We start from the raw sequence: 56,006 nt of genomic DNA, 5'->3' as shown, positions 1-56,006 counted from the left end.
GGCGTCGCCACGCTGGGCAGGTTGCGGCTGAGCCGAGCGCGCAGCGTGAAAAACCGGCAAACGCCAGCCGAAGTAGAGCGCCGCCAGTCGCAGCGCCACGCACGAAATCACGGACACCCAGGGCGTCCAGAACGTCGACCAGCCCGCATACGTGAGCCCCACCTGCACGGCGGCCCCTAGCAGCGCCGCCGACGCATAGATCTCGCGCTCGAGAATGGCAGGCACGCGCGAGAGCAGCACGTCGCGCATCACGCCGCCGCCCACCGCGCTCACGATGCCGAGGAGGATGGCCGGCTCCGCGCTCTGGCTGTACGCAAGCGCCTTCTGCGCGCCTGCCACCGCAAAGAGTCCAAGACCGATCGCATCGAACAACAGCACGGGATGACGTAGCCGCCGCACCTGCGGATACGCGGCAATGGTCAGCCCCGTAGCCAGCAGCGTGACGGCGAGGTAGGCCCAGTTCGCGAGCCCCGCTGGCGGCACCGCGCCGATGCACAGATCGCGGATGATGCCGCCGCCGCACGCCACCATGAAGCTCACGACGACGATGCCGAACAGATCCAGCCGCCGCTGCCGCGCGGCAACGGCGCCAGAGATCGCGAAGGCGAATGTGCCGATCAGGTCGAGTACCGTATAGGCCGTGTGAGCGTTGATATGCGCGCCCACGTGCGCCCCGAGTGCCACGCTCACGCCGCCTCGCTTTCGCGGCCGAGCCAGGCGGCGGCCGCGCACAGCATCGCTTCGAGGCCGGTGCGTAAGGTGGGGTCGAGCAGCGCGCCAATGGCGGGCGCCACGGTTTCGACCAGATGCGGCATGGACGACTCCTTCATGCGTATTTCATTGTGCAATGTGCGGCGTGCGCGCCGCGATCTCAAACACCGTCGATCAGGCTCTGCGCAAGCTTGGCGAGCAACTGGTCGAGCGTCTTGCGCTCGTGTTCGGTGAGGACGGCCGCGAGTTCGGCTTCGAGCTTCGAGCCGGCCTTTTCCGAGGCATTCGCCACTTTCGCGCCCTCGGGCGTGACGCGCAGCACGACGCTGCGCCGGTCTAGCGCATGCGTGCCGCGGCCAATCAGACCACGCGATTCGAGTTCGCCGAGCGTTTTGGAAAGCAGCGTTTTTTCGATGAGCGCTCGCTGCGAAACGGCCTTGGGCGTGATGCCCGGCTCGGCGCGGATGATGCGCAGCACGCGCATGGCACGCACGTCGAGATCCCAGCGCTCGCGGTAGACCGCGTTGGCGCGATCCATCAGCAGCGCGCTCGTTTGATCGAGCCTGAAGGTGAGGAAATCGGAATACAAATGCCTGCTCCCATCCGTACGCTAGCTGGACGCCAGTATAGTCAAATAGTTGAAAACTTCAACTATCTGGATCGGGGAAACACGATCGAGCGGATGCGGGGATGCGGATGTGACAACGCGGCGGGCCCTCGTTCGAGAGGAAGCCCGTCGCGCAGGGGGAAACGTCCGGCGGGGACAGATGCCCCGCGGACGTCATCGCCGAATCGACTTAGAACGCGTGACGCATGCCCACCGTCACGGCAACCTGCGTATCGGTCGACGAAGGCGAAAGCGTGTTGATCATGGCGTGCGAAAGCACCGAGCCTTGCGGTGCGCCGTGCACGTTCTGGTATACGCCTTCGAGGTAGAAGTCGGTGCGCTTGCTGACGGCGTAGTCCGTTTGCAGCATCGCCGTGTTCCAGCCCGGGTTCGTGCCGTTGTAGGCGCCGTGCGTGTACGTGTACGCACCCGAAACGCTCCATGCCGGCGTGAGCGCGTATTTCACGTTCGCTTCGAAGTTGTCAAGGCGCAGCGAACCGGCGAGCGAGCCGGCCGAGTCGTCGTTCGAGCCAAGATAGGTGCCCGTGCCGAACGAGTAGACGCCTGAGGCGTTGTCGATCTGCGAATGGCTCCAGACCAGACCCACCGTCGCGGGGCCGTACGTGTAGTTGCCGCCGAGCGACCAGACGCGTTGACGTTCCGCCAGGAAGTTTGCGCTCGTGTCGCTGGAGGTGACCGCGCCGCTGCTGTTGCCCGCATTGTTGAACTGCAGGTAGCCGGCTGCGAGGTTCAGCGGGCCCTGGCTATACGAAACGGCGAAACCGTACGAGCGGTTGTTCGCGAAGTCGCCGGCCTTGTTGCTGAACGAGTACATCGTCTCGAACGTCACGCCGTACCAGGTCGGGCTCGCGTACTTGACGGAGTTGTTGATGACCACCGAGTTCGCAGCGAGGTTGTCGTTCTCGAACGGGTGAGCCGCGAGGCTGCCGCCCCACGTGTTGAATTCTGCCGTGAGCGGGCCGACGAGGTCGTTCATCACGTCGAACTGGCGGCCGAACGTCAGCGTGCCGTACGGATCGCTTTGCAGGCCCACCCACGCTTGCGAGCCGAAGCCGAGGCCCGAGAACGCCTGCGCACCGTTGTTGAGCAGGAAGCCTTGTTCGAGCTTGAAGATTGCGTGCAGACCGCCGCCCAGATCTTCCGAACCCTTGAGGCCGAATACCGTATTCTGCGTGGAGCTGCTGTTGAGCTGCCAGTTGCTATGGCCGAACTGGTTGTTCGTGTAGACGAGACCGGTGTCGATCAGGCCGTAGAGGGTCACGCTGCTTTGCGCGTGCGCCGAAATAGCAAAGGCGCTCAGAAGTGCCGCGGCGAGTAGCGATTTTTTCATGTTTTTAAGCTCCGGATTGGGCGGTGGGTCAATGCATCGAATTCAGGCGGCCGGCACCATCGACGTGCAATCTCATATGCGTGCATTCCATTTCGGTGCGGATTCAAAATCGAAAAGCAATCCACCGATGATTATTGCGAGTTACGCAATTGACCAGTGTTGATAGAGCAATGGCAAAAATGGAAATCGTGCGGTGAGTGCGGGCGAATCGAACACCCGCATGATAGGGTGCCGAAAATAAAAATGGTGTCGAAATTCGAGTGACGTGGCGTCGATGGCACAACCACGCTCGGCAAGGCTCGACGCACGTCGAGGAATGTGCGGGGCGTGAATATCGTCGAGACAATTACATAATGCTTTCGAAGCGATGCATTAAGCCAGGCGAGAAAGGCCGATTATCTTCATCGAGAATCCCTGAGCTAATCGGCCCTGTGGAGCGCGTTGATTATTCTTTTAATGCGCACTCTCTTTTGGCTGATTCGTTCAAGCAGCCGGCGCAATCGAGGCGCCCGCTATGGCGTGACGCTCCAATGCCTGCGCGACGAATCCCGATGCCTTCATCGTTTCGACAAACGCACCAAGCGCTTCGGCGGCCTGCGGACCGCGGCGCTTTGCGACGCCCATGGCCTGGCGAATCACCATGAAGCGTTCGTCGAGCAGACGCAAGCCGCCGGCTTTCGCGGCATCGGCTTCGAGTTGCTGCTTCACCCCTGCGGCCACTTCGAGCCCTTGTTCGAGGAAGGTCTGCACGACGGTGGGCGAAGTCGGTGCGCGCACGATTTGCGCCTGCTTCAGTTCACGCGTGAGAAAAAGATCGTAGGCACTGCCCTTGCCCACGGCCACGCGGTTATGCGGTTGATCGACCTCGGCATTGGTACGCACCGGCGAATCGTTGCGAACCAGATAGAAGCCTTCGATCAATACATAAGGCGCGGTGAACGCGATCGTTTCGCCTCGCTTGGGATCGACGGCAAAGAAGCCAAAGTCCGCGCGTTCGTCGCTCACGGCTTCGACGGACTTGCCCGCTGCGTCGAATACGACAAGTTCGAGCGGCACACCCAAATGCTGCGCGAAAGCGCGCGCGAGATCGACGGAAACGCCGAACGGTTCGCCCGACGCCGCATCGCGATTCGCGAGTATCGGATTGCCGAGATTGATGGAGGCGCGCAACGTGCCCGTGGGCGCGAAGGCTTTGACGACAGCGGGATCGATGGACATGGGGAACGCGGGGCGAAATCGGGGTCTTTCGAGCATATCACCCCGCCCGCCTGTGCGCGCCCACCATCACCACGCGTTCATCGCTCAGCCCGTGTCCCCACCGGCGACCGGCAAGATCGAACCGGTGATATAGCTCGCCTCGTCCGAAGCGAGAAAGAGGATCGGCGCGACCTGTTCGTCGAGACTGCCATAGCGCTTGAAGAAGGTCGAATCGGTGACCTGGCGCACCGCCTCGCCCATCCAGGCCTTTTCCTGCTTGCTGTCGCCCGCGGCATTGCGCGGAATGCGGCGCGGCGGCGCTTCGGTGCCGCCCGGCGCCGTGGCGACCACGCGGATATTGTGCTCCGCGTATTCCATCGCCAGCGACTGCGTCATCGCATTCACGCCGCCCTTCGCGGCCGAATACGGCACGCGGCGAATACCGCGCGTGGCGTTCGACGACACGTTGACGATGGTTCCGCGCCCGCGTTCGAGCAAATGCGGCAGCACGGCATGGCATGCGTAAAGCGTGGGCATGAGCGAGCGGCGGATTTCCGCATCGATCTGCGCCGGCTCGAATTCCGCGAACGGACGCATGCGGATGGCGCCGCCCACGCCGTTGATGAGAATGTCGATGCCGCCAAACTTCTGCGCGGCGAAATCCATCGCCGCTTTCGCGCCTTCATACGTTTCGAGGTCGGCGACGAAGCCCGCCGTTTGCGCGCCCTGCGCCTCGGCCGCGACTTCGGCCACGAAATCCGCCCGATCGACGAACACCACCTGGCCGCCTTCGGCCGCCGCACGCAGCGCCACGCCGCGGCCAATTCCCTGCGCCGCCCCGGTGACGACGACGACCTTGCCTGCGAATCGTTGCATGATCATGCCGCCGTCGGGACTACGTTGGGAGTGAACTTCTCGTAGTGGAAGCTGTTGGGCTTCACGCCTTCGTCGTCGAAATACTTGCGCACGGCGTCCACCATCGGCGGCGGCCCGCACAGATACACGTCGACGTCGCCGTCGTTCAGGGCGTCCGCGGGAATATGCTGCGTGACCCAGCCCTTGCGCGGGTGATTCGATTCCACATCGGCAATCACGGTAGCGAAGCTGAAGTTCGGCAGCTTCGCCGCGTAGGCTTCGATGGCTTCAACGAGCACCAGGTCGAGGTCGCGCGTGACGCCGTAAATCAGGTGCACCTTCTGCTGCGCGTTGGTGCGCGCGAGCACCTCCAGCATCGAGAGGAACGGCGCGAGACCCGTGCCGCCCGCGAGGAACAGCAGCGGCCGCTGCACGTCGCGCAGATAGAAGCTGCCGAGCGGCCCCGTCAATTCGAGCTTCGTGCCCGCTTGTGCGGCTTCGAGCCACGTGCTCATCACGCCGCCCGGAATCTTCTTGATCAGGAAGCTGATTTTCGATTCGCCCGGTGCGGAAGAGAAGGAATACGAACGATGCTGGCCGCTGCCCGGCACGTCGATGTTGACGTACTGGCCCGGCAGGAACACGGGCCCCGCTGCGTCGACATCCAGTTCGAGCACGACCGCGGCGTCGTTGTGCTGTTCGACCTTCGCGACCGTCGCCGCGAACTTGCTCTGCCCTGTCTTGCAGACCGTGGACGATGCGGGAATCGCGATCACACAATCGCTTTCCGGCACCATCTGGCAGGTGAGCACGAGACCGCTGTCCTTTTCGTCTTCGGTCAGCGCGTCCTCGATAAAGTCTTCGCCCAGGTCGTAGCTGCCGCTTTCCGCGCGGCACTTGCAGGTGCCGCACACGCCGTCCGAGCAATCCATCGGCAGGTTGATGCGCGCGCGAAAGGCCGCATCGAGCACTTTTTCGCCCGCCTTGCAGTCGATGAAACGCGTGACGCCGTCTTCGAAATTGAGTGCAATCTTGTAGCTGGACATGGTGTCTCCTTCTATCCCATGTTGAAACTGAGGCTCGATGTCGAACGTGACTTCACACGTGATAGACGTCGAGCACCTGCCGGATGTAGTCGTTCTTCAGCACGATCTTTTTGTAGGCGATCAGGAAGCCGTCGCCGGCCCTACGCAACGTGACGAACATCGTGCCGAAAAAATGGTCCGTGGCCCGGTAGCGATGATTGAGCGTGTGGAAGTTGTAGCGCACTTCCACTTCCTCGCCGCGGTCCGCCAGCACTTCCACGTTCGTGACGTTGTGGCTCGTGCGCGGCTCCGGCATCGAGGCGCCGCTGCGTTCGGTCTTGATGCGGAATACACGGTCTTCGAGCCCCCCGCGATCCGGGTAGTACATCAGCGAGATCTGCGATTCGTGGTCGTCGGTGAGCTGGTCATCGTCGTCCCACGCGGGCATCCAGTAAGTGACGTCTTCTGCGTAGCAGGCGAGCCATTCTTCCCACTGGCGATCGTCGAGCAGGCGCGCTTCGCGGTACAGCGCGGCGCAGATTGTCTGGTAATCGTTGCTCATGCCTGCGCTCCCGCTTGTGCGTGGTTCAGTTCCTGCTCAAGGGCGTCGCGCATGGCGTGCACCCAGTACTCGTGCTGAACCACGAACAACCCTTCGTCTTCGCTGCGTTCGCCGGAAATGACCGGCTTGAGGCCCATCTTCTTCGCGTTGTCGTCCGCGCCTTCGACCCACAGCGGCGCGCCGCGCGAGAGATCGTTCCACATCGCCGTCGTGCCGGCGTAACCCGCCTGGCAGGCGCGGAACTCTTCGAGGTCGTCGGCGGTGCCCATGCCCGTGACGTTGAAGAAGTCCTCGTACTGGCGAATGCGCGTCGCACGATCTTCCGCGTTCTCGCCCTTCGGCCCGAAGCAGAAAATGTTCACTTCGGTCTTGTCCACGCTGATCGGGCGCACCACGCGAATCTGCGTGCTGAACTGGTCCATCAGGAACACGTTCGGGTAGAGGCACAGGTTTCGCGTCTGGTTGACGATGAAATCGGCCTGCACTTCCCCCACGCGCGCCCTGATTTCGTCGCGATGCTTGTAGACCGGCCGCACTTCGGGGTTCATCGTGTTCGTCCACAAGAGGATGTGGCCGTGGTCGAAGCCGTAAACACCCGCCACCGACTTGCTCCAGCTATTGGCGTCCACCGCCTGGGTGCCGTCTTCCTTGCGGCGGCCCATGGTCGCGGCGTAATTCCAGTGCACGGTGCTGACGTGGTAGCCGTCGCAGCCGTTCTCCATCTGCATCTTCCAGTTGCCGTCGTAGACATACGAGGAGTTGCCGCGCAGCACTTCGAGGCCGCTCGGCGACTGGTCGACGATCTGGTCGATGATGATCTTCGCTTCGCCGAGGTAGTCTTCCAGCGGCTGCACGTCGGCGTTGAGGCTGCCGAACAGAAAGCCCCGGTAGTTCTCGAAGCGCGCGACCTTCTTCAGGTCATGCGAGCCCTGCTTGTTGAATTGCACGGGGTATTCCGTGGTCTTTTCATCCTTCACCTTGAGCAGCTTGCCGGTGTTGGAGAACGTCCAGCCGTGGAACGGACAGGTGAAGCTGCCCTTGTTGCCGTGCTTGCGCCGGCACAGCATGGCACCCTTGTGCGCGCAGGCGTTGATCACGGCGTTGAGCGTGCCGGTCTTGTCGCGCGTGATGACGACCGGTTGACGACCGAGCCACGTGGTGTAGTAGTCGTTGTTTTCGGGAATCTGGCTTTCGTGCGCGAGGTACACCCAGTTCTTCTCGAAGATGTATTTCATCTCCAGTTCAAACAGGTCGGCATTGGTGAAGATGTCGCGGCGGCAACGGAACACACCGTTTTGCTTGTCGTCCTGCACGGCGGTGGACAGCAGATGATCCAGGTCACTGGCTTTGTCGATGATGGCTGACATATTAGCTCTCCTATGCATACTCCACACGCAGTACGGAGTTCCTGCATCGGTGTCGAATGATGATCGCGAAGAAAGGAGTGGCGGCGGCAACGTGCCGCCGCCATGCTGGGGCGATTACGCCGTCGCTGCGGCGCGCAGGCGATGGACGAGCTGGTTGTCCTTGCCCTGGACCAGCGGCGTGAGCGTGAAGTTGAACTCGATGTCCTTGTACGTGTCGGCTTTCAGGCCGAGCGCGGTGCCACCGGTCTTTTCGGCCACATGCGGAATCAGCTCTTCACGCGTCGCGTAGGCGAAGTCGTCCCAAATGAGCGGGTCGCCTTCGATATTGAATTGCGTGGTGAGCTTGCGGCTGTTATCCGCCGTCACGAAGAAGTGAACGTGCGCCGGGCGGTTGCCGTGGCGGCCGAGGCCGTCCAGCAGACGCTGGGTCGAACCCTGCGGCGGGCAACCGTAACCCACCGGCATCAGCGTGCGGAATTCGTACTTGCCGTCCGCGCCGGTCTTCACCGCGCCGCGCAGGTTGAAGTCGTCCTGTGCGCCGGTCGGGTCGAAGTGCGAGTAGAAGCCCTTCGAATTGGCGTGCCAGCATTCGACCAGGGCGCCGGCGAGCGGCTTGCCGTCGAGGCCGGTGACCGTGCCGTGAATGACGAGCGGACCCGCATCGGCGTCGGCGTTCAGGTCGATGCGCGAAACGCTCTCGCGCACCGGCGCGCCTGCCACATACAGCGGCCCTTCGATCGTGCGCGGCGTGCCGCCTTCGAGACCCACCGCCTTGTCTGCGGCGTCCATGCGGATGTCGAGGTACTTCTCGAGGCCGAGGCCGGCGGCGAGCAGCGCCGCTTCGCCGTCCTGGCCGAGCTTGTTCAGATAGTTCACACCGGCCCAGACCTCATCGGGCGTGATGTCGAGATCGTCGATGGCCTTGAACAGGTCGCCCAGCAGCCGATAAACGACCTGCTGGAAACGCGCGTTGCCGCTGCTGCCGTTGAGATTCGCAGCGGCCTTCAGCAGGTCCTGCACTTCCTTCGTGTCGAATACTTTTGCGCTCATGGTGTTTGTCTCCTGGTGCTTGCTGGTATTGAGGGGGAATCAGCTCAAGCGTCGTTGGCCCTGACGGAGGACGGGTGGCGACACAACGGCGTGACCGTTATCTTCATGTACGGGAAAAGCGGCAAGGCGGTGAGAATGTCGTGCAGCTCTGCATTACTCTCTACGTCGAAGATGCTGTAGTTCGCGTACTCGCCCACCAGTCGCCAGATATGGCGCCACTTGCCGCTGCGCTGCAGTTCCTGCGAGTACTCTTTTTCGCGCGCCTTGATTTCGTTGGCGACATTGGCCGGCATGTCGGCCGGGATGTTCACATCCATGCGTACGTGGAATAGCATCGTCTTGTCCGTTTATCAGGTGTCCGGATTACTTCGTGGCTTTCATGAGGCCGTCGCGGGTGAAGCGCTTGACCTTCGCTTCGTCCAGTTCGATGCCCAGGCCCGGACCGTTCGGCACGGTCAGCTCGAAGTTGCTGTAGTCCAGCGGGGTCGTCAGAATTTCTTCGGTGATCAGCAAGGGGCCAAACAGTTCGGTGCCCCACTGCAGGTTGGCGAAGCTCGCGAACAGATGCGCCGACGCCACCGTGCTGAATGCGCCTTCGAGCATCGTGCCGCCGTACAGTTCGATACCCGCGGCGTCCGCAATCGTGGCCACGCGCTGCGCCGCGAACAGTCCGCCGCTTTGTTCGATCTTGATCGCGAACACATCGGCGCCCTCGTTCTTCGCGATCTCGAACGCGCTTTCCGGTCCCTGCAGGATTTCGTCGGCCATCAACGCTATCGGGAACCGGCGCATGAGGCGCGCAAGCGCCGCGGGCGAAGCGACCGGCTGCTCGACCAGTTCACAGCCCGCGTTGGCCAATGCGGGAATCGCCCAGGCCGCCTGCGTCTCGCTCCAGGCCATGTTGACGTCCACGCGCACGACGGCACGATCGCCCACCGCCTTCTTGATGTCGGCCACGTGCTTGATGTCGGTCTTGAGGTCTTTCGCGCCGATCTTCAGCTTGAAGATCTTGTGGCGGCGCACTTCGAGCATGGTCTCGGCTTCGGCGATGTCCTTGGCGGTATCGCCCGAAGCGAGCGTCCATGCCACCGGCAGGCGTTCGCGGCGGCGGCCGCCCAGCAGTTCGCTCACCGGCACGGAGAGACGCTTGCCCTGCGCGTCGAGCAGCGCCGTTTCCAGCGCGCACTTGGCGAAGTGATTGACCTTCACGAGCTTGCCCAGATGCGCCATGAGCGCCTGGATTCGCGTGGCGTCCTGGCCGATCATCGCCGGGGCGAAGTAGGCGTCGATCGCCAGCTTCATCGCTTCCGGGCTTTCCGGACCGTAGGCCATGCCGGCAATCGTCGTACCTTCACCGATGCCGGTTACGCCATCGCTGCAATACACCTTCACCAGCATCAGGGTTTGCCCGTACATCGTGGCGACGGACAGCTTGTGAGGGCGAATCGTCGGCAGATCGACGAGGCGGGTTTCGATACGTTCGATCGTGGCGGAAGTCATCTCGAAGGCTGCGTAAGTGAAGAAGGTATGGTGGATTTATACACGCCGCGCCTGAGCCTGATCCAATACTATTTGCGTCCAATTCCATACCTTTGTAATATGGAAACCCCGCAATCGCCCATAAGCAGGCCAATATTGCGGCGCATCATATTTTCAGGGTATTGACAATTTGATGGCTTCATTTGGGAAGGAACCATGGATCTCCGCCAGCTTCGTTACTTCGTTGCCGTCGTGCGCGAGCGCAATTTCACGCGCGCCGCGGAACAGCTTTGCATCGCTCAACCGCCACTGAGCCGGCAAATTCAGTTGCTCGAACAAGAGATCGGCGTGCCCCTTCTGATTCGCAATACGAGACCGGTGCGCACGACCGATGCGGGGCGGCTCGTCTACGAGCAGGCCATGCAGATTCTTGGGCGCGTCGAACAACTGCAGGCGACCGCCAAACACGTGGGACTGCATCACCGCACCGTGCTGTCGATCGGCTTCGTCGCCTCCGTTCTGTATTCGGGACTGCCGCCGTTGATGCGCAAGCTGCGCCAGAATGCGCCGGAACTCGACATCCAGATGGTCGAACTGATGTCGGTGCAACAGATCGAGGCGTTGAAGGAAGGCCGTATCGACATCGGCTTCGGACGCGTGCGCCACAGCGACCCCAACGTGGCCGGCATCGTCCTGCGCGAAGAGCCGCTGGCGGTGGTGGTGCCGATCGGCAGCGAGATGGCGCAGGAATCCACACCCATCCCCATCGAGCAACTGGCCGGGCAGAAACTGATTGTTTATCCCAAGGAGCCGCGCCCCAGCTTTGCCGATCAGGTATTGAACGTGTTGCACGGCGACGGCGTGCAACCGGGTGAAGTGCTGGAAGTGCGGGAAATCCAGACGGCGCTGGGGCTCGTCGCGGCCGAGTTCGGCGTATGCGTGATCCCCGCATCAGCGCGGCAGTTGCGGCAGGACGTGCACTACCGGCTGATAGACAGTGACCACGCGACCTCGCCAATCATCCTGAATCACCGCGTCAACGACAATTCAGTCTACGTCGATCTCGTGAAGCAACTGGTCAAGGAAATGTACGCCGAGCCTCAAACGTGGCTGCCTTCGAAGAAGCAAAAGTCGTGAAGCGATGTGCCGTCTAAGCCTGTTCGTTCAGGAATTCGGGTACGGCGGCGCACACCGTCACTGCGCAGCCAGTCGCTCCGCCGAAAAACGCAAGCCGTCGAAGAGTCGCTCGGCTACCCGCTCGGGAAAGCCTTCCGGTAGCGCCGCCGCGACTTCCTCTATCGCAGCGGGCGTACGCGCCAGCACGCGCTCGACCAGCGGGCCCGCATCCGGCCCGTAGTGGCACAGCCGCGCGGTGGCGTCGAAATGCGTGCGCTTCACGTCGCGCATGCGATAGTGGCGCGCCTTGCCCCACACCGCCATGGCGAGCGACGCCTTGTGCCACGACCATTGATTGCCGCCGTCGCCCTCGACGGGCCAGATCGACATGACGTCATAGAGCGGCGCGAGCTGAAAGCGCCCTGCCGGCAGCAGGCGGATGCTGAAATTCTTCGCGTGGCCATCCGGCGCTGCGAGCATCCAGAAGACGATTTGCGCAGTGAGAAACGTTTCGAGGTCTTCCCGTGCCTGCAGCGACTGGCGCAGGAGACCCGCAATTTCACGCACGCCGGGGCCGCCATGCGCTTCGTACTTGCGATGCGGCGGCACGCCGAGCGCCTGGCAGAAGTCCTCCTGCGGCAGGCGCAGCAAGCCACCGGCGCGCGAGCGCGTACGATCGAAGCGCTCCACGCTGAGCACCTTCTGCGCGCCAAAGTGGAGTATCTGCGCCTGCGAAGCAGGCAACCCATAGGCCCTCAGCAATGCCAGGCAAAGCCATTCGTTTTCGACCGAGGTATTGAAGTCCACCTTGCGATGGCCGATCAGCCCGAGTGGCAGCTTGAGAATATGCGTGGTGGGCGTGGCGCCGCGCGGCAGCAGCCATTTGCCGCGGTGGCGCAGGAGCGCGGTCTTCTCCTGCGCGCCCGCTAGCGAAATGCGCAGATCGTCAGTCTCGTGCGCGCCACCGGGCAGCGCGCCGGCCGTTTCGAGCAGCAGGCGCTCGATGACGGCATCGCTCAGCGCGGTGCCTTCGATGCGGTCGACGCGCCCCGGCGTTTCGTCCTCGCCCAGCAGTTGCACCGCGCCCACGCAATCGCGCCCGATGGCCTTGAGCAGGTCGAAGGCCTCGAGCGTATCGGTGCGAAAGCGCGTGGCGATGCGGCGGCGGATGGGCTCGCTGTCGGGCAGGAGATTGTCGAAATAGTGCTGCACGCGCTCACCGCGCAACGGCACGTCGCCGATGCCGAACGGCAGCGAGAGCGAAAGCGGCCGGCCCACGGCCGAGCGCTTCCAGGCGTCGTCATAACGCAGCTCGGTGTCGCCGGCGGACGTCATGACCCACGTGCCCACACGCTCGCCGTTGGCCCAGATCGATAGCGCGCGCGAATGCGATTTGCGGCCCATGCTCACCACTCCGGCGCGCCGGCCGCCGCCTCGCGCGATTGCACGCAGAATTCCAGCCCGTAGAGCGCGAAAAGCGCGAGCATCTGCTCGAGCGAGAGGCTGGCGGCACCCGTGGTTTCGAGCGCGGAAAGACGCGGCTGGCCGATGCCGAGATGCGCCGCGGCCTGCGCCTGGGTCATGCCGCGCGCCTTGCGGGCCGATTGCAGAATCTCGCCAAGCCCGCCTGGCGTCTGGACGATGATCTTCATGGCATATTCCTGTGAGGCATAAACCGATTATATGCCTGTGGGGAATATTTCGCCAATATCATTCACACGAATAAAACGGACATATCGCTCCCACGAATAATCGTCCGGCAAGGCTCCAGGAACCGGCCCCGGTTGCCGCGCACGGCGATGCTCACGCGCGAGCGGCCTGCTGCGCCCGCTCATGCGCACGCACGTCGAACGCGCCGCCCGTCAGAGCCTGGTCGCGCAGCGTCACCGGTTTCTTGCCCGGTAGCAGCGGGAACACCAGTTCGGCGAAGCGAATCGCCTCTTCGAGGTGAGGATAGCCGGAGAGCACGAAACTGTCCGCGCCGGCATCCACGTATTCCTTGAGGCGCGCCGCCACGGTTTGCGGATCGCCCACGAGCGCCGTGCCCGCGCCGCCGCGCACGAGGCCCACGCCGGCCCACAGGTTCGGGCTGATCTCGAGCTTGTCCCGGCTGCCGCCGTGCAACTCGGCCATGCGGCGCTGGCCCACCGAATCCATGCTCGCGTAGTTTTCCTGGGCGCGGCGGATATCGTCGTCGTCGAGCTTGCTGATGAGGCGCTCAGCAGCGGCCCACGCTTCGTCGTTGGTCTCGCGCACGATCACATGCAGGCGCACGCCGAGCTTGAGCGTGCGTCCATGGCGTGCCGCCCGGGCACGGATATCGGCGAACTTCTGCGCAACGGCCTCGGGCGGCTCGCCCCACGTGAGATAGGCGTCCACGTGCTTTGCCGCCAGTTCGTGCGCCGCCGGCGAGGAGCCGCCGAAATACAGCGGCGGATGCGGCGTCTGGACCGGCGCGTGAAAGTTCTGCGCGCCCTGCACGCGCAAATGCTTGCCCTCGAAGTTCACCGTCTCGCCGCGCAGCAGGTCGCGCCAGATCGTCAGGAATTCGTCGGCGGCTTCATAGCGCTCGTCGTGCGCGAGGAACACGCCGTCGGCCGCGAGTTCGGTGGCGTCGCCGCCCGGCACGACGTTGAGCAGCAAACGGCCGTTCAACGCCTGGTCGAGCGTGGCCGCCTGGCGCGCCGAAGCGGTGGGACCGCCGAGCGACGTGCGCAGCGCGACGAGCAGCTTGATGCGCTGCGTGACGGGCGCGAGGCTCGCCGCCGTCACCCACGGGTCGAGGCAGCTGCTCCCGGTGGGAATGAGGAGACCGTCGTAGCCGAGCTCTTCGGCGGTCACGGCGATCTGGCGCATATAGGCGTTGGTCGGCGCGCGGCCGAAATCGGATTTGCCGAGGTAGCGGGTGTCGCCGGAAGTCGGCAAGAACCAGAAGATATCGAGGCTCATCAGTGATCCTGCTGCGGGTAAATGAAGGCGCGGGTGAAGACTGGAAGCACGATGGCGCGCGGCGCAATCGCGTGACTATCGCCGCCCGTGCGTCGAACTCTGTCGCGCCCTCATTGAAACAGCCTGCAGCGTTTTCCCCTACCAGTTAATCTGCAATTGCATATGATGTATTCGGCTAAACGTCCGCATTTCCAACCCCTTTCGCGAGGAACCCAGCCATGGACACACGGACCGCCAAAATTCCCGGCCCCGATCATCCGATCACGGTCGAACCGGCGCGCACACACGTGGTGGTGACAGCAGGCGGCCGCGTGATCGCCGACACGCGCCGCGCGCTCACGCTGCGCGAGGCGAGCTATCCGGCCGTGTTCTACATACCGCGCGAGGACGCCGACATGTCGCTGCTCTCACGCACGGAACACAAGACCTGGTGCCCGTACAAGGGCGAGGCTTCGTACTATTCGATCACGCCAGGCGGCGAGCGAGCCATAAACGCAATATGGACTTATGAAACGCCGCATGAAGCGGTGTCGGCAATCAAGGACCATCTTGCGTTCTACCCGGATCGTGTCGATTCGATCGAGACGTCCGACTGAGCGCCCTGCGCCGCCTTTCGATGCGTAACGTATCGCCATGCGACGCGACATCTGCATCGTCGATGCCCACTCGGGCCCCAAGGTGTGCCAGGATTCGGTAATTCGTGCGGCGCAGCCCGCCGCACCCCGTTCCCTTACATCCAACCGACATGCAACAAGGCACCCCGGCCACCGCGGCCAGTTTTGCCAACATGGGCGTCGATCTGCTCGACTTCTTCGACGTAACGCCCACTTCGCTGTGGCTCGAAGACTATAGCCAGCTGCGAGCGCTGTTCGACAGCTGGCGCGCACAAGGCGTGACCAGCCTGCGCCAGTTCCTCGAAGACGATCCGCGCCGCGTGGCCGAATGCTCGGCCTGCATTCGCGTGCTCAAGGTCAACCGCCATACGCTCGATCTTTACGGTGCGCGCGACTATGAAGAACTTGCCGCGCATCTTCCGCAGGTGCTGCGCGACGACATGTTCCAGGCGCACGTCGGCGAGCTCGAGCAGATGTGGGACGGGCACAGCACGTTCGAGAGCAAGAGCGTGAACTACACGCTGCGCGGCCGGCGCATGGACATCCTGTTGCGTGGCGTGATTCTGCCGGGCCACGAAGCCGACTGGAGCCGCGTGCTCGTGGCGATCGAAGATGTCTCGGCGCTCGAAGAAGCGCGCCATCGGGCGACGGTGAGCGAGCAATACGCGCTCGGCGTTTTCGAACACTCGCCGGTATCGCTGTGGGTCGAAAACTTCTCTGCCATTCGCGAGCTGCTCAACGAGGTCCGTGAGCAGGGCATCGTCGACTTTCGTACCTTTACCGACGTGCACCCCGAATTTGTCGAGCGCTGCATGAGCGAAATCCAGGTGCTCGACGTGAATCACTACACGCTGGGCATGTTTCGCGCACCGGACAAAGCCACGCTGCTCGCGCGCCTGCCCGAGGTGTTCCGCGACGAAATGCGCCCGCACTTTCGCGAGCAGTTGCTCGATCTCTGGGAAGGCCGCCTCTTTCAGCAGCGAGAGGTGGTGAACTACGCGCTCGACGGCAGCGAGGTCAACGTACACCTGCAGTTTTCCGTGTTCCCAGGCCACGAAGCGCAGTGGGACCTCGTGCTGCTCGCGCTCACCGACATCACGGCGCGCAAGAAAGCCGAGGCCTACCTAGAATTCCTCGGCAAGCACGACGTGCTCACGAAGCTCAAGAACCGCTCGTTCTATGTGGACGAACTCAACCGACTGCATCGCAAGGGGCCGTTCCCGGTGAGCGCGATCGTCGTCGATATGGACAATCTGAAGACGGTGAACGACCAGCTCGGCCACGCCGCCGGCGACGCGTTGCTGCGCCGCGCTGGTGAAGTGCTCGCGAAAGCGATCCAGAAGCCCTGGCAAGCTGCGCGCATTGGCGGCGACGAATTCGCCGTACTGATGCCTGGCGCCGATCTGCGCGATGCGGAAACCGTGGTGGACAGCATCAACAAACTGGTGGAGTTGAACAACCAGTTCTACGGCGGACCGAAGCTGAGCTTTTCAATGGGCTTTGCCGGCTGCGAGGAAGGCGAAAGCGTGGAAGCGATGCTGCGTGAAGCAGACGCGGCGATGTACGAGGCCAAGCGCCGCCGCAACGAAACGAGCCGCACGTCGCTGGAAACCGACGCGGCGCGTGATGCCTGAAGCCCGAGGCGCGCGAAAAGCTTCGGATACCGTAAGAAAAGCGGGGAAGAAAAAGCGGCCGGCATGTGAGCATGCCGGCTTGCCGAAGGCCTTGCGCCCTCGTTTCACACACTCAGGCTAGCGGCGCGACGCCACCGGCCTGAGTGCGGGCTACCGTGCTGGCGTGATGCTGCGCCGCGCGCCAGCAAGCGAGCCAGCCACGCGCGTCCGCCATGACGGCGACCTGGCATCACGACGCGTTGACGGCGTCCTTGAATGCCTTGCCAGCGGTGAACTTCACCGTCTTGGCCGCGGCAATCTGGATCTCCGCGCCCGTGGCAGGGTTGCGGCCCACGCGGGCGGCACGCTGGCCAGTCGAGAACGAGCCGAAGCCGACGAGTTGCACGGAGTCACCCGAGGTGACCGCACGCGTGACGACGTCGAGGATCGCGTCGATGGCTGCACCCGTCGCTGCCTTGGTCTCGCCCGTGCTAGCGGCGACTGCGTCAATGAGTTCCTGTTTGTTCATCTGCTACCTGTGTTGAGTTGAGAAAACCTGCATACCCTACCTCACGCGGGCAAAACAGGCAAATCGCGTTGCATATGGAAACGCGCCGATCGCCCGCCCGGCACGTGTTTTGCCTCCCACGCGCATGACGGCGAAAGCCGAATCAATAGCACAACACGGCGTCAGTGTGTAGACAAAAACACGTTAAAAATTGGCAAAAATGCGCAAAAACGACATTGCGGCGGTTTAAAACGGGTTTATACAGGAATGGTTCGTGCAGATGGCCGCTGACGCATAGCGAAAACCGGGAATATTTCCGGTTATGACCGAGCCAGAAAAAAAGGCGCCGCCAGCCTGCTGTCACCCTCCGGAAGCATCACTCGGGCGGCGTCTGGCGAGCCAGGCGGACTGGGTCGACCGGGGCGAATGCATCAGCCGTCCTCCAGAATGCGGATCGCGGCGGCCCGAATCGCATCCTGTCTTTCAGTTGCGCAACGTAAGGCAGCGTGAACGCCTTTCGACTTTGGTGGCGTCTGCACCAAAGGAAATCTCGCTATCCATGGCTGTATTGATCAGTGATGCTGATTACCTGTAGACTCGCCGCCTTCGATCGCGACAGCCGGGCTCAGGTGAAAACCCAAAGTACGCGCGCGGGCACATCGGCGAGATTGGCGTAGCGAAAGCGGCAACGCGCCGGCAACTGGAAGCTGTCGTTGGCCCGCAGCGTCACGGGTTCTTCGCTATCCTCCAGCCAGATCGTCAGCTCGCCTTCGAGCACGAAGCCGCCCTGCTCGTCGCTGTCGTCCACGGGGCGCTCGCCACTCGTCGCGCCGGGATCGAGCCGGCTCTCCAGCATCGAAAAACCCGACGACATGCTGGGCGAAACGAGCACGTCCGTGATGCCGCCGCCATAGTAGAGCGTGCGCCGCTCGCCTGGCCGCGTGACCCACGGCAGTTCGCGCGGCATGCTCACGCTATAGAAGTACGTGGTGGGCGTCTGCAGCGCCTCGCCGATCGACGTGAGATCCGCCACCGTGGGCCGCGAAAGCCCCCGCTCGACCTGCGAAAGAAAGCCCACCGAGCGGCCGATCTTTTGTGCGAGTTCGGCGAGCGTCACCTTCTTGTGCTTGCGCAGATCGCGAATGAGGATCGCGAGGCCTTCGATTTCGTCCTGCTGGTCCATGCGGTTCTCTCTGTCACACGACGTCGCGCAGGCGATACCACAGCTTGCCGAGCGCCTCGAGCGGCGCGGCGAAGCGCTCGCCGCCCGGAAAGCGCGGATTATGAATGCGCTCATAGAGCGAGAGCAAGTGCGGTTCGCCGAGGATGGCGTCGGCAACGGCGCGCGCCGCCGCGAGCGTAGGCAGAATGCCGTGCCCGGAAAAGCCCTGCAGCCAGTAGCGATCGCGTTCGCGACCGACGTCGGGCGTGCGGCGGATGCTGATGTCGATATGGCCGCCCCACGCGTACTCGAATTCGATGCCGCGCAGCTGCGGAAACGCGCGCTCGAGACTCGGGCGGATCGCGGTGCCGATGTCCTTCGGGATGCCGCCAAGATACGTGCATGCGCCGCCAAAGAGCAGGCGATCGTCCGGGCTCAGGCGAAAGTAGTCAGGCACGAACTGATTGTCGATCACGCAACTGTTGCGCGGCAAAAGCGAGCGGGCAAGCGCAGGGTCGAGCCTGCGCGTGGCGATCTGCCAGGTGCCCACAGGCAGCACGCGGCTTGCCAGATCGCTATCGAGCCGGTCGATGTAGGCGTTGCAGGCGAGCACCAGCGTGCCGGCGCGCACCGTGCCTTCCCGCGTGCTCGCCACGTAGCCGCTCGGCGTTTCGCGATACGCGAGCACCCGGCTTTGCTCGAAGATGACGCCGCCCGCGCGCTCAATGGCGTCGGCGAGGCCGAGCGCCAGCTTGAGCGGATCGAGATGCCCCGCCTCGGGATCGTAGAGCGCCGCGCGATAACGGCGACTGCCGATCCACTCCGGCATCTCCGGCTCGCCAATGAGTCGCAGGCGTTCGTAGCCCCACTTGTGCGCGGCCTCGTCGCGCGCGGCTTCGAGCATGGCGACACGCGAGCGCCGCACCGCCGCCCACAGGCTGCCTGGCCGGTAGTCGATGTCGAAGCCGTGCCGCCCGGGCAATTCGCGCACTTCGGCGGCGGCCCAGCGCATGCTGTCCCACAGCTCCCGCGCCCCCGCCAGACCCAGCGCCTGCACGAACGGCGGCATATCGCACGACCAGCCGAGCAGCGCTTGCCCGCCATTGCGGCCAGAGGCGGCCCAAGCCACGCGGCTCGCCTCGACGACCGCGACGCGGCGCCCGGCCAGCGCAAGCCGCAACGCCGTGTGCAAGCCGCTGAAGCCTGCCCCTACGACCAGCACGTCGGCGTGGTAATCGCCCGCCAGCGCGGGGCGCTCGGGCAGCGCGCCGCTCTGGGCGAAGCGACGTGCGTAATAGCTTTCAATATGACGGGTCGATTCGGCGAACATGGCACGTCCGTGAAATTTTTCATGTTAAATTTCATGAAAAACTAACACGACAAATTCACGCACGCAAATCGGCGCATTCCCGGTGGCGACGCTCCCCCCAACCGGCTTACCCGAGGTCAACATTTATGCCCATCGTTAAAAGCCCGGCTCACGGCGCGCGAGGAACGCATTGGCGCCCCATTGCAACGCACCGCACAGCAGCAGATACACGAACCCGACGAACAGGAAGATTTGCGCCGGGTACACCAGCAGACGGTTATTGAGCTGATTGGCGAGGAAGGTGAATTCGGGCACGCCGACGATATAGGCGAGCGACGTATCCTTGATCAACGACACCCACTGATTGACGAACGACGGCATCATCACCCGCACGGCTTGCGGCAGGATGACTTCGCGCAATGCCTGCCAGCGCGTCAAGCCAAGCGAAAGCGCTGCCTGCCGCTGCCCCGCGCCGATCGACGTGATGCCCGCATAAACCGAATGCGACAGATACGCGCCGCCGATCAGCGCGAGCGCGCACACGACCGTCGCAAGACCAGGAACGTCGACGTGCAGCAGGATCGGCATCAGGAAGAAGGTCCAGAAGATCAGCATCAACACGGGTATCGCGCGAAAGAATGCGACCACGGCGGTCAGCACGAGACGGACGACGCCGCGCGTCATGGCGAGCGCAACGCCGAGCGCGAATCCGGTCAGCGCTGCGAGCAGAGCCGACACCACCGAGAGCGCGATCGTCAGCGCAACGCCTCCCAGCGGTCCCGCCGGAAACGCGCCGATCATCAAATAGCGCAAAGCCGGTAACCACGCGAACTCGTTCACGCACGGCCTCGCTGCAAACCGTGCAGGCCGGCACGCTGCCAGAGCACCAGCGCGACTTCGATAACTGCGATGGCGAGCACATAGAATACGGTCGCTGTGCCGAATGCCTGAAAGGTCCTGAAGCTTTCGGTATCGACCTGCCGCGACATGTACGACAGCTCGCCCACACCTATCGCCATCGTCAGCGACGAATTTTTGATCACGTTCATGTATTGGCCAGCGAGCGGCGGCGTGGCAATGCGCAACGCCTGTGGCAGGATCACGTAGCGCAGGATCGCGTAGCGGCGCATGCCAAGCGCCGCAGCCGCCTGCCACTGTGCGCGGTTCACGCCGCGCATGCCGGCCAGAAACTCTTCGCCGATGAACGCCGTGGTGTAGCAGGTCAATCCGACCCAGCCGGCGAACAGTTCGAAACTCGGCCAGCGCAGCGTAAGCGGCCCAAACGTCGCCAGGTGCGGCGTGTTAAGCCAGCTCATCCAGCCGGACGGCAGCACGGCCGCGACACCGAAGTACCAGAACAGCAATTGAACGAGCAGAGGAGAATTGCGGAAGACGAACACGTAGAGCGCCGCCGCGCGCGCAATCGCGCGAGTGCGGGCCGTGCGCGCAACCGCGAGCAGAAAGCCCAGCGGCGTCGCGCACGACGCCGTGCAGGCAGAGAGCATCAGCGTGACGAAGAAACCTTGTTCGAGCCACGCGAGATACTTCGGGTCAAGCCAGTTATGCATGAATCAGGCGCCGCGCTCAGCTGTTCTTTTGCGGGTCGCCGATCTTGAAGAGACGGGGCAGCGGCGCCGCACTCTTCGGGCCGAACCACTTGTCGTAAATCTGCGCGGCCTCGCCGTCGCTCTCCAGGTGAGTCAGCGTGTTGTTCACCGCATCGAGCAGACGCGTCTCGCCTTTGGGTACGCCAACGCCTTCGTAGTCGTTCGAGATCGTGAACGGGGAAATCTCATAGCCCGCCTTGTCCGGCGCGCGTGCCAGCAGCGCGACGAGCTTCGGGCCGTCCTGCGTGATGGCTTGCACGTTGCCCGTACGCAGTGCGGCAAAAGCGAAAGGTGTGTCATCGTACGCGACGATGGTTGCACCCGGGAATTTCGCCCGCACCTGCTGTTCGTTGGTCGTGCCTTTATCCGCGCCGATACGCAGACTGTTGAGCTGTTCCGAAGACTTCAGCACGCCCTTCTTCGCAATGAACTGGGTGCCCGAAGCGAAGTATGGCGTGCTGAAATCGACTTCCTTCCTGCGATCGTCGGTAATCGTAAAGTTGGCGAATACCAGATCGACCTTTCCCGACTTCAGAAACGCAATGCGATTGGCGGGATTGGTGGGCTGAACTTCGAGCTTCACACCCAGGTTTTTGGCGACGGCGCGCGCATAGTCCACGTCGAGCCCAACGATCTGATTGTCTTTCGGATCGACGAAACCGAACGGCGGATTGCTGTCGAATGCAGCGACGCGCAACACGCCCGCCCGCTTGATGTCGTCCAGACGATCCGCATGCGCGGACGTCGATGCCGCGACCAGAAGTGCCGTCAACAGTGCGCCTGGCACTGCGCCCCAGATGCTGCTTTTCATTATCGGTTTTCCTTCTTTTCTCGTTGAGGTACGCAGCCTATCCGCATGACGGGTGCGAACGAACCAAGTTTTTTTCAGATCGAAAGCGCTGCCGGCGATATGGCCAACGGCACGCTGCAACTGTCGCTTATGCCTCGCTATAAGCGCCGAGATACAGCGATCCGATCGGTGCCCCACACCCGCACCACGTGCCGCAAGTAATGTTGACGCATGCTTCCTTGCATGCGGCCTCGCACTGCAACTCTTGCCGGGAAAATCCATTCGATGCGGTAATGTCGACTATCGCCAATGCCGCCGACATGCATTTATTTCGCGCGCGAAAATTGAATGCGAATAGGTTCCCAGGTTCTTACAACTAAATGGGGTTATCACCCTTGACCTGGGTACATCGGCTGCTTAGCATCAACGTGGGACTTTGCATTGAGCTTTTTCATCAGCGGGTCGATGAGTCAGTTTCGGTCCTCAGCAAGGCTCGCTGCAAAGCCCGGTTTGTCTGGATTTGGGGGACTTTTATGTCTTACCGCCGCTGGACGTCTCCTGCCGAGACCGCAGAATGGATCATCCTCGTCGGCGCGGCTTTCGCAGTGCTGGGCGGGTGGATACCCTGGATGGGCCACGCGCCTTATTACTTCGTCGCCGGCGTTGCACTGATCGGCGCTGGCATCCTCATGCTATGGAACCGCTCGGCGGGACTGTGGTGGTATTTCGGCATGTTCGTCGCCGCCCTGGGCTGGTCGATCTTCAAGGTTGGGCTGGATGGCTGGAGCCTGCTGCCGCGACTCTTCGTGCTCGCCCTGATCGGCATCGGGATAAGCCTCGTCATTATCACCGGCAGTTCGGCAGTCGGCCGGCCGCTACGCGTGGCGGCAATCATCACGGCTGTCTTCTACCTCGTCGCAATCGCCAGCATGCTCTGGTCCGCCATCGCCTGACCGGGACCGAGCGACTACCCACAATCAAATCTTGCGGGCTCGGTAGTCGCCCGCGTTCGTCGTCGGTCGGATCTCCACCTGGTTGATCATTCAACCGACTAATCGAGCGGCAACTCATGCCGAAGGCCAGGCGAATTCATGCGATGGTGCGGTGCGTTTTACCGCACTTCCACATTCCTCTTACCGCGATTGCACCACGCATTAGTCGTCCGCCGCCAATTTCAAGCAAACGGAATACTTTCCCGCGCTGCGCGAGTTATTTCGATGGATCATATGGATATGCCTCCGATGATCATACGTATCTCTCGTTCGGAGTCCATAGCGATAAGGAAAATGTGAGATTGGCGCTCCACTGAATCGGACTACCGGGACAACATGATGCGAAACTCACCGACCGAGACTGCTTTCCTTCCCGACGTCACCGCCCGCGCGAACACGGGTAGTCTTCGCCACGAGATCCGCGTATGCAGCACCCACGCGGACTTCCTGAAACTGCGCTCTTCCTGGGAGGCCGTCTGCACGACGTGTCCGGCGACACTCGAGTTTGCCTATTGCGAACTTGCAGCCGCCAAGGCGTTTGCGCGCGGCGCGGCGGTCAATGTCGCGCTCGTCTACGACGGCGCCGCGCTCGTCGCGCTCTGGCCGTTGTGCATTGCGCGCGAAGGCGCATGCCGGATCGCGCGCGCACTCGGCTGCGGAAGCAACGAGGAATATGGCGGCCCGCTCGTGTCCGATCGAGGCGACGGGCGCTTCTATGACGCCGCCGTCGATGCGTTGCGCAGCGTCGACGCCGACGTGCTGGAGATACGCTTCGTCGAATGCAACGGCCCCCTTCACGAGGCGCTCTCGCGTGCGCCTCTGTCGTGGGTCTTACGCGCGCTTCCGGAACGCTGGCGCCTGCTGTCCGGGTACTCCATGGAGCTGTCCCGGTTCCCCACCTTCGACGCCTTCATCGCGACGAGGCCCGACTCGCTGCGTCGCCCATTGAGACGTCTCGCAAGGCGGCTTTCGGAGGACGGCGCGGTGGAATATGGCTGGTGCAAGGACGTCGAAGACGCCCGAACGGTCCTCACATGGCTCTTTGCGACGAAGCGCAACTGGGTGCTATCTCGCGGCCTCGACGCGCCTTATCTGATGAACGACGACGTGCGCGACTTCTTCATCGAACTCGCCGGGCGGACCGATCTCGCTACGACTCCACTGGTCTCGTTCGTCAAACTGGACGGCATTCCCATTGCGGCATCCGTCAATCTGACCGGGCCACGCAGGCTGGAGTATTTCATCACGACCTATGACGAGGCCTATGCCGCCCGCTCCGTCGGCAACCTGCTGGTCGACAGCATGGCGCGATGGGCGCTCGCGAACGGCCGTGATTTCGACTTCCGCCCATACTTCTCGAGCTACAAGGAGCGTTGGTCGAACCATAAGAGCTGGTACGAATCGCATTTCGTCGTACTCACATGGCGTGGCAGGCTCATTGAGTTTCCTCTTGCCGCGGAGCAGGCTCGGCGCGTATTGCGCAGAGCGCGCGAGTTTGCCATCGACCCGCTGCGCGCGAAGCTGCGCGCCCTCACGTCGGCGCGCTGAACGCCGCAATCCGTGGTCAGCCGTCCTGCCGGTTCGACCAGGCCTTGACGTAAGCCGGAGCCTCGCGCTCCGGCGTTGCGGTATCGGCTACGGGCGGCAACGGTGCGAGCGTCAACGGCAGCACGCCTGCCCAGACAGGCCGATCCATGTCATCCTCGTCGTCCTTCGGGCCGCCCGCGCGGACCTTCGTCACGGACTCCGCGAGCGCAATGCGCATGACCGTGGTCGCTGCCAGTTCCTTGCGATTGCCCGCTCGCACTTCATGCCTGCGGCCCGGCGCGATGTGCTCCATGAAGGCATCGAGCACGGCAGCCTTGTGCTCTTCCGTCACCACCTCGAACACACCGTAAATCACGGCGGAACGATAGTTCATCGAATGGTTGAACGCCGAGCGCGCGAGCACGAGTCCATCGAGATGCGTGACGGTCACGCAAACCTCGGCGCCCTCGGCCGCGAGGCGCAGCATGCGGCTGCCGTTCGAACCGTGAATATAGAGATGATCGCCTTCGCGCCAGCATGCGGTGGGAATGCAATGCACGCCGTGCTCGTCGCTGAAGGCGACGTGGCAGACGTAGGCTTCGTCAAGAATCGCATGCAGCGTCGCCGCATCATAGTGCGCGCGCCGCGCGATCCGGCGCACACGTGTGCGTTGCGAAGGTGCTGCGCTGTCGGCGGCAGGGTCGTTGACGGCATCGGCAAGGGACATCGTTTGGCTTCCTCGATGGTTCGGGTGGAGATGCCGCCTACGATAGACAAGCCGTGGCCCCATGGGTAGATCCAGACTCGCCTTGTGCGGTGGAGCCACAAATCTTCCCCCAGACACCTCATCGAGATTTGTCAGGAAAAAGCTGCAGGATCAAAAAATCTCCTGTACAATCCGGCCTCCTTGATTCCCCGATAGCTCAGTCGGTAGAGCGCCGGACTGTTAATCCGTAGGTCCCTGGTTCGAGCCCAGGTCGGGGAGCCAGACATGCGGGAGTAGCTCAGTTGGTAGAGCGCAACCTTGCCAAGGTTGAGGTCGCGAGTTCGAGACTCGTCTCCCGCTCCAGCATCCAGTCAGGCCATCCGCCTGCGATCAGCACCGCGTCCAAGCGCGCGTGCCCCTGCCTCGAGGCAGCGAAAACCGGAAGCACGCCCCTTTCCCCTCCAGCGAAGTCGCTTCGATCTGCCCGCCGTGCGCCTCGACAATCGACTTGCAGATCGACAGTCCCATCCCCATGCCCGCGTCTTTGGTAGTCGCGAGCGAGTCGAACAGATGGTGCGCGACCTTCGCGGCACCCGATACATAGGAATACCTTCGTCGTTCAGTGCACACTGAATAGCCGCAAGCGGATTACCATAACGGCCTCGCCGCACGACGGCAACGCACGAGATTCATAGAGGGCCTTTCGATGCATCAGCGGCTGTATGAGGCCCCTGCGCTGATTTATGTCCCGTCTTTCGCTTTCGCAACTTCTTGTCCGGTACGCATTCATTGCGTTCACGCTAGCGGCATTTGCCGCGGCGTTCGCATGGACCGCGGGCTGGATACACTGGCCCGGCGCTCAGGCCGCGCTCACGCCTGACCGGCTCATCGACGTCTTCGAACGCACAGCCGGCAAGCATCCCGGATTTCGCCGCAATCATGCGAAAGGCATCTGCGTGAGCGGCTATTTCGACAGCAACGGCAACGGCACGGCGCTTTCTCGCGCGAGCGTATTCGAGCGCGGACGCACGCCGTTGATTGGTCGCTTCTCCGCGCCCGGCGGCAATCCTGCTGAAGACGACGCGGACACGACCGTGCGCAGCTTTGCGCTGCGCTTCGCGATGCGCGACGGCGAGCAATGGCGCACCGGCATGAATTCCGCGCCCGTATTCGCGGTGCGCACGCCGCAAGCGGTTTACGAACTGCAAGAGGCAATGGAGCACGACACGCTCACAGGCCGTCCCGACCCCGCGAGACTCGACGCGTTCTTTGCGAGCCACCCCGAAACTCACGCACTGCGCGACTGGCTCGCCGCGCATGCGCCGTCCTCCGCGTTCTATAACGCGAGCTATTACAGCATCGATGCGTTTCGCTTCACTGACGCAAGCGGCAACATGCGATTCGTGCGCTGGAGTGTCGTGCCCGATACGCCTTACGCGGCGCTGGACACCCGGAACTCGAATGCGAGAGACCCCGACTTTCTCGCGCACGACCTGAAAGTGCAATTGAAGTCGGCTCCCGTGCGCTGGCACCTCATGCTGACGCCCGCGGGCGCGGGCGACCCGGTGGACGATGCCACCCGGACCTGGCCCGCCGAACGCGAGCAGCACCGCGTCGATGCGGGTACCATCGTCATCGAGCATGCACAGTCGCAGATCGACGGCCCCTGCCGCGACATCAATTTCGACCCAACGGTGCTGCCGGTGGGCATTGCGCCCTCGGACGACCCGCTGCTCGCCGCGCGCGCGGCCGCTTACGCGGTGTCGTTCGACCGCCGTACGAGCGAAGAAGCGCACGCCCGCGTGAAAGCCCGCTGAAGGCGGCGCAAACGCAACCCAAACGCAACCCAAACGAAAGCATGGAATAAAGTCCAACGGCCAGGTGTTTCGTTTCTAGTTCACCAAAATGGCCCGAGCCGCGCGCCCTTGACCAGACGGTCGCACACGACCGCAGCGCACGCCAGTCCGGATTGAACGGGGATCGTGGAGAAAACCCTTCGATGAGCGGTACAGACTTACCGGGCATGCTACCCGCCATGATTCCGCGGCTGTGGGCGTTTGCGCTGCGCCTGTCCGGGGACCAGCACGACGCCGAAGACCTCGTGCAACGCGCCTGCCTGCGCGGGCTCGAACGCGCTCATCAGCTTCGACCCGACACGGCTCCCCTGAGCTGGATGTACTCCATCATGCATTCCACATGGATCAACGAACTTCGAGCCCGCAGCGTGCGCAAGCGCGCGAGCTTCGAATGGGACGACGATTTCCTCGAAAATCTCCCCGATCCCGTCGATAACGGCCCCGAAACACAACTCATGCACAGCCAGATCATCGAGGCAGTCGAGCGCCTGCCCGAAGCCCAGCGTGTGGTGATGCTACTCGTCGCGGTCGAAGGCATGACGTACCAGCAGGCCGCCGACGTGCTCAAGGTACCCATTGGCACCGTGATGAGCCGGCTCTCGCGAGCGCGGCAATCGGTCGGCGCCATGTTCAGCGGTGCAGCGCCCAAGGCGCCGCCCGCCCCGCAGCAGAAGGACTCACTCGCATGATTGCCGACGACGCACAGTTACTCGCCTATGTGGACGGCCGCCTGTCGCCGGACGAGCGCGCCGCGATCGAAGCGCAGTTGCGCGAGTCCGCCGAGGCGCGCAAGAAGGTTACGCTGCTGCGCACCTCGCAGGTCGATTTCGCCGGCGCCTTCGCTCAGCAAACGCTGCCGCCCGTGCCCGAATCGCTGCGCATTGCCATCGAGGATAGGGTGCGCGCACAAACCGCACAAACCGGGCAACCCGCGCAACCGTCTTCGAGCGCAAACGACGCGGCGATACCAGCCGCGGAACAACACCCCCCCGCGCCCGTGAGATCGCGCCTGCGCCGCGTGCCGGTCTGGCTCGCGGCGGCCTGCGTGGCGGGCGCGTTCCTGGCCGGCCAGTTCGTGCGCTTCGATGCGCTGTTCGGGCCTGCGGGCCAGGGCTCCGGCGCCTCGCAACTCGCGAGCGCATCGGACCTGTCGCCGTGGGTGAAGGCGGCGGTCGGCTACCAGAAGCTCTATACGCGGGAGACCGTCGCCTACCGGCAGGACGATCCGGCGCTCGCCGCCAGGGTCGTCGACGACATCCGCCGCGACGACCGTCTCGCGCTGCGCGTGCCCGACCTGAGCAGCGCAGGGCTCACCTTCAAGTCGGTGCAGCGCCTGCGCTTTCACGACAAGCCGCTCGTGCAGATCGTTTATCTGCCGCGCAGCGGGCCGCCCATCGCGTTGTGCGTGATGAAGGACGCGCGCCCGGACGAAGCGGTCGCCTCGCGCACCGTCGATTCGATGGGCGTGACCACATGGCGGCAGAACGAACTGACCTATGCGCTCATCGGGCAGGCGGGCGACGTCGATCTCGCCGCGCTCGGCAAGCGCATCTCCAACCTCGATACGGCCGCGCTATTCAGCGAGGCGCAGGAAGCCGTACCGCCGCATAACGGATAAGCGCCAAGGTCGGCGCGGAATAATTTCGACGCCGGGCTGTTGTGTTGAGGAACCCTCGATCAATGGCTCGGCATGATTCATCGATTGCACCTCTGGGCAGCGGGCATCGTCATCGCGGCGGCGCTTGCATCGCCCGCGCACGCCGCCTGGCGGCTCGCGAGCAGCGATGCACCCATCGGCGTCGTGCGCGGCGCGAGCGTGACTTCGGCAGCGGCGGGCGACACCTTGCGCGACGGCGATCTACTCGAATCGCGTGATGGCGTTGCGCATCTGCAGGAAGAGCACGGCACGCTCGTCGCGCTCGGTCCACGTACTCGCGCGATGCTCATGGCCGACGGACATGTCGCCTTGCTCAGCGGCTGGCTGAAGATCGCGGCTGCCGCGTGCGCAAGCGCGCCTTGTGCCCAGGTGCGCGTGGACACGGAACCCGGATCGCTCGATATTGGAGCGAGCGCAGCGGCGATCATCGCAGCGCCCGATAACACGCAAACGGTCAACGTATTCAGCGAAACCGGCACGCAGATGTTCGCGGCAAAGCCGCCCACGTCGATACCTAACGGCCGTTTCGCGAACGTCGACAGCACGGGCCATGTGCAAATATCGGCGCGCCCCACCGACGCTTTCGTCACGACCATGCCGGTCGCGTTTCGCGACGCCTTGCAGCCGCTCGCCGTCGCCAGGCCCGCACACCTCCTTGCGCCGCCCTCGCACGCCGCCACTTACGACGACATCGCGCCGTGGCTGGACAGCAAGCTGCCCGCGCGCAAGGGCTTTCCCGCACGCTTTCGCTCGCGTCTGATCGATCGTGCATTTCGCCACGATGTTCAAGCGCATCTGAATACCCTGCCCGACTGGCGCGCCTTGCTCTATCCGCCAGCGCGCCCGGGCGTTCACAACGTGCGCTATCCCTAAGGCTCGATCCTTCACTGCCATGAAGCCCGGACTCTCGCTCAGCGTCAAATTCAACCTGGTATTCCTGATCATCTTCGCGATCGCGCTGGTGGTCATCGGCGTGGTCTCCGACCGACTGCTGCAAAGGCAGGCGCTCGAAGAAACCGCGCACGACGCCAACATCCTCGCGAGCGCCGCATCGTCGATGCAGAGCTACACCGCGGCGCACGTCACGCCGTTGCTCGCCACGCAAATCAAGTACAGCTTCGTGCCCGAATCGATCCCCGCGTTTTCGGCCATCGAGATGCTCAAGCTGCTGGGAAAGGACTTCCCGAACTTCTCGTACAACGCCACGATGCTCAACCCGACCAATCCGCGCGACCGCCCGACCGACTGGGAGACCGACGTCATCCGGCATCTGCACGATCATCCGGAACTCAAGGAACTGACCGGCCAGCGCGACGCGCCAGGCGGCCGTTCGTTCTTCCTCGCGCGGCCCAGCAGCATTACCGACACTGCCTGCATGCAGTGCCATAGCACGCCGAACGCCGCGCCCGCGACGATGATCGAGAAGTACGGCACCTCGAACGGCTTCGGCTGGACCATGAACGAGGTGATCGGCGCGGAGTTCGTGTCCGTGCCGATGGCGCAGCCCATTGCGCGCGGGCGGGCCGTCTGGCGCACGTTCATGCTTTCGCTCACCGCCGTGTTTGCGGTCGTGCTGATCGTCATGAACGTGATGATGCACGTGCTGATCACGCGTCCCATTCGTGCGCTGTCACGCGCCGCCGACGAAATGAGCCTCGGCAAGCTCGACGCGACCACGCTGCCAACGGGCGGATCGGACGAAATCGCCTCGCTTGCGGTGTCCTTCGGACGCATGCAGACCAGCCTCATCGAAGCGTTCCGCATTCTCGACGAAGAGCAGACGTAAGCGATGTCCCACTCCGCCGACATCCCCGCGACCTTCGACCGCTACGTGATCGAGCGCGTACTCGGGCGCGGCGCAATGGGCGTGGTGTATCTGGCGTTCGACCCGCGCATCGAGCGCAAGGTGGCGCTCAAGACTATTCAGCGGCCTGCGGGCGGCGAAGCGGATCACGAACTCACCGCGCGCTTTCTGAACGAAGCGCGCGCCGCGGGACGTCTCGCCCATCCGCACATCGTTGCGGTGTACGACTATGGCGAAACGGGTGACACCGCCTTCATCACGATGGAATATGTGCGCGGCGAAACCCTCGCTGCGCATCTCGCGCAGCACGCGCGCGCGGGCACGCAGATGAATCCGCTGGCCGCCCTGCGCTGGTTCGCGCAGTTGCTCGACGCACTCGACTACGCGCACGGCGCAGGCATCGTTCACCGCGACGTCAAGCCCGCCAATCTGCTGATCTCGCCACGCGGCGAATGCAAGGTCGCGGACTTCGGCATCGCGCAGCTCGACACGTCCAAGCTCACGCAAACCGGCACGCTGCTCGGCACGCCGAGCTATATGTCGCCGGAGCAGTTCACCGGCGACGCTGTCGACGCACGCTCCGATCTCTTTAGCGCGGCAGTCGTGCTCTACGAAATGCTCACCGGCATATGCCCGTTCACGGGAACGGCGGGCGCCGTGATGCACAAGATTCTCGATGAGATGCCGCGTCCCCCTTCGGCGCTCGTGCCCGGCCTGCCTGCGTATATAGACGCCCTGGTGATGAAGGGCATGGAAAAGCGCCCCCGGATGCGCCACGCCAGCGCGCGCGATTGGCGCGATACGCTGCTCGCGGCACTCGCTGCCGATGTCCATGAGGATGCCGAACGAACCGTGCTTGTGCAGGCGGCCATCGACGCGCCACTCCCCACGCCGCCAACGCAGACCCAGCTCGACCCCGAACTCGTCGCGCATCTGGAGAAGCGCCTGGCGAGCCATGTCGGGCCCGTGGCGTCGTTGCTGGTACGGCGAGCGTGCGTAGGGGCGACGAACATCGATACGCTGCGCGAACGCCTGAGCGCCCACTTGCCCAACGACGATGCGCGACGCGACTTCGATTCGCTATTGATCCCGGTAGGCGGGGGCGCACCGCGCACGATCGGCCCGCAGACAGTCAGCGCCGAAAGTGTGAACGAAGCCGCCTCGCGCCTCTCGACGCTGCTGGGCCCCATCGCCCGTATCGTGGCGCGCCGCGCCGCCGATCGCGCCACCGATCTGCGCACTTTCCACACGCAACTGCTCGACGCGGTGCCGGAGCCGCACCGCGAAACGCTGCGTCGCGAATGGGATGTGGACAGCGACTAGCGTGCGATGTCGTACGCTTCGAGCAGGTCCAGGAACAAGCTCGGATCGAGCGCACCCTCGTGCCGATGCATCGCACTGTCTTCCTGAGTCCACCACAGGCTGGCGCCCTCGCACGATGCCAGTGCGACTGGCTGCTCGTGCAGCGTAGCAAGTTTCGACTCGAACGCCGTGAGCGAAAACGAAGGCGCCAGCGTCGAGAGGGCAAGCGCACATGCCTCGACGTGCCAGCGCGAATCGACGGCACGCGCTGCGCCTTCGATTTGCCGCGCGATCACGAATGGAAAATAGCGCCCCACGGCGTCGATGCCTGGCATGAGCACGCCGGTGCACGCGCAGTCGTCGATCACGGAGGGCGGAGCCGAAAAGCGCCACACGGGCATCTCCAGATAGCGCTCGAGCCAGCCTCCGGCATGGCGTTCGCGCGCGGCCAGCAGACCGCGTTGCAACCACGCGTCCCAACGGCCGACGAAAGCCGCGGAAAGGCCGCGTCCGACGAAATCGCCATGCGTGCGGACCTTGCCGTAAAAACCGGCGTCGATTCGAGATGCTGCGTTCATAGCGAGGCCGGGCAACGAAAGCCAGTGAGCACGCCCGCGCGAAACGGATTCTCCACGCTGCCGGCAACGAGCGCGAGCTTGACCTTGCCGTCGTCGAACGTCGCATTGAAATGATCGGCCTGTCCAGCCTGCTCGATACGCGCGGTGTCGAGCAGATGGAACAGCGCCCAGGGTCCGTCCGCGCGAGGCGGCGTCGTCGTCGCGGGATCGAGTTCGACATGCGCCTGCCCCGTGCCCTTCCCGCTCGGCCACTGGAAGGCGGCGGTGGCGTTGGGCGCATCGCTCGTCGCGCTCAGTTGGGTGCCGTCGACATCGAGCACGAAGCGCTTCAGCGAAGGATCGAGCGAAACCACCTTCGCCGAGAAATGCAAGGACACGTCGTGGCCGCCGTCGCGAAACAAAGCATCCCGCAACGTCGCCGCACGCTGGAACGCCACCGGCACGTCGTCGGACATGCCGAGGGCTTTCGCTTCGGGCCGCCACTTCCACACCGCGCCGGACGTATCCACCCGATTCTGCAGATTCTTCTGGAAGAACGTGTCGATCAAGCCGCCGGGCGCCAGCACGCGCGCGAAGTCGTCGGGCGCGGCGTCGCGCGTCGAAGTCCTCACGAGCGGGTAACGGCCGTCGAGCGCCTGCTTGCACGCGGGCGCGACGGTCGTGGCCCAAAGCGTTTGCAATTGCGCGCGCTGGCCCTGGATCTGCACGGTATCGGCGTCGCCCGCTACGCCTTGCAGCACCGCCGCGAGCGGCGCGGGCGCGTTCTGCGAGAGCAGCTTCAGGCGGTCGAGCGGGCCCGTGGCGGGCGGCGGCAGCGACTGCCTGCGCGCCGTGTCTTCCGCCTGCAGGGTCGCTGCGGCGTCCTTGAGCGCGTTGATGTATTCGTCCAGCGCCGCGCCGGCTAGATCGTGCAGCGCCTGAAAATGCGTATCGACGGGTGTCGGCGCGGCAGGCTGCTCCGCTCCCGCGCCGATGCGCTTTTCGAGCGCGTCGAGCTTGCCGGGCGCGGCAGCCGGCGGCGTGAAGGTCGTTTCGCGCGCGACGGCCTGAATCAGCGCGCGCAACGGCGAAGTCGCCGAGCCGAGCAGGTTCGCGACGCGCGCGCCCTGATCCGGCGCGCTGAACGGCACGACGGCGATATCGGCGAGCAACGCGTCCCACTGGCGGATCGCCTCCTCGCTGTAGAGCCGCGTGAGCGCCGCGCGCAATGCCTCCGTGCTTTGCGCATCCGTATGCGTCTGGCCCGCGCCGAGCACCCAGTCGTCCTTCGACAGATTGGCGAGCGCCTCTTCGCGCACGCGCACGAACGCGTCGAAGCCCGCACGCGTATAGGCGCCCTCTATGCCTTGCGTGAGCGGCGCGCCGCTCCGTCTCACGAACACGATCTGCCCGCTCGGCCCCGCCGCTTTCGCCACGGTGAAATCCGGCAGGCGCAGCTGCGCGAGTTGCTGATCGATACGGCCGTTCAGGCGCTGCGCGAGCGGCACGCGATTGAGCACGGCGCGCGCCTGCGCGATGAGGTTCTGATCGAGCGGCAAGTTCGAATCGAACTCGCCACGCCGGAACAGCGCCTGCAAATGCTGCTCGATGTCCGCGCGCTGCGCGTCGCTCGCATCTTTCATCGAACCCGTTCGCCAGGTACGCAGCGCCCAGACCTGCAGCGCGTCCGGGTCGAAATGCGTCGGGTCGCCCAGCATCAGGTACGCGCGCAGGGCTTCATAGAGCGTGGCCGGGTCTTCCGTGTTGCCGCGGCGAAGCTCGTCCTCCATGCGTTGCACGACGATCGGCAGCAAGGTCTGCCGCAGCAGGCGCTGATACAGGCGCTGCGCTTCCAGGCCGAGCTTCCGGCGCTGATCGAGACCCAGGCCCGCCCACCACGGCGTGTCACGCGAAGCACGCTCCGCTTCGCCGCCGGGCAAATCGCGCGCGGCGTCGAGCAGCGGCAGGACCGCAAGCGGACTGTCGCCCGCACTGGTTTTCTTCGCAAGCTCGGCGAGCGCCGCGATCTGCTGACGGCTTTCATCGACGAAGCGGCGATTTGCGCGATCGCTCGCGATCAGGACGATCAGTCCAGCCGCCAGCAACACGGCGATGCCTGCGATTGCGGCCTGCTGAAAGCGCGTGCGCCGCCGCACCGCGCGCGGGTCGCTCCCCGCGATGCCCTGTTCGGCGAAGATCACGTCGCGCAGCAGCCGCTTGACGAAATACGCGCGGCCGCTCGAGGCGTCCGCCATCACGACCTCGCGGCTCAAGCCGAGCGATGCGGCCATCGCGCTCATCATGCGGTCGAGTGGACGTCCGCTCTGCGTGCCGCTCGTGAAGTACACGCCGCGCAGCGACGGCGCGCGTGCGAAACGAGACTCGCCGAATGCCTCTTCGAGAAACCGCCGCAACGCGCGCTCGATGCCCGCGAACTGCTGCGGGAAGGCATAGATCAGCGCGCGCCGCCGCGGGTCGGTTTCCTGCTGCATGCGTTGCAGCACGCGGCCTTGCAGTTGCGCGTGCAGCAAGCCGAACTCTTCGGAGAACCGCGCGAGCGGCGCACTGCCTTCGCCCGCCTCGTTCTCCGATGCGAGCGGAAACGTCATACCCCACACCTGCTCGCGCTCGTCGCGCCCGAAGTCGTCGAAATACTCGGAGAAGCCTGCAAGCATGTCGGTTTTCGTCACGACGACATACACCGGCAGATGCACACCGAGTTGCTGGTTCAGTTCGGAAAGGCGCTCGCGGATTGCGGCGGCATAGGTGGCGCGCGCGGCGTCGGACTGTTGCAGCAGATCGGCGGCCGAAACCACGGCCATCACGCCGTCGAGCGGACGGCGCGGCCGGTACTTGCGCAGCAGCCCGAGAAAGCCGAGCCATGCGCCGCGATCGGCCTGCTCGTGGCTGTCCTGCGTGGTGAAGCGGCCGGCAGTGTCGAGCAGCACGGCGTGGTCCGTGAACCACCAGTCGCAGTTGCGTGTGCCGCCCACGCCGCCCACCGCCTGCGCGCCGAGCCGGTCCGCGAGCGGGAAGCGCAGCCCCGAATGCGCGAGTGCGGTCGTCTTGCCCGCGCCCGGCGCGCCGACGAAGAGATACCACGGCAAGTCGTAGAGCGTTTCGCGGCGTGGAGCGAGCCACGCGAACATGCGCCGTATGCCGCGCGCACCGCCTGCTGGTGCGCGCGACTCGCGCAGTGTCTTCAGCGCCGCTTCGAAGCGCGTGCGCAGCGCCGCGACGTCGGCGTCGGCGGCCTTGCGCGCGGGGTCCGGTGCGTGTTTCGCGGGGTCGAGCGCATCGGCAACGAGGCGCTGCACGAACGTCGAACTGGCGATGCGTGTTTTTGCAAACCGGACGCCCCAATATAGCGCCCAGCACGCGAGGATGAGCGCAATCACGCTCCAGCGCCTGGCGCTGCTCTCGAACGGCGCCGTGCCGTTGAACGCCACGAGCGGCCCTTCGAGCCAGACCAGCGCACAAAGCGCGAGTACGCCCGCAAACGTGACGACAGCGGGCCTTTTGAACCCCTGGATCCACTTCATGGCGCGGCTCCCGGGGCAAGAATGGCGATCGTCACGCGGCGGTTGCGAGCGCGGCCCGTCGCGGAATCGTTCGATGCGACCGGCTCGGTATCGCCGCGGCCTTCGGCGCTCACGCGCGCAGGGTCCGCGAGATGCGCGGCGAGAATCGCGCGCACCGTCTCCGCGCGCGCCTGCGAGAGTGCGACGTTGGAGGGAAAGCGCGCCGACACGATGCGCTGATCGTCCGTGTGCCCGATCACGACGACATTGCCCGGCTTGTCCGCCAGCGCCTCGCCGATGCGCTGCACGAGCGGCACAAAATGCGGGTCGAGTTCGGCACTCCCGGATGCGAAGATTTGCGTGCCTTCGGCGCTGTTGTTGATGGTCACGGTTGTGCGGTCCCCCGATTCGCCCACCGTGACCAACCCTTGCGCGATCTCCGGCGCGAGAAAGCCATCGAGCGCCGACGCGAATTTCGGCGCGGCCTGCATCTTTGCCGCGAGTACGGGCGCAGGCGCCACGCGAATGCCGCGCATCGCCTCGAACACCGGGTCGGAGAACGCGTTGATGCGCAGCCCGAGCACGAGGCTCGTCGCCATCAACACGAGGGCCGCCAGCGCCAGCGCGACCCACAGCGGCACGAAACCCAGCGTGCGTTCGCGCGCGTGCTCCGCGGGTTGCCAGTGCGGCGACAGCGCGCGCTCGACTGGGCCGCGTTGCGCGCGGATCATCTGTTCAAGGCGTTCGCGAATCTCGTCGAGCTGCCGCTTGCCGCCTTCCATGAGCCGGTAGCGCCCGTCGAAGCCAAGCGCGAGCATCACATAGATCAGTTCGAGCAGGTCAATATCGGCAGCGGGGGTTTGCGCGAGCCGCTGCAACATGACGAAAAGCCGCTCGCCGCCGGAGGCCTCGTTGTGAAACGTCACGAGCAGGCTCCTGCGGCCCCAGACCCCTGCACCCCACGGCGTCGCCGCAATGGCCTCGTCGATGAAGGTGCACAGGCAATAGCGCGCCGGGCCGAGCTGCGTGTCGGGCACGCCGAACGCTCGGCCGTCGGCCTCGAAGCGGCGCACCATCTGGATCAGTTGCGCGCGCAGCGCGTCGAGATCCGGATGGCTCGGCAGGCGGCGCAGCGGGAGCGCGAGTTCCAGCAGCGCATTGGCCGCCCGCAGCAGCGGGTTGCGCCCGGCGGCCGAGGCATCGAGCGGCGTGAGTGCCGGCTCGGCGGCTTGCGGCTTGGGCTGCGGCGTGGCCTGCGCTTGGGCGCCGCCTGTGCGTTCGCGCTTGCGCCCCGGCATCGGCATGCGGATCGTGCGCGCCGCGTCGAGATAGTCCGCGTCGTCGAGCGGTGCGTTTGTGCTATCGGTCATGGAAAGAGGTCCTCCACGCATGACTTCAATGACGGATGGCCCAAAGTTCCATCGTGAGCCCGGGAAACTCGCCCGCCACGTGCAGCGCCATGCCCGCCGAAGCGGGAAGCGTTGCCCACGCTTCGTCGTGGTCGTCGAGTTCGAAATAGCTGTAGCCCGCGTGGAACGGCAACTGGCGCGGCGCGACCGCCAGCGCGCGCAACGCGATGCCAGGCAGCTGCAGGTTCACGAGATCGCGGATCTTTTCCATGCTGCCGATCTTCACCTGGCTTGTGAACGCGGAAATCAGCGTGCCGGCCGGCACCTGCGCCCGCACCGCGAGCACGAAGGTCGCGCCGGCAAAGAGCGTGCGGTCCGCAACGCGCGCCACCCGCAATCCATACTTGCGTTCTTCGAGCGCAATCGCCACGACCTGTGGATCGGCGACGCGCGACAGCGCCAGCCGCAGCGCATCGATCACGGGTTCGAAGGTCTCCTTCAGCCGGTCGTGCCGGTATGCTGCGAACGTCGGTGGCCGCCGCCCAGTCTGGCTGAACGTAGCAAGCTCGCCCGCCAGTGCGATGCACGACTGATAGAACGCTTCGGGATGCAAACCATCCATGGCATTGAAGTGAGTGACGAGCGGCTGCGCGCGATTGACGATCTGCAGCAGCAGGAAATCGGCGATTTCGGCCATACCCGCGCTGTCGGGCTGGGCGAGACGTCCGGCGAGCGCTTCGCCGCGCTGCTGAAGCAGGCCGCCCAGCTCGGTCGAGAAGCGCGCGAGGCGCCCCGCCACGCGATAGTCGAGGCACGGCGCGCAATAGTCGTCGTCGAGCACGACGCGGCCGTCGCTGCGGCGCTCGATCACGTGCGCCACGCCCGCGCATGCATGCGCGTTGGCAACCTCGGGCGCGAGCGCGAGGCGCAGGCGCAGCTTGCCGATCTGCAGCAACGTGCTGGGCGCGTCGGCGTCGTTGCTGTCGTGCACTTCGAAGTCCCCCGCGCCGTAACGCGCAAGGTCGTCGCCGCCCGATTCGGGCGCGCCGGCGCGGCGAACCGGCAGCGCGAGCATGACGGTCACGTTCGCGGCGTTTTCGGGGATATCGAGCGGCTCGGGCAGATCGTCGTCTGCGGGCAGGTTGAACGGCGTGCCGTCGGGCAACACGCCTGCCGCCGCGCGCAACGCCAGTTTGCCGAGCTTGAGCAGCGCCTCGTCGATCTCCAGCGTCGTAAAGCCCCAGCCATAGGCGCGCAGGCCGTCCACGCGGCCCGCGAGCAGCGCCTCGACGTGCCGGTCGTGCTGCTGGAGATGCTGCGGCTGAAGGAACATGCCCTCCGACCAGATGACTTTGTTGTTCCAGTACATGCTGTGACTCAATCCTTGGGAAAGTGCAGCGCGTCGAGCTGCGCCTGATAGGCTCGATTGAACGGTTCGCCGAAGCGTTGCTGGAAGTCGTCGCCCGCGTCGCGCGACACGTGCTCCCACGTCTTCACGAAGTGCAGCCACAGGCGCGCCCGGCGATTGCCGACGAGCGCCTCGAGGCCGGAGGGCGCGTCGAGCGAGCCCTCGATCGCGTCTGGGTCGAGGCGCGCCATGGCGTCGTCGAACGCGGCGCGCATGCCGGCGACGAGTGCGAGTTCGTGCGCCTGGATATCGCGGTACGCGGCGCGCAAGGCTTCGTCCGGCGCGAGATAGCCGCGACCGCGCGCGCCGAGCATTTGCGTCAAGGCGCGGTCTGCGTCGGGAAAGAATTTGAGCGGGTTGTTGTCGCGCGCCTCGATCATCGTCATCGCCATGCGGGCCTCGCGCCGCGCCATCGCGCGCGAGCGCAGCACGCTCATCGTGCCCTGCGTGGCTTCGCGCAACAGCGCACCGGCGAGGCGCGCGACTTCCGGCGCGCTGAGGTGGGCAACATCGGCCGGCGCGATGCCGAGGCCTTCCAGCAATGCGTCCAGCACTGCCGAGTCGTCCGCACGCGGGGCTGCGCGGCGGGTCTCCGGCGCCGCCGCGCGCGCCGCGTCCAACCGGTGCGCCGGTATGGCAGTCACGGCTTTTTCTGGCGATACGTGCTCGAAACTGCGTGACGGCGCGGCCGGTTCGCGCTCCGCCGGCGCGGGGGCGTCGCGTAACGGGTCGGCGGAGCCCAGCACGTCCATTAGCGCCTGATTCGCTTCGCCGCCGAAATGGCCCGGTTCGCGCAGTAATGGCGTCGCGGCGAGCGGGTCGGGCGTGAACGGCGTTTCGTCGCGCACAGGCTGCGGCGCAGCGCAAGCGCGGGGCGCGTCCCAGTCGTCGGGGATGAGCGGCGCGCTCGGCGGCGCCTCGAACTCCGGCGTGCCCGGCAGGCTCGCTGCGGGTAGCCGCGCAGGCGGCGTGGCTTGCGTCATCAGTGTTTGATCGAATGGCGCCCGGCTTTCCTCGTCCTTTTCGATGGAAACCGCAAGCGTATAAGCGCCAATCCGGATCTGGTCGCCATCGGACAACACGGCCTCGTGCGCGCCGTTCAGCGCCTCGCCATTCAGCAGTGTCGGATTGCTTCCGGCATCGATTAGCACATAGATGCCGTCACGGCGCTCGATGCTCGCCTGCATGCGCGAAATACCGCGCTGCGCGTCGCTCAGCACCAGCGTGCTCTCCGGCGCGCGGCCAATCGTTGCGCGATCGTCGATCTCCATCGTGCGTGGCGCGGCGTGCTCACCGGCTTCGCCGCCCTCAACAGTCAACGTCAATCTCACGGAGCCTCCTGATTGCGAATCTTGCTCGTGCCGTCGTCGGCGTCGCGGGGCGGCGTTGGCGGCGCGGGGGCCACGGAAAGCGACACCGGCGGCACGCCCGGGCCGAGCGGAATCGGGAAGCTCGACATCTCGATCGTTTCCGGACCGATGAGGATGTACGACGCTCCCGCACGCAGCGCGATGGTTGCGCTCGCCTCGATTTCCACCGCCGCGCCCGCCTTGATGTGCACGGCTGCGCCCGCGTCGAGCGAGTACGCCTCGCCCACGAACTGCTCGTGTGTCGTCATGCTGGCGGCCGAGACGGGGCCAACCACGCGCGACGTGCTGCTGCCCAGTACCGAATCGTTACGTGCGCCGCGCGTCTCGCGAAACTCCTCGCCGCCGATGCACAGATGCCGTTCGCCGGTGACGTTCATCAGCGCGTCGTGCTTGACCCACGTTTCGTGATCGCGCTCGGCGTGAAAGAACATTTGTTCGCCGCCCTTGCGGTCGTCGAGGCGGACTTCGTTGTAGCCGTTGCCGCCCTTCGTCGACTGACTCTTGAGCGTGGACACCGCGCTTTGCGCGGGCAGGTCGTACGGCGGCATGTTGGTCGAGTTGTAGACCGCGCCGACGATCACTGGCCGGTCGGGATCGCCTTCGATGAAATCCACCAGCACCTCCTGGCCGATGCGCGGCAGGCACATCGCCCCCCAGCGCCGGTTCGCCCAGCCCTGCGCCACGCGCACCCAGCAGCGATCGAGCCGATCCGCGCCGCCTGCCTGCGAAAGCTGCTCCCAATGGAACTGCACTTTCACGCGCCCGTATTTGTCTGTGAGAATCTCTTCGCCCGGCGGGCCGATCACGACCGCCGTCTGCGGGCCCGCAGTGTGAGGAACGGGCGTGATGCGCGCAGAACGGAACGTGTTGTCGCTGCGAATCGCAGTGAAACGGCAATCGAACATCGGCTGTGTGGGGTCGCTCGTGGATACATAGGCATCCGATACGATTTCGGCCTGATTCTCGATCACGAGATACTGACGGTTCTGCGCGCCACCCGGATGATCGCGCAGCCGGAACAAGCCGCCCGCTGCGATGCCGCGTGAGGTGGCGCGCCCTTCCATCGCGTCGTTCTGCGTTTGATGGATCTCCACGTTGATGCGCGCGAGGCGCTCGCCGTCGCCCGCTTTCAGATGCCCGCTCAGATGTTCCTGCATCAAATAACGCGGCGGATCGTAGGGTGCGCTGCGTGTCGCGCGCGAAACGAGCCCTTCGCTGTTGCTCACCGAGGCCTTTTCGAAGTCGTACTCGTTGACTTCGTAGCGCCCCGTTTCGAGCGTCGCGCCCGCATGCCAGCGGTAGACGCATTCTTCATCGGGTTCCGGCGTGTCCCAGCCCTGAAACGGCACCGACTCATAGTGCGCGATGGGCCGATGCTCCGCACCGGAATCGGCCAGCACGAGCGTATGCTTGCCGCCTGCGTGCTCGAAGAAGTAATGCATGCCTTCGCGCTCCATGAGGCGGCTCACGAAGTCGAAATCCGTCTCGCGGTACTGCACGCAATGGTCGAGCGCCGGATAGCTCGCCGTACATGCGTTGCGAAAGTCGATGTCGTACGACTCCAGCACTTGCGCAACGATTTGCGGTGCCGTGCGCTGATGAAAGAAGCGCCGGTGCGAGGCGCGCGTGAGCAACCACAGGCGCGGATGCACGACCGCCTCATAGCGCGCCATGCGATTTTTCGTGGTGTCGCCGGGTGCGAGCAGACGCAGCGTCGTGACAATGCCGTTGAACTCGCGCGACCCGCCCGCTGGATAATCGAGCGTCACAGAAAGGTTCTGCCCGAGCACCGCGCCCGGGTCGATATCGTTGTGCATGCTCAGGAATGCGATCTCGAAGCGGCTCAGGCGTCCCAGCGCCTCGCTCGCCGACATGCGCAGAAACACTACGTCGTCGCCGAGCGCCGCACAGGTCATACGCACATGGCGACTAGTCGAAGGCATAGCTGAACTCCTCGTCCTCGACGCTCACATGCACACGCGCAAGCGTCTTTCCGTCCATCACGCGCGAAAGGAACGCCGTGCTGATGCGCGGCAGCACGCTGTTGGTGAGGATCGCGTCGATCATGCGGCCGCCGCTTTCCATGCGCGTGCAACGCTGTGCGATCTGCGTCACCACGGTCTCGTCATAGGTGAACGGCACGCCGTGCGTGAGCGTCACACGTTCGGCCACGCGGCCGAGTTGCAGCCGGATGATGGCGCTCAGCATCTCATTGGAGAGCGGGTAATACGGAATGGTCACCATGCGTCCGAGCAACGCGGCCGGGAACGTCTCCAGCAATTGCGTGTGGAGCTCGCGTTCAATCACCTCCATCGGTGGGCTCGTTCGTGGATCGCGGCACAACTGCGCAATGCACTCGGTGCCCGCATTGGTCGTGAGCAGAATGAGCGTATTGCGGAAATCGATGGAACGGCCTTCGCTGTCGTCCATCCGGCCTTTGTCGAAGACCTGGAAAAACAGCTCGTGCACGTCGGGATGCGCCTTCTCCACTTCGTCGAGCAGCACGACGCTGTGCGGCCGCCGGCGCACCGCTTCGGTCAGCACGCCGCCTTCGCCGAAGCCCACGTAGCCCGGCGGCGCGCCCTTGAGCAGCGACACCGTGTGCGCTTCCTGATACTCGCTCATGTTGATGGCAATGAGGTTTTGCTCGCCGCCATAGAGTGCCTCGGCAAGCGCGAGCGCCGTCTCGGTCTTGCCCACGCCCGAGGTGCCCGCGAGCAGAAACACGCCAACCGGCTTATTCGGATCGTCGAGGCCTGCGCGCGAAGTCTGCACGCGCCGCGCGATCATTTGCGTGGCATGCTGCTGGCCGATGATGCGGCGGTCGAGCACCTCGTTCAGCCGCAATACATTGCCGATCTCGTTCTTCAGCATGTTGAGCACGGGCACGCCGGTCCAGTCCTGCACGACCGCGGCCACGGCATGACGGTCCACGCCCGGCAGCACGAGCGGCGCGTCGCCCTGATGCTCGGCGAGTTGCGCCTGGCGTTCGCGCAACGCGGCAAGATCGGCGTCCGGGGCGCCTTCCCGCAGCGCCTGGCGGCGCGCGAGGATGTCTTCGACCATCTCGCGCTCCACCTTCCAGCGCGCGTGCAGATCGGCAAGGCGCGCGGTCTCGGTTTGCAATGCCGCCGCCGCGGCTTCGCGACGCGTCGCCGTATCGACGCCGATCGCCGCCTCGCGCCCGATCACCTCCAGCTCCGTGTTGAGCGCATCGATGCGCCGTTGCGCGTCGTCGACGGCCGGCGGCGTGGCGTGCTGGCTCACCGCAACGCGTGCGCACGCGGTATCGAGCAGGCTCACCGACTTGTCCGGCAACTGCCGTGCGGGCAGATAGCGATGCGAGAGCTTCACCGCCGCCTCGATCGCCTCGTCGAGCACCTGCACGCCGTGATGCGTTTCCAGCGCGGCAGCGAGTCCCCGCATCATCGTCACGGCACGCGCCTCCTCGGGCTCGTGGACCTGCACGACCTGAAAGCGCCGCGTGAGCGCCGGATCTTTCTCGATGTGCCTGCGGTACTCCGACCACGTCGTTGCTGCGATGGTGCGCACGCTGCCGCGTGCAAGCGCGGGCTTGAGCAGATTCGCCGCGTCGCCGGTGCCCGCCGCGCCGCCCGCGCCGATCAGCGTGTGCGCCTCGTCGATGAAGAGGATGATGGGATGGAACGCCGCCTGCACGGCTTCCAGCACCTGACGCAACCGCGCTTCGAATTCGCCTTTCACGCCCGCTCCGGCCTGCAGCAGTGCGACGTCGAGCGCCCGCAGGCTCACGTCGCGCAGCGCGGGCGGCACGTCGCCCGCCGCGATGCGCAGTGCGAGGCCTTCGACCACGGCCGTCTTGCCGACCCCCGCCTCGCCGGTGAGGATCGGATTGTTCTGCCTGCGCCGCATGAGGATGTCGACGACCTGGCGAATCTCCGCATCGCGGCCCACCACGGGATCGAGCCGGCCTTCACGCGCCTGGGCCGTGAGATCGACGGTGAAGCGCTGCAACGCGTCGTCGGTGCGATGCGGCGTGTCGGGCTCCTGCGTCACGACAGGCGCCTGCGTCGATGCTTCCGGCGAACCGTCGAGCACATCGGCGAAGTTGGCGACGAGGTCATCCAGCTTCACGCGATCGAACTCGCGCGAAATACCGCGCAATGCGTTGCGCAGCACGGGCGTCTGCAACACGCCGACGAGCACATGCGCGCTGCGCACCTTCTGCGCGTCGAAGAGCAGCGAGGCATAGACCCAGCCGCGCTCCACGGCCTCTTCCAGCTGCGATGAAATATCGCTGACCGAGGCCGCCCCGCGCGGCAACCGGTCGAGCGCCTCGGTCAGATCGCGCGCGAGCGCCGCGGGCTCGATATGGGCGTGCCGGATCACGCGGTGCAGGTCCGAATCGGGCAACTGCAGCATCTGATGCAGCCAGTGCGCAAGCTCGACATACGCATTGCCGCGCAATCGGCAGAACGTGGTCGCACTCTCCATCGCGCCGAAGCTGAGCGTATCGAGTTTGCCGAACATGACGGCGCGGCTGATGTCTGCCATTGCACTAGTCCTTTGCATGAGATGGGATCAACGGACGAAGCTCGAGTTGCGTCGCGTCGGCCGTGGCGGCACGCGCGTGCAGCCAGGTCGTGTAGCCGAGGCGCTGCTTGCGCCCCAATGCGAGACGCGGCACCTCTGCGCGCCGCAATTGCAGGTTCACGTCCCATTCGAGCGGATCGTGCACGTACAGACGCACCCAGTCGGCGAGCCGCGCGAGGCTCGTACCGCCCGGCAGGAAGCGCTCGTAATCGCCCAGCGAAAGCGGTCCGAGCACGACGCGAAACTTGTGCTGCCGATCGAACACGCGGCCTCCGAGCATCGTGCCGACACCCATGCGAGCGTTTTCATCGCGTGCGCCGAGGTGCGTCAGCGCAGCGTCTGGCAGCTTCATCCAGTGCCCCACGTTCTGCACGACTTCCACTGGCAAGCCAAAGAAGCGCGACAGCACGATCCGCAAACCCGCTGCGTGGCGCGTGGGCGCCGCAAGCAGCCCCGCGAAATGCAGCTTGGCGAAATCGGGAACGCTGTCGCGGTTGTGCAGCGCCGCTTCGTTGAGCCCGAACACGGTGCCCACGTAAGCGGAGAATCGGTCGTTGTCGTCGCGATCGAGACTGACCACCGGCTGCGCCATGGCCCACGCGCGATAGAACAGCGAGGCCATGCGGTGATGAAACACGTCGAGAAAGCGCGCGAAAGTCGGATCGCCCGCGTTACGCGCGCGATGACGCACGTATTCGGTCAGATGCGTGGGCATCGGGCCATTCGGGCCAAGCAGACCGAAGAAGTTCACGGCGAGCTTCGGCGCGGCGTCCTGCTTGCTGGCGAAATGGCGTAACGCAGTCGGAAAGAAGATCAATTCGGGTTCCTGACCGAATCGCACTGCGTCGTCACGCGGGCGCAGCGAAGCGCCCACGCGCGGCAACCCGCTATGCGCACATTCCACGAGCCGCACGGCCTGAAAGAAGTCGAAGCGGTTCGCATCGGCAGAGAAGCGCTCGAATAGCATCACAGCGTCCGGCATTGCCCGCTCCCCGGCGCCCAGCGCATGATTTCACCGCGAGTGGTCGAGGACACGCAGGTTTCGGTAAACGAATTCATCGACACGTATTGCTCGAAAAAGCGCGCGAGCACCGCACCGAACAGAAACGCGCTCGCACCTTCGAAACCGCTCTCGTCGAGCAGCACATCGAGCGCGAGGCCGCGGCCGAACACGATCGGCCCGCGCGACGGCAAGCGGCGCGTGACTGCGCGCGAGCCGATGGAGCGCAGACCTTCGATCTGCCGAGCGGCCGCGCCGTCGCCCTCGGGCGCGTAGAGCGCGAGCAAGTCACGCATGGCGCGCGCGCCGCTCCCGTCCGCGTCGTCCACGAGCGACGCATAGTTGAGCGACAGGTGACTCAAGAGACGCCACGCCACTGCCCCTTGCGCATAGGATGGCAACGGTCGGCTCGGCCCGGCGACACAGCGCACTGCGGAAACCGGCGCTTCCAGCTCCAGAGTGAAGTCGGTTTCGCCCCGCCCGAGCGGCATCGTCAGCGTGAGGTCGCGGTTGGTGCACAGCACGCTCACGCCGAGTTGATGCAGATCGCCGGGATACGGCGCTTCGTGCGTATCCACCAGGGCGATCCAGGTTTCGCTGCCCGAATACGACGAACGCGTGCCGCGCTCCTGCTCGCGGGCGGATGGCAGACGTTTCTCGCGCCGCACCTGATAAAACGCCGTGTCGGGTTCGCCTGCGCCCAGATCGCGCATTCGGTAGAACGGCTGAAATTCGATCGGCGCACCGCCGCCCGAGCGATGGCCCGTCACGCTTTGCACGCGATAGACCTCAAAGTCGCGCGGACGCGTGCGGTCCGCCACCACATGATGTTCGAACTGCTCACCCGTCACCGCGATGCGATCGGCGCGGCGCGCAAAGAGATTGATGGCGGGCGTGCAATGCAGCGCGAAGTTTTCGTGGTCGACCCGTTGTTCGAGTGTGGCATCGCCCTTCGAAAGCAGTACCACAAGCTCGATTTCGTCGCTTTCGCAACGAGCGAAATGCGAGCGCAATCCATCGATGCCGATGAACATGAAGCGCTGGGAAAATGCGAAATACTCTTGCAGCAGCCGATAGCCGGGAAACGATTGATCACTCAGGGGCAGCAGGGCTTCTTCGTCGGAGAAGCCGAGCGGGCGCAGCGACGAAGGCGACAGCACGCCACCGGATGTCGCGATGCCAAGCGTCGAGCCGACCAGCAGTTCATAAAGTTTCGCCGCCGCGCCGTCGCTGCCGCGCAGGTAGATGGGCAGATGATCGATCGTCAGATCGCCGATGGTGCGCTCGCCGAGCGCGCGCAACTTGAGGCGCAAGCCTGCCTTCACGCCGCGCGGCACGGCGGCGACGCCGGGCAGCGCGCCGGTGTGAGTGAAAAGCCGCGCCTCCACCAGTTCGAGCGGAGACAAAGTGAGCGCGTGCGCCGTGCGGAACTCGCAGCGCGTCGCACGTTCGCCATCGAACCGGCCCTGCAGGGCCGTACCGCGTGGCACGGCAACGCCGTCCGCCAGTGCGGGGTGAGTCTTGTCGGGCTGCAGTTGCACGACCGTCATCGCGGGCGTCGGCGCGAGATAGTGCGGATACACCAGTTCGGCGAGATGCTGCGTGAAGTGCGGAAACTCTGCATCGATTTTCATCTGCACGCGCGCGGCCAGAAAGCCGAACCCTTCGAGCAAGCGCTCCACATAGGGATCGGCGCAGTCGAAACCTTCGAGGCCCAGCCGCCCCGCGATCTTCGGAAACGCCTTGGCGAACTCGCCACCCATCTCGCGAACATGCTGCAATTCGCGGCTGTAGTACTGGAGGAAGTCGGGGTTCATCTGGGGGTCACCTCTTCGTACACGTTTGCCTTGCCGGCTTCCAGATCGAGTTCAGTGCGCAAATAAAGCCGCTCGGGTACAGGGTGCGCATGGAGATCGCCTTCGACGATGAACGCCAGCGCGTTGTGTGCGATATCCACCCCACCGGACTCAATGGCGCGCACGCGCAGGGTGCCGCGCACGATGCGCGGCTCGAATGCGCCGATCGCCTCGGCAATCAGCCGTTCGATCCGACTCAGTTCCACGTCCGACGCGCTCTTGCCCGCCAGCTCCGCGAACCCGAAGTTGAGCACCGAGTCGGCCACGCACGGATAGCGCGCGATCTCCTGCGCCGACGCGATGCCCCGCGCATTGAGGAGCCAGCCGATATCGCGCATGACGCTCAAGCGCTGCGCGCGCGCCGAACTGGCCCGATGCTCGCGGACTTCGCTTGTCGCTTCGGGCGCGTGGTCAGTCAGCCGCTCCAGCAGCGACGGCTGCACGCGCTCCGCGTTTCTCGTGCGCATGATCCACTTACGCCGTTGCGCTGGCCGGAATGTTCCACTTGCACTCGACCACGCCGCCGAGCGCCGAGCCAGTGGTCGGATCCTGCTGCTGGTAGGTGACGTGGAACTTCTCGAAGTTGAGCGTCACCGTTTCGGTGAAGCGGTCTTCGCCGTCCGATCCGCCTGTCGCGTAGTTCGTGACGAGCACTTTGTCGAGGTCGATCGTGTAGTACTCCAACGGTTTGTTGCCGCCCGCCTTGCGCACGGTGAGTCTTCCGGTGGGGAAGTGCTTGCCCGTTACGCACGCGGTCATGATGGCCGGCGTTGCGTGATCCGTGTACTTGGTGATCGAAAGATCGTGCACGTCGACCTTGCCGCCGCCACCGCCCGTGCCGAGGTGCATCGTGCCGGACTGGTCCATGCTCCAGCTCCACGAGAGCACGTCGATTTCGTCCTTGTGAGTCTGATCCAGCGACTCGCCCGTGACCGTGCCAAGTTTCAGAAAAATATCGACTGCCATTTGGATTCCTTATTGATCAGGTTCGTACAAGTTTGAAAAACCGCCGCGGCTCAGGCCGCTTTGGTCGACGGCAGCCGGGAAACGAGCCGCAACGAGACGGTCAGGCCTTCGAGCTGATAATGCGGACGCAGGTAGAACTTCGACGTGTAGTAGCCCGGATTGCCCTCCACTTCCTCGACCACGACTTCCGCCGCCGCGAGCGGCCGGCGCGACTTGGTCTCTTCCGACGAGTTGGCCGGGTCGCCGTCTACGTACTGAAGAATCCAGTCCTGCAACCAGCGCTGCATGTCGTCCTTCTCCTTGAAGCTGCCGAGCTTGTCGCGCGCAATGCACTTGAGGTAGTGCGCGAAACGGCTGCAGGCGAACAGATAAGGCAGGCGCGCGGCGAGGTTGGCGTTCGCCGTGGCGTCCGGGTCTTCGTATTCGATCGGCTTGTTGAGCGACTGCGCGCCGATGAATGCCGCAATATCCGAATTCTTCTTGTGGACGAGCGGCATGAAACCGTTCTTCGCCAGTTCGGCTTCGCGGCGGTCGCTGATGGCGATTTCCGTCGGGCACTTCATGTCGACGCCGCCGTCGTCGGTAGGAAATGCGTGGACCGGCAGATCCTCCACCACCCCGCCCGACTCGATGCCGCGAATACGCGAGCACCATCCCCACGTCTTGAACGAGCGATTGATGTTCACGGCCATCGCGTAGGCCGCATTGGCCCACGCGTATTTCGACGCGTCCGCGCCCGCGGTGTCTTCCTCGAAATCGAATTCGTCCACGGGGCTCGTTTTCGCGCCATAGGGCGTGCGCGCGAGAAAGCGCGGCATGGCGAGGCCGATATAGCGCGAGTCTTCGGAATCGCGCAGCGAGCGCCATGCGGCGTGCTCGGGCGTCTGGAAGATCTTCGTAAGATCGCGCGGATTCGCCAGCTCCTGCCACGAGTCCATCAGCATGACGGCGGGGTCCGCGCCCGCAATGAACGGCGCGTGCGCGGCAGCGGAAATCTTGCCCATCTGCGTGAGGAAATCGACGTCGGGGCCGCTGTTGTCGAAGTAGTAATCGGCCACCAATGCGCCGTAAGGCTCACCGCCGAACTGGCCGTACTCTTCCTCGTAAAGCCGCTTGAAGAGCGGGCTCTGGTCCCACGCCACGCCCTTGTACTTGCGCAGCGAGCGGTGCAGGTCGGCCTTCGAAATGTTCATCACGCGCAGTTTGAGGCTCTCGTCGCTCTCGGTGTTGGTGACGAGATAGTGGAGCCCGCGCCACGCGCTTTCGAGCTGCTGCAACGGCTCTGCATGCAGGATGACGTTGATCTGGGCGCTCAGCTTTTCGTCGATGCGCGCGATCAGCGCTTCGATGGTCGCGAGCGCATCGTCGGACACGCGGTGCGTGTCGAGCAGCGCCTGCTCCGCGAGCGTGCGCACGGCGCTTTCCACCGCTTCGCGCGCTTTCTCCGTGCGCGGGCGGAACGCCTTCTGCAAGAGCTGTTGAAACTCGCCGGATGGGCTCGCCGCGTCGGCTTCCTGCCTTTCCGGCTGCGCGAACGCGGTTGGATCGAGTTGAGTGTCTGCCATCTTGGGTCCTTTATTCGGAGTCGGGCTCGCCCTGGGGGTTCGGCGCGGCGGCAAGCGCATTCATCAGCGCAGGGTCTTCGAGCAAGCGGGCGACGAGCTTTTCCGCGTCGGTCTTGCCGTCCATATAGGTCAGCAGGTTCTGCAACTGACTGCGCGTTTCGAGCAGCCTCGCGAGCGGCTCGACGTTGCGCGCGATCGCGGCGGGCTCGAAGTCGTCCATGCTCGCGAAAGTCATGTCCACGCCGATCTTGCCCTCGCCGGTCAACGTGTTGTCGACCTGCATCGCCACACGCGGCTTCATGGAGCGCAGCCGTTCGTCGAAGTTGTCGATGTCGATCTCCAGAAACTTGCGTTCCGCAACGGACGGCAGCGCTTCCTGCGGCTGCCCCGAGAGATCGGACAGCACGCCCATCACGAAAGGCAAGTTGACCTTCCTTTCCGAGCCGTACACTTCCACGTCGTACTCGATCTGCACGCGCGGCGCCCGATTGCGCGCAATGAACTTCTGACTGCTCTCCTTGGCCATTTGACCGTTCTCCTGGTTGAACTGCGTTGCAGTGCGGCTTAGATCATTCCGCCGGCATTTCGACGGCAGCGGTACCGATCACCTGGGTAAGTTGCGCGAGTCCTTCCGGCGCGAGGTCCTTCAAAAGATCGACAAAGGACTTCTCGACGAGGCCGCGCGCCCTTTCGAGCAGCAACGGCACCGGGCTCGCAGGTTCGTGTTGCGCGTACCAGGCGCAGATCCGCTGCAGCGTGGCGGCCACGTCAGCGCGGCTGCCGATCGTGCTGGAGGATGCGTTGCCGATGGCGGCTGCTGGCGACGCGACACCGGGCTCGTCCGCTTGATGCATTTGCGCCTCGCCCGGGTGCACGCCCGTCGCGAGCAGCGACGATGCGCGCTCCAGCAACGCCTTCAACGAAGCAAAATCGAGCGATTGGGTAGCGCCTACGCGTTCGGCAAGCGTCGCTTCGATTGCGCGGACGCTGGCGTACGCGGCATCGAACGCCCTCTTCGCGCTGCGCGCGGCATCGGGCGACACGGCGATCGACGCTTCGATTGCCGTGAGGCTCATCATCGTGTGCCCTTCTGGCGCGACGGCTTCGCCATTCGCATACGACCACTCGCGCAGCGTGACCGGAGAACGGCCTTGCAGCAGCGGGCTATCCCTGAGACCGGCGAGCACGCCGCCGGCCGCCGTCCACGCGGCAAGCGCGTTGATGCGGGCCGTCGCGTCGTCGCCGTCGCTGGCGTCGAGTTGCGGATGCACGTGCTCCCAATGGCGCTCCAGTAGCGCGGCGGTCAAGACGAGGCCGTCCGCGAGACCGGTAATGCCCTCGCGAACCCAGCGCGCTCGCGCTAGATGCATCACCACGCGAAGGTCTCGCGTGCGGGCCATCAATGCGGTGCCAAGCGCATCGGCGGCTTCCCAGTCGGGCGCAACGGCGGCCACGAGCGTGTCTCCGTACTCGGCTTCGGGACGTCCGCTGACCGCTTCCTCGAGTTCGCGAAATTGCGCGTCATATTCGAGGTCCGGGCCGCACGGCTGCGCTTGCGTGAGAGGTTCGAGCCACTCGGTCCAGTCCTGATGCGTGATGAATTCGATGATCATGGCGCTTTGACTGTCTTAAATTCGCATTCCGAATTAATTGCAGTGTCTCTTTCCAGAGAGACCGTTCACTGTCTTTTTACTTATAAAAGATGTAAGTCGCGATATAGGGCGAGCTACCCGTCTCGTGCTCGACTGTGCACGGCGCGGCGGGCTTCACACCGCCCACCGTCCTGACCCGCTGCACGTAGCGCACGGCTGCGAGCATGCCCGGTGATCCGGCGGAGTGCGCCTCGAGCAGCAGTTGCGGCACGCTGCCGGGCGTCCCGCTGGGTTCCTGCGCGACGACTGTTCCCTCGATGCGGCTGCCATCGTGCGCCTGCCACGACGGGCCGGCCGAATGCTCGATCACCTCGGCGCCGTGTGCGTCGTAGAGCGTGGCGCGCGGCTGCCGGAAGACCCAGTCGAGCGTGTGATCCGCACCGTACTCGCAGGCGTAGATCTGCACCCCCGCTGCGGTCGTTTTCAGGAACGGCTGTACGCTCGGCACATCGATCGATTCGGCTTGCGCGGAAGCCCCACTCATCATCGAAATCAGCCCAGCTCCAATCGCAATATGCTTCCCGCGTGAGAGGTGATTCATGGAGAAGCTCCTTTAGCCCAGCGGGTCGATCCAGTTCGATCCGCTCTTCCACAACAGCCCGGCGAGGAGAACTATTCCATTTGTTTTTTGCAGCCTGTCGCCGTGCATGGGAGGGAATATCTGGAAACGTTCAGCTGTTATGGCTGCATCCCGAATTGCACAAAGGTGAGCCATGAAAGCCCGCATGACGATTTCCAATCTTGCTGTGCCCGTCGAGCGGATCAAACCCATTGGCGGACGCTCTTCCACTGCCACCGCCGGTCATCAATTCGACCTGACGTTTCGCGCTGAGGTCAAGGCGCCCATGCTCGGCAAGCTCATGGCCGATGACATCGAATGCCCCCAACTGGAGTGGAACGAGTGCATCGAATGGTTCAGGTTCGACACCGTGACGCAGCAATGGGAGTTCGAAGGCAAAGTCGAGAGAAACATGTATGCGCACAATCGGGAGTCGAATACCTTCAGGAATTGGCACAAGTCGCGCTATACGATCGCGACCGATGTGACCAATCATCCGCCCGCTGCGCTCATGGCCATGAAGCGCGAGGAGGATGCAAAGAAGTGGATCGCGCGCAATGGCTTCAGCTGGAATCTCCACATCCGGGATGTTCCCCAAATGGGCGTCCTTGGCGGGTCGGGCGGCGGGGGTGGCTTGAGCCTCGTCACCGGAGATACGCGTCGCCGCGTCATCTATTTCGATCTGGGCTTCAAGGGGCAGCGGGAGCGCGCACGGCTAGTACAGATCCTGGAGACAAAGCAGGGTCGGCTCACGATTCATCACCTGATTCGCGGCGACATCGAGAAGAAGACCGTGGATGAACTCTCGAATCTCGAGCGTTGGCGCTTTCAGTTGCGCACGGTTCACGGTTAATGCCCGCGAGGGCTCCGGGTTCTTTCAGGCGTTAGTCTTCCGTGGGAGCAGTGCCGGCTTTCTTGGGGGTGGTGCGGGTAAAAACTGAATACCAGCGGTGTTCATCTTTCGTCTTCCAGTTTTTCGGAGTGGGCACGCCGTTATCGTCTTTGTCCTTCGTGTAGACATCGAGCCACGCCTGCACGAATCCCAGAAGGTGTTTCTCGTACGGACGAGATATCTCGTACACGCCGGCGTTCGGGTCGAAAAAATAGAGCGTGCCTCCCCGGCTCTTGTAAAACGCAACGGCGTGCCCGGGACCACCGGCCTCTTGCTTCAAATCGAGCACGATTGCATTGCCCTTGGGCAACTGCTCCCCGGCTCCGGCAATCGTGGCGTCGTCCGAGCGCTCGGCTACGAAACTCTCCTGGGGGCGGCTTGTGCCAACATTCTGCGCGACATGCTTTACCTTGCGCGTTTTTTCTTCTGGCGTATATCCGCCCGGATCGAGCTCGAGTTCAGCGACCAACCGGTCAGTGGTCTTGTAGCGGTTGTAAGTTTCCTGATTCTTCGCGCCCTCCAGCATGGTCGCTTCGTTGCGCGCCGCGCTCTTTCTGCCGCGTGGTTGCCCGGGTTCCTTGCCGATGAGTTTCCCCAGCGTGGAATCCGTGGGCGGGGAGATGCCGTTGCGAATGCGCGAAAGGGGATTGAGTGGATTTGAAAAATGCTTGACGGCCGAATTGCGCAGGGGACCATCAGGACGAAGCAGCCCGTTCGAGGTCGACAACTTCTCCTTGACCCAATTCAACACGACGCCCATGCACGCCCCGCCATCCATATCTGTCCCGTAGGTCTGCCTGACCTGACGATATGAATCGGCCTGAACGAATTTGTATTCGCGGTGAGCGTGCTTGTTCAGCGCGCTGAAATCCCTTGCCATGTCGAGTCCTTTCGGGCGATTGCCGACAATAGAGCAATGTGAAGCGACCTGTCTTCAATAACAGGTCACTTCCGGGATTATTCCGTGCGGGCGCGCGTGGCGGTACCTTCTGTGCGGCGTCGTGACGGCCAGCCATACTCGGCCGCCTGCCAGGCAAGCAGGCCTGGCAAATAGAACATCAGATCGCGCACGCGTCTTGCGCCCGCGAGCGCAAGGCATGTCGGCGCATCGAACCCCAGCAGTCCGCCAATCACGACGAAGCCGCCCTCCTGCACACCAAGGCCGGCCGGCACGAGAAACGCGATGCTGCTCAGCATCTGGATCAGGGCCTCGATCACGAACGCCTGCACGAAGGTCGCGTCCGTGCCGAGCACGCGCAACGCGATCCAGATTTCGAGCGCGTAACCGAGGCATTGCAGCGTCTGCCAGACGAGCACGTAGCGCACGATCACGCCGGTCTGCCGCCAGATCAGCTTGAGGGATAAATCGACGCGCGCGGACTTGCCCACGAGATCGACGACCTTGCCGCTCGTCACGCGGTTGAGCGTGCGTGCCGCGCGCTCGAACGGCCGAGCGTGCTGCACGAGTGCGAACAGCACGAGCAGCGGGATGAAGCCCGCGAGGCCCCATGCGAGCCGCCCCACGATCCGCGCGGTGTCGGAAGAGGAATGTTCGAGCAGGTAGCCGGCCGCGAGCAACGCAAAGAGCACCTGGCTGATCAGCGTGAGTTGCATGTCGGCGATGAGGCTCGCCACCGCCGTGGCCGGCCGTACGCCCGCACGGCCAAGCAGCCGGAACGAGACGAGTTCCCCGCCCACGCGCGCCACCGGCAGCAAGCCGTTGATCGATTCGCGGATCCACACAAGTTTGAGCATCGTCGCGAACGACGGCCGCTGCGCCGCGCGAATCAGGCTGCGCCAGTCCCATGCATTCGCGCACATCGGCATGATATGCACGGCCGCCGCCAGCACGAGGCCCATGCCCGCCCCGCGCAACAGTTGCAGCACCGCTGCGGGATGCTCGCGCCATACGAGCCACACGGCGATCGCAAGACCGACCAGGGCGGCGATACGTCCCATGTGCTTCATCTGCGGGTGCTCTCTAGTGGATGCTCCCGTCTCATTGTGCCCCCCATCTACTGTGACGCTCAGGTCTCGTGGACTGGCGAAAGCATGCCATTCCTGTCGACGCGAAAGCGCGTGCCGCGCCAAACGACGCCAGACGAACAAAAGCTCGCGACATAGATCGCGAACTGGACCATTTCCCAAAGGGGTAAGCATAACAGTCCGCTGGACTTGTCGCCGGTCGCGCGATCGGTCCGCCAGATCAGCCACGCGCGCGCGCACAGCGCCACGGCGGCCAATATCCACGCGGGCGCCGCGCCGCCGGACAAGGCCACGGCAAGCATGGCGAGCGCGAACGGATGCATCAGCACGGCGCCCAGATGCCCCGAGCGGTCCGCCGCGCGAACAGTGCGGCTCCAGCGCAATTCGTGCGCAAAGAGCTTGGCGAACGTATTCTCCACACACGCGTGCCGCACGAGAATGGGCGGGATGGACACTTCCGCACCGGCGCGGCGCACGGCTTCACCGATCGCGTGGTCTTCGGCGAGGTGATGCGCGAATTGCGCCAGACCGCCAATGCGGTCGAGCATTTCACGCGTCATGGCGATGGACTGGCCAAAGCACGGCCGCGCGCGCCCGATGGCGAGCCCCGTGACGACGCCGGGCAAGAAATGATAGTTGGTCAAGGCCGACGCGACGCGCGGCCAGAATCCGGGCGCGCACAGGCCCCGATAAACCGCGCTCACGAGGCCGACGCCCGGTTGCTGCAGCGCCCCGACCACCTGGCGCAGATAGTTCTTGTCGACGAGCACGTCGCTATCGGCGAAGCACAGCACGTCGTGCTCCGCCTGTTCGAGCATGTTCACGAGATTCGCGATTTTGCGGTTGGGACCGTATAGGCGCGAATCGGCGACGACCGTGATGTGCGCATCGGGATAACGTGTGCGTAGCCGCTCGATCGCATTGAGCGCTTCGTCACGCGCGTCGTGAACACCGAACAGATACTGGACTTCTCCAGGATAGTCCTGCTCGAAAAAGCTGGCGAGGTGCTCCTCGAGGTGCCATTCGTCGCCGTGCAG

Annotated in this window: 53 protein-coding genes and 2 tRNA genes (1 of these 55 running past the window's edge); 14 read left to right on the top strand and 41 right to left on the bottom strand. The window is 64.4% G+C overall.

The features are described from left to right. The 12 genes from AB3X98_RS39780 to AB3X98_RS39725 all read right to left on the bottom strand — a co-directional run. A protein-coding gene (locus AB3X98_RS39780; protein ID WP_368606402.1) for a trimeric intracellular cation channel family protein crosses the window boundary here: on the bottom strand, positions 1-654 show its 5' portion. Its footprint begins 33 nt before the window's first position; only the first 654 of its 687 coding nucleotides appear in the window; it begins with the start codon at positions 652-654; its stop codon lies off the left edge, out of view. Positions 655-686: 32 nt separating this feature from the next. Then, a complete protein-coding gene (locus AB3X98_RS39775) occupies positions 687-830 on the bottom strand; it encodes a hypothetical protein (protein ID WP_176733003.1) in 144 nt (47 codons plus the stop codon). Positions 831-871: 41 nt separating this feature from the next. Continuing rightward, positions 872-1,300, bottom strand: a complete 429-nt coding sequence (locus AB3X98_RS39770; RefSeq protein WP_069268904.1) for a MarR family winged helix-turn-helix transcriptional regulator — start codon at positions 1,298-1,300, stop codon at positions 872-874. 208 nt (positions 1,301-1,508) lie between these two features. Continuing rightward, on the bottom strand, positions 1,509-2,669 hold the full coding sequence (locus AB3X98_RS39765; protein ID WP_069268903.1) for a porin: 1,161 nt from the start codon (positions 2,667-2,669) through the stop codon (positions 1,509-1,511). 483 nt (positions 2,670-3,152) lie between these two features. Beyond that, positions 3,153-3,887, bottom strand: a complete 735-nt coding sequence (locus tag AB3X98_RS39760) for an ABC transporter substrate-binding protein (RefSeq protein WP_368606396.1) — start codon at positions 3,885-3,887, stop codon at positions 3,153-3,155. A gap of 84 nt (positions 3,888-3,971) precedes the next feature. Further along, positions 3,972-4,748 carry a benzoate diol dehydrogenase BenD gene (gene benD / locus AB3X98_RS39755; RefSeq protein ID WP_368606395.1) on the bottom strand — a complete coding sequence of 259 codons (777 nt, stop codon included), beginning with the start codon at positions 4,746-4,748 and terminating at the stop codon, positions 3,972-3,974. Continuing rightward, entirely contained in the window at positions 4,745-5,767 is a 1,023-nt protein-coding gene (benC, locus tag AB3X98_RS39750; RefSeq protein WP_368606394.1) for a benzoate 1,2-dioxygenase electron transfer component BenC, read from the bottom strand. Before benC ends, benD begins: the two co-directional genes overlap by 4 nt. A 52-nt stretch (positions 5,768-5,819) precedes the next feature. Beyond that, the gene (gene benB, locus AB3X98_RS39745) at positions 5,820-6,308 is read right to left on the bottom strand and encodes a benzoate 1,2-dioxygenase small subunit (protein WP_368606393.1); all 489 of its coding nucleotides are present in this window, start codon (positions 6,306-6,308) and stop codon (positions 5,820-5,822) included. Further along, positions 6,305-7,675 (bottom strand): Rieske 2Fe-2S domain-containing protein, encoded by a 1,371-nt coding sequence (locus AB3X98_RS39740; protein WP_342947511.1) that lies wholly within the window; start codon positions 7,673-7,675, stop codon positions 6,305-6,307. Before AB3X98_RS39740 ends, benB begins: the two co-directional genes overlap by 4 nt. Positions 7,676-7,789: 114 nt before the next feature. Next, positions 7,790-8,725, bottom strand: coding sequence for a catechol 1,2-dioxygenase (gene catA, locus AB3X98_RS39735; protein WP_069268897.1), 936 nt, complete (start codon positions 8,723-8,725; stop codon positions 7,790-7,792). Between the two features lie 44 nt (positions 8,726-8,769). Beyond that, positions 8,770-9,060 carry a muconolactone Delta-isomerase gene (gene catC / locus AB3X98_RS39730; RefSeq protein WP_069268896.1) on the bottom strand — a complete coding sequence of 97 codons (291 nt, stop codon included), beginning with the start codon at positions 9,058-9,060 and terminating at the stop codon, positions 8,770-8,772. Positions 9,061-9,088: 28 nt separating this feature from the next. Then, positions 9,089-10,225 (bottom strand): muconate/chloromuconate family cycloisomerase, encoded by a 1,137-nt coding sequence (locus AB3X98_RS39725; RefSeq protein ID WP_342947510.1) that lies wholly within the window; start codon positions 10,223-10,225, stop codon positions 9,089-9,091. Between the two features lie 195 nt (positions 10,226-10,420). Here AB3X98_RS39725 and AB3X98_RS39720 point away from each other — a divergent pair, with 195 nt between their 5' ends. Next, entirely contained in the window at positions 10,421-11,341 is a 921-nt protein-coding gene (locus tag AB3X98_RS39720) for a LysR family transcriptional regulator (RefSeq protein WP_069268894.1), read from the top strand. 57 nt (positions 11,342-11,398) lie between these two features. Here the strand turns inward: AB3X98_RS39720 and AB3X98_RS39715 are convergent, their stop codons facing one another. The 3 genes from AB3X98_RS39715 to ssuD form a co-directional block, all read right to left on the bottom strand. Beyond that, positions 11,399-12,724: a type II toxin-antitoxin system HipA family toxin gene (locus AB3X98_RS39715; protein ID WP_342947509.1), complete on the bottom strand. Its 1,326-nt coding sequence runs from the start codon at positions 12,722-12,724 to the stop codon at positions 11,399-11,401. A 2-nt stretch (positions 12,725-12,726) separates the two neighbouring features. Further along, a complete protein-coding gene (locus AB3X98_RS39710; RefSeq protein WP_368606392.1) occupies positions 12,727-12,972 on the bottom strand; it encodes a helix-turn-helix domain-containing protein in 246 nt (81 codons plus the stop codon). 151 nt (positions 12,973-13,123) lie between these two features. Further along, positions 13,124-14,269, bottom strand: a complete 1,146-nt coding sequence (gene ssuD, locus AB3X98_RS39705) for an FMNH2-dependent alkanesulfonate monooxygenase (protein WP_069268891.1) — start codon at positions 14,267-14,269, stop codon at positions 13,124-13,126. 218 nt (positions 14,270-14,487) lie between these two features. Between ssuD and AB3X98_RS39700 the strand changes: the two genes are divergently transcribed. Both AB3X98_RS39700 and AB3X98_RS39695 read left to right on the top strand, forming a co-directional pair. After that, positions 14,488-14,865, top strand: coding sequence for a DUF427 domain-containing protein (locus AB3X98_RS39700; protein ID WP_368606391.1), 378 nt, complete (start codon positions 14,488-14,490; stop codon positions 14,863-14,865). 149 nt (positions 14,866-15,014) lie between these two features. After that, entirely contained in the window at positions 15,015-16,517 is a 1,503-nt protein-coding gene (locus AB3X98_RS39695) for a diguanylate cyclase (RefSeq protein WP_368606390.1), read from the top strand. Between the two features lie 229 nt (positions 16,518-16,746). Here the strand turns inward: AB3X98_RS39695 and AB3X98_RS39690 are convergent, their stop codons facing one another. From AB3X98_RS39690 to AB3X98_RS39665, 6 genes are all read right to left on the bottom strand, one after another. Next, positions 16,747-17,025, bottom strand: a complete 279-nt coding sequence (locus AB3X98_RS39690; RefSeq protein ID WP_028207645.1) for an HU family DNA-binding protein — start codon at positions 17,023-17,025, stop codon at positions 16,747-16,749. A gap of 604 nt (positions 17,026-17,629) precedes the next feature. Continuing rightward, complete coding sequence (locus AB3X98_RS39685; RefSeq protein WP_342947506.1) at positions 17,630-18,187, bottom strand: XRE family transcriptional regulator; 558 nt, start codon at positions 18,185-18,187, stop codon at positions 17,630-17,632. Between the two features lie 13 nt (positions 18,188-18,200). After that, positions 18,201-19,496 (bottom strand): NAD(P)/FAD-dependent oxidoreductase, encoded by a 1,296-nt coding sequence (locus tag AB3X98_RS39680; RefSeq protein WP_368606389.1) that lies wholly within the window; start codon positions 19,494-19,496, stop codon positions 18,201-18,203. A gap of 135 nt (positions 19,497-19,631) precedes the next feature. After that, positions 19,632-20,315, bottom strand: a complete 684-nt coding sequence (locus AB3X98_RS39675; RefSeq protein ID WP_368606388.1) for an amino acid ABC transporter permease — start codon at positions 20,313-20,315, stop codon at positions 19,632-19,634. After that, positions 20,312-21,043, bottom strand: coding sequence for an amino acid ABC transporter permease (locus tag AB3X98_RS39670; protein ID WP_069268885.1), 732 nt, complete (start codon positions 21,041-21,043; stop codon positions 20,312-20,314). Before AB3X98_RS39670 ends, AB3X98_RS39675 begins: the two co-directional genes overlap by 4 nt. 16 nt (positions 21,044-21,059) lie before the next feature. After that, a complete protein-coding gene (locus AB3X98_RS39665) occupies positions 21,060-21,893 on the bottom strand; it encodes an ABC transporter substrate-binding protein (RefSeq protein ID WP_368606387.1) in 834 nt (277 codons plus the stop codon). Positions 21,894-22,405: 512 nt separating this feature from the next. Between AB3X98_RS39665 and AB3X98_RS39660 the strand changes: the two genes are divergently transcribed. Both AB3X98_RS39660 and AB3X98_RS39655 read left to right on the top strand, forming a co-directional pair. Next, complete coding sequence (locus tag AB3X98_RS39660; RefSeq protein WP_342947501.1) at positions 22,406-22,825, top strand: hypothetical protein; 420 nt, start codon at positions 22,406-22,408, stop codon at positions 22,823-22,825. 375 nt (positions 22,826-23,200) lie between these two features. Continuing rightward, a complete protein-coding gene (locus tag AB3X98_RS39655; RefSeq protein ID WP_342947500.1) occupies positions 23,201-24,412 on the top strand; it encodes a GNAT family N-acetyltransferase in 1,212 nt (403 codons plus the stop codon). A gap of 16 nt (positions 24,413-24,428) precedes the next feature. Here AB3X98_RS39655 and AB3X98_RS39650 read toward each other — a convergent pair whose 3' ends face one another. Continuing rightward, a complete protein-coding gene (locus AB3X98_RS39650; RefSeq protein ID WP_368606385.1) occupies positions 24,429-25,118 on the bottom strand; it encodes a pyridoxamine 5'-phosphate oxidase family protein in 690 nt (229 codons plus the stop codon). Between the two features lie 185 nt (positions 25,119-25,303). Between AB3X98_RS39650 and AB3X98_RS39645 the strand changes: the two genes are divergently transcribed. Together AB3X98_RS39645 and AB3X98_RS39640 are read left to right on the top strand one after the other, a co-directional pair. Continuing rightward, positions 25,304-25,379 (top strand) — tRNA-Asn (locus tag AB3X98_RS39645). 5 nt (positions 25,380-25,384) lie between these two features. Continuing rightward, positions 25,385-25,460: transfer RNA gene (locus AB3X98_RS39640), tRNA-Gly, on the top strand. 27 nt (positions 25,461-25,487) lie between these two features. Here the strand turns inward: AB3X98_RS39640 and AB3X98_RS39635 are convergent. Continuing rightward, complete coding sequence (locus AB3X98_RS39635; RefSeq protein WP_368606384.1) at positions 25,488-25,727, bottom strand: ATP-binding protein; 240 nt, start codon at positions 25,725-25,727, stop codon at positions 25,488-25,490. A gap of 113 nt (positions 25,728-25,840) precedes the next feature. Between AB3X98_RS39635 and AB3X98_RS39630 the strand changes: the two genes are divergently transcribed. The 6 genes from AB3X98_RS39630 to AB3X98_RS39605 all read left to right on the top strand — a co-directional run bounded on the left by AB3X98_RS39630 (position 25,841) and on the right by AB3X98_RS39605 (position 31,737). Beyond that, a complete protein-coding gene (locus AB3X98_RS39630; RefSeq protein ID WP_368606383.1) occupies positions 25,841-26,914 on the top strand; it encodes a catalase family peroxidase in 1,074 nt (357 codons plus the stop codon). Between the two features lie 182 nt (positions 26,915-27,096). Further along, positions 27,097-27,642, top strand: coding sequence for an RNA polymerase sigma factor (locus AB3X98_RS39625; protein ID WP_069268879.1), 546 nt, complete (start codon positions 27,097-27,099; stop codon positions 27,640-27,642). Further along, positions 27,639-28,571, top strand: coding sequence for an anti-sigma factor (locus tag AB3X98_RS39620; protein WP_368606382.1), 933 nt, complete (start codon positions 27,639-27,641; stop codon positions 28,569-28,571). Before AB3X98_RS39625 ends, AB3X98_RS39620 begins: the two co-directional genes overlap by 4 nt. 72 nt (positions 28,572-28,643) lie before the next feature. Next, positions 28,644-29,483 (top strand): hypothetical protein, encoded by an 840-nt coding sequence (locus AB3X98_RS39615; RefSeq protein ID WP_342947495.1) that lies wholly within the window; start codon positions 28,644-28,646, stop codon positions 29,481-29,483. Positions 29,484-29,502: 19 nt separating this feature from the next. After that, positions 29,503-30,396 (top strand): DUF3365 domain-containing protein, encoded by an 894-nt coding sequence (locus AB3X98_RS39610; protein ID WP_368606381.1) that lies wholly within the window; start codon positions 29,503-29,505, stop codon positions 30,394-30,396. Positions 30,397-30,399: 3 nt separating this feature from the next. Continuing rightward, positions 30,400-31,737, top strand: a complete 1,338-nt coding sequence (locus tag AB3X98_RS39605) for a serine/threonine-protein kinase (protein WP_368606380.1) — start codon at positions 30,400-30,402, stop codon at positions 31,735-31,737. On the opposite strand, the gene tagF is transcribed toward AB3X98_RS39605, so the two are convergent. The 15 genes from tagF to AB3X98_RS39530 all read right to left on the bottom strand — a co-directional run bounded on the left by tagF (position 31,734) and on the right by AB3X98_RS39530 (position 52,073). After that, positions 31,734-32,294 carry a type VI secretion system-associated protein TagF gene (gene tagF / locus AB3X98_RS39600; protein WP_368606379.1) on the bottom strand — a complete coding sequence of 187 codons (561 nt, stop codon included), beginning with the start codon at positions 32,292-32,294 and terminating at the stop codon, positions 31,734-31,736. The two genes, AB3X98_RS39605 and tagF, sit on opposite strands and share 4 nt — an antisense overlap. Then, complete coding sequence (tssM, locus tag AB3X98_RS39595) at positions 32,291-35,815, bottom strand: type VI secretion system membrane subunit TssM (protein ID WP_368606378.1); 3,525 nt, start codon at positions 35,813-35,815, stop codon at positions 32,291-32,293. Before tssM ends, tagF begins: the two co-directional genes overlap by 4 nt. Beyond that, a complete protein-coding gene (gene tssL / locus AB3X98_RS39590; RefSeq protein WP_368606377.1) occupies positions 35,812-37,164 on the bottom strand; it encodes a type VI secretion system protein TssL, long form in 1,353 nt (450 codons plus the stop codon). Before tssL ends, tssM begins: the two co-directional genes overlap by 4 nt. Before the next feature lie 25 nt (positions 37,165-37,189). Beyond that, positions 37,190-38,512 (bottom strand): type VI secretion system baseplate subunit TssK, encoded by a 1,323-nt coding sequence (gene tssK / locus AB3X98_RS39585; protein ID WP_368606376.1) that lies wholly within the window; start codon positions 38,510-38,512, stop codon positions 37,190-37,192. An 8-nt stretch (positions 38,513-38,520) separates the two neighbouring features. Then, on the bottom strand, positions 38,521-39,876 hold the full coding sequence (gene tagH / locus AB3X98_RS39580; protein ID WP_368606375.1) for a type VI secretion system-associated FHA domain protein TagH: 1,356 nt from the start codon (positions 39,874-39,876) through the stop codon (positions 38,521-38,523). A gap of 2 nt (positions 39,877-39,878) precedes the next feature. Continuing rightward, complete coding sequence (locus tag AB3X98_RS39575; protein ID WP_368606374.1) at positions 39,879-41,864, bottom strand: type VI secretion system Vgr family protein; 1,986 nt, start codon at positions 41,862-41,864, stop codon at positions 39,879-39,881. Continuing rightward, positions 41,851-44,454, bottom strand: coding sequence for a type VI secretion system ATPase TssH (tssH, locus tag AB3X98_RS39570; RefSeq protein ID WP_368606373.1), 2,604 nt, complete (start codon positions 44,452-44,454; stop codon positions 41,851-41,853). The genes AB3X98_RS39575 and tssH overlap by 14 nt, the downstream gene beginning before the upstream one ends. Before the next feature lie 4 nt (positions 44,455-44,458). Then, a complete protein-coding gene (tssG, locus tag AB3X98_RS39565; protein WP_368606372.1) occupies positions 44,459-45,475 on the bottom strand; it encodes a type VI secretion system baseplate subunit TssG in 1,017 nt (338 codons plus the stop codon). Further along, complete coding sequence (gene tssF, locus AB3X98_RS39560) at positions 45,460-47,310, bottom strand: type VI secretion system baseplate subunit TssF (protein ID WP_368606371.1); 1,851 nt, start codon at positions 47,308-47,310, stop codon at positions 45,460-45,462. Before tssF ends, tssG begins: the two co-directional genes overlap by 16 nt. After that, positions 47,307-47,792: a type VI secretion system baseplate subunit TssE gene (gene tssE / locus AB3X98_RS39555; protein WP_368610425.1), complete on the bottom strand. Its 486-nt coding sequence runs from the start codon at positions 47,790-47,792 to the stop codon at positions 47,307-47,309. Before tssE ends, tssF begins: the two co-directional genes overlap by 4 nt. Before the next feature lie 31 nt (positions 47,793-47,823). Continuing rightward, the gene (locus AB3X98_RS39550) at positions 47,824-48,315 is read right to left on the bottom strand and encodes an Hcp family type VI secretion system effector (protein ID WP_368606370.1); all 492 of its coding nucleotides are present in this window, start codon (positions 48,313-48,315) and stop codon (positions 47,824-47,826) included. Positions 48,316-48,365: 50 nt separating this feature from the next. Then, entirely contained in the window at positions 48,366-49,880 is a 1,515-nt protein-coding gene (gene tssC / locus AB3X98_RS39545) for a type VI secretion system contractile sheath large subunit (RefSeq protein ID WP_368606369.1), read from the bottom strand. 10 nt (positions 49,881-49,890) lie between these two features. Continuing rightward, positions 49,891-50,406: a type VI secretion system contractile sheath small subunit gene (gene tssB, locus AB3X98_RS39540; protein WP_368606368.1), complete on the bottom strand. Its 516-nt coding sequence runs from the start codon at positions 50,404-50,406 to the stop codon at positions 49,891-49,893. 43 nt (positions 50,407-50,449) lie between these two features. Beyond that, positions 50,450-51,493 (bottom strand): type VI secretion system protein TssA, encoded by a 1,044-nt coding sequence (gene tssA, locus AB3X98_RS39535; RefSeq protein ID WP_368606367.1) that lies wholly within the window; start codon positions 51,491-51,493, stop codon positions 50,450-50,452. A gap of 76 nt (positions 51,494-51,569) precedes the next feature. Further along, positions 51,570-52,073: a DUF3455 domain-containing protein gene (locus tag AB3X98_RS39530; protein ID WP_368606366.1), complete on the bottom strand. Its 504-nt coding sequence runs from the start codon at positions 52,071-52,073 to the stop codon at positions 51,570-51,572. Between the two features lie 172 nt (positions 52,074-52,245). Here AB3X98_RS39530 and AB3X98_RS39525 point away from each other — a divergent pair, with 172 nt between their 5' ends. Beyond that, complete coding sequence (locus AB3X98_RS39525) at positions 52,246-52,944, top strand: hypothetical protein (protein ID WP_368606365.1); 699 nt, start codon at positions 52,246-52,248, stop codon at positions 52,942-52,944. A 31-nt stretch (positions 52,945-52,975) separates the two neighbouring features. Here AB3X98_RS39525 and AB3X98_RS39520 read toward each other — a convergent pair whose 3' ends face one another. The 3 genes from AB3X98_RS39520 to hpnI form a co-directional block, all read right to left on the bottom strand. After that, positions 52,976-53,863 carry a YopT-type cysteine protease domain-containing protein gene (locus tag AB3X98_RS39520; protein WP_368606364.1) on the bottom strand — a complete coding sequence of 296 codons (888 nt, stop codon included), beginning with the start codon at positions 53,861-53,863 and terminating at the stop codon, positions 52,976-52,978. Positions 53,864-53,940: 77 nt separating this feature from the next. Further along, entirely contained in the window at positions 53,941-54,951 is a 1,011-nt protein-coding gene (locus tag AB3X98_RS39515; RefSeq protein WP_069268857.1) for a lysylphosphatidylglycerol synthase domain-containing protein, read from the bottom strand. A gap of 59 nt (positions 54,952-55,010) precedes the next feature. Beyond that, the coding region (gene hpnI, locus AB3X98_RS39510; protein ID WP_368610424.1) for a bacteriohopanetetrol glucosamine biosynthesis glycosyltransferase HpnI at positions 55,011-56,006 on the bottom strand (996 nt) is incomplete at its 5' end.

The sequence above is a fragment of the Paraburkholderia sp. BR14312 genome, assembly GCF_040948675.1.
Classification (GTDB): domain Bacteria; phylum Pseudomonadota; class Gammaproteobacteria; order Burkholderiales; family Burkholderiaceae; genus Paraburkholderia; species Paraburkholderia nodosa_A.
This window is presented reverse-complemented; position numbering and strand designations above follow the sequence as displayed.

Excerpts from the sequence above, each read along its gene's own strand:
- AB3X98_RS39775 (WP_176733003.1), bottom strand. The coding sequence starts at position 830 with ATGAAGGAGTCGTCCATGCCGCATCTGGTCGAAACCGTGGCGCCCGCC.
- AB3X98_RS39765 (WP_069268903.1), bottom strand. The coding sequence starts at position 2,669 with ATGAAAAAATCGCTACTCGCCGCGGCACTTCTGAGCGCCTTTGCTATT.
- AB3X98_RS39760 (WP_368606396.1), bottom strand. The coding sequence starts at position 3,887 with ATGTCCATCGATCCCGCTGTCGTCAAAGCCTTCGCGCCCACGGGCACG.
- benD (WP_368606395.1), bottom strand. The coding sequence starts at position 4,748 with ATGATCATGCAACGATTCGCAGGCAAGGTCGTCGTCGTCACCGGGGCG.
- benC (WP_368606394.1), bottom strand. The coding sequence starts at position 5,767 with ATGTCCAGCTACAAGATTGCACTCAATTTCGAAGACGGCGTCACGCGT.
- benB (WP_368606393.1), bottom strand. The coding sequence starts at position 6,308 with ATGAGCAACGATTACCAGACAATCTGCGCCGCGCTGTACCGCGAAGCG.
- AB3X98_RS39740 (WP_342947511.1), bottom strand. The coding sequence starts at position 7,675 with ATGTCAGCCATCATCGACAAAGCCAGTGACCTGGATCATCTGCTGTCC.
- catA (WP_069268897.1), bottom strand. The coding sequence starts at position 8,725 with ATGAGCGCAAAAGTATTCGACACGAAGGAAGTGCAGGACCTGCTGAAG.
- catC (WP_069268896.1), bottom strand. The coding sequence starts at position 9,060 with ATGCTATTCCACGTACGCATGGATGTGAACATCCCGGCCGACATGCCG.
- AB3X98_RS39725 (WP_342947510.1), bottom strand. The coding sequence starts at position 10,225 with ATGACTTCCGCCACGATCGAACGTATCGAAACCCGCCTCGTCGATCTG.
- AB3X98_RS39720 (WP_069268894.1), top strand. The coding sequence starts at position 10,421 with ATGGATCTCCGCCAGCTTCGTTACTTCGTTGCCGTCGTGCGCGAGCGC.
- AB3X98_RS39715 (WP_342947509.1), bottom strand. The coding sequence starts at position 12,724 with ATGGGCCGCAAATCGCATTCGCGCGCGCTATCGATCTGGGCCAACGGC.
- AB3X98_RS39710 (WP_368606392.1), bottom strand. The coding sequence starts at position 12,972 with ATGAAGATCATCGTCCAGACGCCAGGCGGGCTTGGCGAGATTCTGCAA.
- ssuD (WP_069268891.1), bottom strand. The coding sequence starts at position 14,269 with ATGAGCCTCGATATCTTCTGGTTCTTGCCGACTTCCGGCGACACCCGC.
- AB3X98_RS39700 (WP_368606391.1), top strand. The coding sequence starts at position 14,488 with ATGGACACACGGACCGCCAAAATTCCCGGCCCCGATCATCCGATCACG.
- AB3X98_RS39695 (WP_368606390.1), top strand. The coding sequence starts at position 15,015 with ATGCAACAAGGCACCCCGGCCACCGCGGCCAGTTTTGCCAACATGGGC.
- AB3X98_RS39690 (WP_028207645.1), bottom strand. The coding sequence starts at position 17,025 with ATGAACAAACAGGAACTCATTGACGCAGTCGCCGCTAGCACGGGCGAG.
- AB3X98_RS39685 (WP_342947506.1), bottom strand. The coding sequence starts at position 18,187 with ATGGACCAGCAGGACGAAATCGAAGGCCTCGCGATCCTCATTCGCGAT.
- AB3X98_RS39680 (WP_368606389.1), bottom strand. The coding sequence starts at position 19,496 with ATGTTCGCCGAATCGACCCGTCATATTGAAAGCTATTACGCACGTCGC.
- AB3X98_RS39670 (WP_069268885.1), bottom strand. The coding sequence starts at position 21,043 with ATGCATAACTGGCTTGACCCGAAGTATCTCGCGTGGCTCGAACAAGGT.
- AB3X98_RS39665 (WP_368606387.1), bottom strand. The coding sequence starts at position 21,893 with ATGAAAAGCAGCATCTGGGGCGCAGTGCCAGGCGCACTGTTGACGGCA.
- AB3X98_RS39660 (WP_342947501.1), top strand. The coding sequence starts at position 22,406 with ATGTCTTACCGCCGCTGGACGTCTCCTGCCGAGACCGCAGAATGGATC.
- AB3X98_RS39655 (WP_342947500.1), top strand. The coding sequence starts at position 23,201 with ATGATGCGAAACTCACCGACCGAGACTGCTTTCCTTCCCGACGTCACC.
- AB3X98_RS39650 (WP_368606385.1), bottom strand. The coding sequence starts at position 25,118 with ATGTCCCTTGCCGATGCCGTCAACGACCCTGCCGCCGACAGCGCAGCA.
- AB3X98_RS39630 (WP_368606383.1), top strand. The coding sequence starts at position 25,841 with ATGTCCCGTCTTTCGCTTTCGCAACTTCTTGTCCGGTACGCATTCATT.
- AB3X98_RS39625 (WP_069268879.1), top strand. The coding sequence starts at position 27,097 with ATGAGCGGTACAGACTTACCGGGCATGCTACCCGCCATGATTCCGCGG.
- AB3X98_RS39620 (WP_368606382.1), top strand. The coding sequence starts at position 27,639 with ATGATTGCCGACGACGCACAGTTACTCGCCTATGTGGACGGCCGCCTG.
- AB3X98_RS39615 (WP_342947495.1), top strand. The coding sequence starts at position 28,644 with ATGATTCATCGATTGCACCTCTGGGCAGCGGGCATCGTCATCGCGGCG.
- AB3X98_RS39610 (WP_368606381.1), top strand. The coding sequence starts at position 29,503 with ATGAAGCCCGGACTCTCGCTCAGCGTCAAATTCAACCTGGTATTCCTG.
- AB3X98_RS39605 (WP_368606380.1), top strand. The coding sequence starts at position 30,400 with ATGTCCCACTCCGCCGACATCCCCGCGACCTTCGACCGCTACGTGATC.
- tagF (WP_368606379.1), bottom strand. The coding sequence starts at position 32,294 with ATGAACGCAGCATCTCGAATCGACGCCGGTTTTTACGGCAAGGTCCGC.
- tssM (WP_368606378.1), bottom strand. The coding sequence starts at position 35,815 with ATGAAGTGGATCCAGGGGTTCAAAAGGCCCGCTGTCGTCACGTTTGCG.
- tssL (WP_368606377.1), bottom strand. The coding sequence starts at position 37,164 with ATGACCGATAGCACAAACGCACCGCTCGACGACGCGGACTATCTCGAC.
- tssK (WP_368606376.1), bottom strand. The coding sequence starts at position 38,512 with ATGTACTGGAACAACAAAGTCATCTGGTCGGAGGGCATGTTCCTTCAG.
- AB3X98_RS39575 (WP_368606374.1), bottom strand. The coding sequence starts at position 41,864 with ATGCCTTCGACTAGTCGCCATGTGCGTATGACCTGTGCGGCGCTCGGC.
- tssH (WP_368606373.1), bottom strand. The coding sequence starts at position 44,454 with ATGGCAGACATCAGCCGCGCCGTCATGTTCGGCAAACTCGATACGCTC.
- tssG (WP_368606372.1), bottom strand. The coding sequence starts at position 45,475 with ATGCCGGACGCTGTGATGCTATTCGAGCGCTTCTCTGCCGATGCGAAC.
- tssF (WP_368606371.1), bottom strand. The coding sequence starts at position 47,310 with ATGAACCCCGACTTCCTCCAGTACTACAGCCGCGAATTGCAGCATGTT.
- AB3X98_RS39550 (WP_368606370.1), bottom strand. The coding sequence starts at position 48,315 with ATGGCAGTCGATATTTTTCTGAAACTTGGCACGGTCACGGGCGAGTCG.
- tssC (WP_368606369.1), bottom strand. The coding sequence starts at position 49,880 with ATGGCAGACACTCAACTCGATCCAACCGCGTTCGCGCAGCCGGAAAGG.
- tssB (WP_368606368.1), bottom strand. The coding sequence starts at position 50,406 with ATGGCCAAGGAGAGCAGTCAGAAGTTCATTGCGCGCAATCGGGCGCCG.
- tssA (WP_368606367.1), bottom strand. The coding sequence starts at position 51,493 with ATGATCATCGAATTCATCACGCATCAGGACTGGACCGAGTGGCTCGAA.
- AB3X98_RS39530 (WP_368606366.1), bottom strand. The coding sequence starts at position 52,073 with ATGAATCACCTCTCACGCGGGAAGCATATTGCGATTGGAGCTGGGCTG.
- AB3X98_RS39525 (WP_368606365.1), top strand. The coding sequence starts at position 52,246 with ATGAAAGCCCGCATGACGATTTCCAATCTTGCTGTGCCCGTCGAGCGG.
- AB3X98_RS39520 (WP_368606364.1), bottom strand. The coding sequence starts at position 53,863 with ATGGCAAGGGATTTCAGCGCGCTGAACAAGCACGCTCACCGCGAATAC.
- AB3X98_RS39515 (WP_069268857.1), bottom strand. The coding sequence starts at position 54,951 with ATGAAGCACATGGGACGTATCGCCGCCCTGGTCGGTCTTGCGATCGCC.